The organism is Serratia sp. BW106, assembly GCF_002607755.1.
GTDB classification, from domain to species: domain Bacteria; phylum Pseudomonadota; class Gammaproteobacteria; order Enterobacterales; family Enterobacteriaceae; genus Serratia; species Serratia proteamaculans.
The window spans coordinates 9,675-66,792 of the sequence record NZ_MCGS01000023.1; the positions used below are offsets into that span (position 1 = coordinate 9,675).

Consider the following 57,118-nt stretch of genomic DNA (forward strand, 5'->3'; position numbering starts at 1 on the left):
CTTGTATATCCCCCAGTATTAAATCAAACCTGAAAGTACCACATCACTCCTTACCGGGAGGGATGAGAAGCTTCGACAAGGTTCGAGTCTCACGCAGTGAGACAACGCGCTTCAGCGCGGCCCGAAGGGTGAGTCGCATAGCGACGAATAATCCTTCCCCCACCACCATCCTTGTATGTCCCCAAGAACCCAATCAAACACCAAATCCTCTTTATCTCTCAGATCTCCCATTTATCAATTCCCTTAATCCGTTAGCGCATCCTCAACTTGAACTCCGGCCAACAATTCGCTATACCACTGACTTCTTTAATGCAGTAAGGAAGAAAGTGCATGCGTAACAATATCTGCGTTTTTTGTGGCGCCAGCGAAGGCGTTAATCCTGCTTATGCCGAGAATGCGCGGCAATTGGGTCAGACGCTGGCCACTCAGGGCCGACGCCTCATCTATGGCGGCGGTAAAAAAGGGTTAATGGGCATTGTGGCGGATGCAGTCCTTGCCGCCGGTGGTGAGGCCGTGGGCATCATTCCCGAGCGCCTGGTCGAAGCAGAAACCGCACACCGAGGTCTGACGGAGCTGGAAGTGGTCCCGGACATGCACACCCGTAAGGCGCGCATGGCGGCTCTGGCAGACGGTTTTATTGCTCTGCCTGGCGGCATAGGCACTCTGGAGGAACTGTTTGAAATCTGGACCTGGGGTCAGATCGGCTATCACAGCAAACCGGTGGGTCTGTTGGACGTAAACGGTTTTTATCGCCCGTTAAACAGTTTCCTGCAACACGTAGCCGATCAGGGCTTTATGCGCCATGACTACCTCGGCACCATGCATATCAGCGATTCAGCGCAAACCTTGCTGCAGCAATTCGACGACTATCAGCCGAAGAATTACGACCGCTGGGCAAAATAATTTGGCTTGCCGCCGGCGGCCGTTGCCGCTGGCCTGCGTTACATTTCTGGCCAAACTCTGCTACTATCTCAACACATTTTTCTTGTAAAAACGGCACCGCTCATGAAGTTTGTCTCTTTTAATATCAATGGACTGCGTGCGCGTCCGCACCAACTGGCCGCCATCATTGAACAGCATCAGCCCGACGTCATCGGCCTGCAGGAAACGAAAGTTCACGATGACATGTTCCCGCTGGAAGAAGTCAGTCAGCACGGTTATCACGTGTTCTACCATGGCCAAAAAGGCCACTATGGCGTGGCACTGCTAACCAAAGAAAAACCGCTTGCCGTACGCCGTGGTTTCCCGACCGATGATGAAGACGCACAGCGCCGCATCATCATGGCCGATCTGGCGACACCACAAGGCACGCTGACGGTGATCAACGGCTACTTCCCGCAGGGTGAAAGCCGTGACCATCCGATCAAATTCCCAGCCAAGACGCGCTTCTACCAGGATTTGCAAAACTACCTGGAGCAGCAAATGTCGGTGGACTCACCGGTACTGGTGATGGGTGACGTAAATATCAGCCCAAGCGATTACGACATCGGTATCGGTGAAGAAAGCCGCAAGCGCTGGCTGCGTACCGGTAAGTGCTCCTTCCTGCCGGAAGAGCGCGAATGGATGGACCGCCTGATGAACTGGGGCCTGGTAGATACCTATCGCCATGCGAACCCGGAACGTAACGATGAATTCTCGTGGTTCGACTACCGTTCACGTGGGTTCGATGAAAACCGGGGCCTGCGTATCGACCTGTTGTTAGCCAGCACGCCATTGGCCGCACGCTGCACCGCGACTGGCATCGATTATCAGATCCGCGGGATGGAAAAACCTTCGGATCACGCCCCGGTCTGGGCAGAGTTCTCACTATAATTTATCCAACCCCGGCCACCGCCGGGGTTTTGCTATGTGGTACGCATGAAAATTATCGATGTCGTCGCCGCCATCATTGAAAAAAATGGCAAAATTCTTCTGGCACAACGTGATGCCGGCAGCGATCAGGCTGGGCTGTGGGAGTTTCCCGGCGGTAAGGTCGAGGCAGGCGAGAGCCAACCTCAGGCGCTGGCGCGTGAACTGGACGAAGAGTTAGGAATTGTCGCCAGTGTGGGGAGTTATGTCGCCAGCAATCAGTGGCAGCAAAGCGAACGCATTATTCGCTTGCATGCCTGGCGGGTGACAACCTTCAGCGGTGAATTACAAAACCGCTGCCATTCGGACTTTGTTTGGTTAGCGCCGGAGCAGGCGTTTGACTATCCCCTGGCCCCGGCGGACGTACCGCTATTAACTGCCTATATCGCCACACAGCGGGCGAAGGTCTGAGTTACAGCGTCACTTCTTCAGACGCATCCAGATCAACGGGTTAGTCCCCACCACGTTGGGGTCGCGTACGCACTGCAACGCTTCCCCTTCCACCTTGAGCACCGCCCCTTCAGAATAGTTTTGATCCTGATAGATACAGCAGCGAACGCAAGGTTGTGCCGTTGGCTGAGTGGCAGCATTTTTTGCCGTACCCCAGATTTCCGGCGACACTGGCACCACCACATCCACGTCACCACGATTGGCCATCGCCGTGGAACAAAACAGCAATGCGCCGCTGGCCAGCATCAGTAAGCCATAATTCATTCGCTCTTCTCCCGCGCCTTACCGGCGCTTTTCTTGCGTTTTTTCGCCCCGGTAGAAGGTGACGGCGGCAACCCGCGAAACGCCATACTCGCCCGGCTCTGCTTGGCCTGATAAATCAGCTCCTGCAAAGTGCCTACCAGAGGTTGCATAAAGTCCTGATAGCGACAGGATTTTTCACTGATTTGCGTCAACGTGGCTTCCCAGTTGGCGGTCATATCAGGACGGGCGGCAATATCCGGCAGCGAATGGATCAACGCCCGACCGGTTTCACTGGAGTGAATGTAACGCCCTTTTTTATACAAAAACGCCCGCTTGAACAGCAATTCTATGATCCCTGCGCGCGTAGCCTCGGTCCCTAAACCATCGGTCGCTCGCAGGATTTTCTTTAGCGCTTTATCCTGAACAAAACGCGCAATCCCGGTCATGGCGGAAAGCAGGCTGGCATCGGTGAACGGCCGCGGCGGTTGTGTCTGACGCTCAACCACCTCTCCGCGCTCACACAATAGCTCGTCATCTTTCGCCACCACCGGCAACGGAGAACCTTCGTTTTCCTCATCGCGCTCTTTACTGCCCAACAGCGTTCGCCACCCGGCTTCCGCCAGAAAACGCGCCTTGGCGATAAACTTGCCCCCGGCGATATCCAGCTCAATCACGCACTTGCGGAACATGGCATCCGGGCAGAATTGCATCAGGTATTGTCGCGCAACCAAACCGTAAACGTTCAGTTCGTCCTGGCTGAGACTGACCTTACTAGCGCGGGCGGTCGGGATAATGGCGTGGTGGGCATCGACCTTTTTGTCGTCCCAGCAGCGGTTACGACGATCGCTGTCGATCACCGGCTGCGGATAAAGATCCGGCTGATGAACACTGATGGCGTTCAACACCGAATGACGCCCGGCAAAGTGCTCTTCCGGCAGGTAACGACAGTCAGAACGCGGATAGGTAATCAATTTATGGGTTTCATACAGCCGCTGGCAGACGTCCAGTACCTGCTGCGCGCTCAGGTTGAAGCGTTTGGAAGCCTCAATCTGCAAAGTCGACAGTGAAAACGGCAAGGGGGTGGTATCTGATTCCCGTTTATCATTATAAGACGTGACCAGCGCCGGCTGGCCCTCGATACGTTTGAGCACGTGTTCTGCCAACGACCGGTGCAGCAGGCGCCCTTCTTCATCCTGATAAGGCTCACAGGAGTCACTGGGTTGCCACAGAGCGACAAAGCGTTCGTCTTTGGGCGTCACGATGTGTGCTTTAACTTCGAAGAAGTCCTTCGAAACGAAGTTTTCAATATCCTCGTCACGCCGTACCACCAACCCCAGCACCGGCGTCTGTACCCGCCCCACCGACAACACACCGTCATACCCGGCATTGCGTCCCAAAATGGTGTAAGCGCGGGTCATGTTGATGCCATACAACCAGTCTGCGCGGGAGCGCGCCAGAGCAGAGACACACAAGGGGATAAAGTCGCGATTATCACGCAGCCGTTCAATGGCGCGTTCTACCGCCTGCGGGTTGAGATCGTTGATCAGACAACGGCGGACGCTGTGGCGTTTTTCCGGCGACAACGCCAGGTAATCCAACACCTCGTCCACCAGCAATTGGCCTTCGCGATCCGGGTCACCGGCATGCACCACTTCATCGGCCTCGTGCAGCAGCTTTTTGATGGCATTAAGCTGCTTGCTGACCGACGGACGCGGCTGCAACTGCCACTTTTCAGGGATGATCGGCAGATCCGCCAGCGACCAGCGCGCATAACGGCTGTCGTAGGCATCCGGCTGCGCCTGTTCTAATAAGTGGCCCACACACCAGGTCACCACATCATTGTTACCGCAGGCGATAAATCCGTCGCCGCGACGATGCGGCTTGGGAAGGACGTCGGCAATGGCGCGCGCCAAACTCGGTTTTTCGGCAATAAACAGTCGCATTATTCACCGTTATTCTGGCTGTACGTCATCAGGAATTCTCTTACTTCAGCATAATTCCCGCGGAACACAATCCGCTGGGATTTTTTTTCCAATTGGTAGTGATACATCGGATCGTAGTAGTGCTGCAACAACGGCACCAGCCACGCCTGATGCTCGTCACTATTTCCACTGGCCTGCTGGCACTGCAGTGCCCATTCCAGGCGTTGCGTCAGCTGTTGGAAACGTTCAAGCCCCAGGCGGCGGCGAATGGCAAACAGGCCGTGATGCAGATACTCATCGTACTTCTGCCAACCAAGCTGCACGCCATAAGCCTGTTCAAACTCAATACGCATCCGATCGATATATTCTTGCTGTAGCCGGGCCAGACGCACCTCAAAGGGATCGTCTATCACCGCTACCGGTGCCAGTTGCATGCGGTTGAAGATCGCTAACGGCAGGTTGTTGCTGCCGATAATGCGCCCTTCGTCTTCCAGCACCCAACGGCGGCAGCCACCATGCTGTTTTTTCAGCAATAACACAGCCAGACGATTCTCAAAATCTATCTGAGCGCTTTGATCCACCAGCGTTCGGCCAAAAGATGAACCGCGGTGGTGTGCAGCACCTTCCAGATCGATGCCATCGGCCAGTTCATTGACCAGCAGAGTTTTACCACTGCCAGTATTGCCGCCGATCAACACCATCGGCAGTTCGGCGCTCTGCTCCAGCGTGGTGAGCAGGAAATTACGCAGTGCCTTGTAGCCGCCGGTGATGCGCGGGTAGGTCACGCCAGCCTCACGCAGCCACTGCTGCACCAGCTGTGAACGCAAACCGCCGCGGAAACAATAAATATAGCCTTGCGGCCATTGGGCACATTGCGCCAGCCAGGCCGCCGTGCGTTGCTCGCGCAGCCTGCCATTAACCAGGCTATGACCCAGCGCAATCGCCGCCTGCTGCCCCTGCTGTTTGTAACAGGTGCCGACGGCCTGCCGTTCATCGTCATTCATTAGCGGCAGATTCAGCGCATTGGCGAACGCACCCTGCTGAAACTCAACCGGTGCGCGCACGTCAATCAGCGGGATATCCTGCAAAAAAATACGGCGGTAGTCCTGGGTGTCTTCCCGTTCCCTCGAGGCTGACACTAGACAACCTCGATCAGGGGTTTGGACGGCACGGCCGCATGCAGTTCACCGATAGCCTGGAGTTGAATGCCGTGGCGCTCGGCAATCGCCTGCACCTGCTGCTCCGCTTCAGGCAGCACTGCCAGCAGCAAGCCGCCGGAGGTCTGCGGATCGCACAGCAATTGGCGCTGCAGGTCGGTCATTTCACCAACCAGATGGCCGTAACTTTCAAAGTTGCGCCCGGTACCGCCGGGTACGCAGCCTTCGGCAATATAACGCTCGATGTCAGGCAGTTTAGGGACCTGATCAAACCATACCGTCGCCTGTAGCCCTGAGCCCTGGCAAACCTCGCTCAGGTGGCCCAGCAGGCCGAAGCCGGTGACATCGGTCATCGCCGTCACGCCTTCGACTTCGGCAAAATCCGTGCCCGGTTTATTCAGTTGGCACATCACTTCGGTCGCCAGGCCTTCATGCTCTGGCAACAGTTTGCTTTTCTTTTCGGCGGTGGTTAATACGCCAATGCCCAACGGCTTGGTCAGGTACAATTTGGATCCGGCCTGCGCCGCGCTGTTTTTCTTCACCCGCTCGGTATTGACGATGCCAGTCACCGCCAGGCCAAAAATAGGCTCTGGCGCATCGATAGAATGGCCTCCCGCCAGGGCGATACCTGCCTGCTGGCAGGCATAGCGCCCGCCGTCGATCACCTGTTGCGCCACTTCCGGTGCCAGCTTGGCAATTGGCCAGCCGAGGATCGCAATCGCCATGATCGGTTTACCGCCCATGGCATAGACGTCGCTGATGGCGTTGGTGGCGGCGATGCGGCCGAAATCGAATGGGTTATCAACAATCGGCATAAAGAAGTCGGTGGTGCTGATGATGCCAACGCCGTTGCCGATGTCATACACCGCCGCATCGTCACGGGTTTCATTGCCCACCAGCAAGCGGGGATCGACAAACTTCTCCCGCTCGCTGTGCAGAATAGTTTCGAGAACTTTCGGTGAGATTTTACAACCGCAGCCGGCGCCATGGCTGTACTGGGTTAAACGGATCGCTGGCGATGTCATATACCACTCCCTTCGGTTAACGGCATTCAAGATAGCATAGGGTAGCGCTTGCCGAGGGGAATGGTAAGAGCGGGCTGTCGATAACCGAACAGCCTGCTCAGAAACAACACAGAATGGCGGGATTTAGCGCATTTTTCCGTCGCCGCGACAGGGATCAGAAATAGCTGACGAAAGGCGTGCTGTCTGGGGCAATCACTTTAGTAGACGCTTTTAGCTGCGGGGTGCCCAAATACAGGAAGCCGACAATTTCGTCCTGCTCGCGGCAACCAAAGGCTTCACGAACCAGAGGATGCTCGGTCCAGGCACCGGTGCGCCAGATGCCATTGAAGCCCTGCGCCAGTGCGGCCATCTGCATCGCCTGTACCGCACAGCCGGCAGAAACCACCTGCTCCCAGCGAGGGACCTTGGTTTCTTCGGTGCAGTGCGCCACTACGGTGATGATCAACGGGGCACGGAATGGCGCTTTTGTCGCCTTTTCTATCGCGGCTTCGTCCATCTCGTCCTGCTTCGCAGCAGCTTGTAACAATTGGCTAAAACGCTCCAGACCCTGGTTTTCAATCATCACAAAACGCCATGGCTGCAACGCGCCATGATCGGGCGCCCGCAGGCCCGCATTGATGATATTCTGACGCGCCTCATCCGTAGGCGCAGGAGCCGCAAGGCGTGACGCAGAGCGGCGATTCAGTAAAAGATCCAGTGCATCCATCATAAACTCCTGATAACAATTTTCATTACGATCACGTTAACATAGCTAAACGGTGAGTGACAGCCTCGGCATTAGCCTCTGTGACCCGCGATTTAAAGCTGACATTTCCTCGGCCGCTCATTAGGATAGCGGAACATTCTCGACTCTTGCTGGAGAGCACATGCGCACATTGTGGCAAATCATTGCCGGCGTTTTCAGGTGGACATGGCGTCTGCTGAACTTTATCAGGGAACTGATCCTTAATTTGTTCCTGGTGTTGCTGATCCTGGTTGGGGTCGGTATTTATCTTTCATTCCAGAGTGCCACCACCCCTGCCGTCCCTACCCGCGGCGCGTTGCTGGTGGATCTGAGCGGCGTGGTAGTTGACCAGCCGTCGATGAACAACAAGGTACGCCAATGGGGCCGTGAACTGCTGGGCGCTTCCAGCAATCGCCTGCAGGAAAACTCCCTGTTTGACGTGGTTGACAGCATCCGCAAGGCCAAAGACGACAAAAACATTACCGGCATGGTATTGCAGTTAAATGACTTTGCCGGTGCTGACCAGCCTTCACTGCAATACATCGGTAAAGCGCTGCGTGAATTCCGTGACAGCGGCAAGCCGATCTTTGCCATCGGCGACAGCTATAACCAGACGCAATATTATCTGGCCAGCTACGCCAACAAGGTTTACCTGTCACCGCAGGGCGCAGTCGATCTGCATGGTTTTGCCACCAACAACCTTTACTACAAGTCGCTGTTGGAAAAACTCAAGGTCACCACCAACATCTTCCGCGTCGGGACGTATAAATCCGCAGTGGAACCTTTGATCCGTGACGATATGTCACCGGCCGCCCGTGAAGCCGACAGCCGCTGGATTGGCGGGCTGTGGCAGAACTATCTGGATACCGTGGCGGCCAACCGTCAGATCACCGCACAGCAACTGTTCCCGGGTGCTGCAGGGGTGCTTAGCGGTATGCAGGCAGCCGGTGGTGATACCGCGAAGTATGCGCTGGATAACAAACTGGTCGATGAACTGGCGTCGCGCACCGTGATCGAGAACCAACTGATCAAGACTTTCGGTTGGGACAAGCAGGCGAATGATTTCAACGCGACCAGCATCTACGACTACCAGCCGAAACCGACGCCGGATCAGGGCGGCAAAATCGCCGTGATCTTCGCTAACGGCGCGATCATGGACGGTCCGCAAACGCCAGGCACCGTGGGTGGCGATACCACCGCGGCAGAACTGCGTCAGGCGCGACTGGATCCGGCCATCAAGGCGGTGATTTTCCGGGTCAACAGCCCAGGGGGCAGCGTCAGTGCCTCTGAAGTGATCCGCTCCGAGTTGGCTGCGGTACGTGCCGCCGGCAAACCTGTGGTGGTATCCATGGGCGGCATGGCTGCCTCGGGGGGCTATTGGGTCTCTACGCCGGCGGACTACATCATCGCCAGCCCGAGCACCCTCACCGGCTCCATCGGCATCTTCGGGGTGATCAATACCTACGAGCAGACGCTGGACAGCATTGGCGTGCATACCGACGGTGTGGCAACCTCACCGCTGGCGGATCTGGCCGTCACCAAGGCGCTGCCGCCAGAGTTCTCGCAGATGATGCAGTTGAACATCGAAAAAGGTTACCAGAACTTTATCGACCTGGTCGCCAAGTCGCGCAAAATGACACCGCAGCAGGTTGATCAGATTGCTCAGGGCCACGTGTGGTTGGGCAGCGATGCCAAGACCAATGGGTTGGTCGATCAGTTGGGTGACTTCGACGACGCAGTGAAGAAAGCCGCTGAGCTGGCGCAGTTGAAACAGTGGCAGCTTAACTGGTTTGTTGATACCCCAAGCCTGACCGACATGGTGCTCAGCCAGTTTGGTGTGTCAATTCACGCCATGCTACCTGCAGCCATCCAGTCCATGCTGCCTGCGCCGCTGGCGTCGGTGGCCATGGCGGTCAAAGAGCAGCCGGGTTTGTTCAATAACCTGAACGATCCGCAAAACCGCTACGCCATTTGTTTGACCTGCGGAGAAGTCCGCTAACAAATTAATCCTCAGCCCGGCACCCGCCGGGCTTTTTTTCTGCGCTTATCCCCCTATAATTCAGCCCATCTTATTTCTGTTAAAACAATCACTATGCAAAAGAAATCGATTTACGTCGCCTACACCGGCGGGACCATCGGCATGCAGCGCTCTGAGCACGGCTACATTCCGGTCTCCGGTCACCTGCAGCGTCAACTGGCCTTGATGCCTGAATTCCACCGGCCGGAAATGCCGGACTTCACCATTCATGAATATGCGCCGTTGATCGACTCCTCCGACATGACGCCGGAAGACTGGCAGCATATCGCCGACGATATCAAACTGAATTACGACCGCTATGACGGCTTTGTGATCCTGCACGGTACCGACACCATGGCGTTCACCGCCTCGGCGCTGTCATTCATGCTGGAAAACCTGGCCAAACCGGTGATTGTCACCGGTTCGCAAATTCCGCTGGCGGAACTGCGCTCCGATGGCCAGACCAACCTGCTGAACGCGCTTTATCTGGCGGCCAACCATCCGGTAAATGAGGTCAGCCTGTTCTTCAACAACAAGCTGTTCCGTGGCAACCGCACCACCAAGGCGCATGCTGACGGTTTTGACGCCTTTGCTTCCCCTAATCTGCCGCCGTTGCTGGAAGCCGGGATTCATATTCGCCGCCAGAACGGTATCGACAGCCCGGCCTGCAACGGCGAACTCAAAGTGCATGACATTACGCCACAACCGATCGGTGTAGTGACGATTTATCCAGGGATTTCTGGCGCGGTCGTGCGCAACTTCCTGCTGCAGCCGGTGAAAGCCTTGATCCTGCGCTCTTACGGTGTGGGCAACGCGCCACAAAAAGCGGAGCTGGTGGATGAATTGCGTGATGCCTCTGAACGCGGCATTGTGGTGGTCAACCTGACGCAGTGCATCTCCGGGCGGGTCAATATGGAAGGTTATGCCACCGGGAATGCGCTGGCCCATGCCGGCGTCATCAGCGGGTTTGATATGACGGTCGAAGCCGCATTGACCAAGCTGCATTACCTGCTGAGCCAACCGCTGACGCCGGAACAAATCCGTAGCCAGATGCAGCAAGATCTGCGCGGTGAGCTGAGTATCAGCGGTTAACCTTCCACACCACGGAGTGACGATGAAAACTGCCCTGTTGCTTATCGATTTGCAAAACGACTTTTGCCCCGGCGGCGCACTGGCGGTAACCGGCGGTGATGCCGTGATTACCGCAGCCAATCAGGCGATAGCGGCCTGCACCGCGCGCGGTGAGCCGGTGGTCGCTTGCCAGGATTGGCACCCCGCCAATCACCGTAGCTTTGCGGTAAACGCCAACGCGCAGGTCGGTACCCTGGGTGAACTCGAAGGCTTACCTCAGGTGTGGTGGCCGGTGCACTGCGTACAGGAAAGCCAGGGCGCTGAGTTTCATCCACAATTGCACCAGCGGGACATTATCGCGGTGTTCCGTAAAGGGCAAAATACGGATATCGACAGCTACAGCGCCTTCTTCGACAACGGTCACCGCTCACAAACCGAATTGGACACCTGGCTGAAAGCGCAGCAGGTTAGCCATCTGGCGATTATGGGGTTGGCAACCGACTACTGCGTAAAGTTCAGCGTGCTGGATGCGCTGGCGCTGGGGTATCAGACCACTGTGATCACCGATGGCTGTCGCGGCGTTGATTTACAGCCCGGCGACAGCCAGCAAGCTTTCCAGGCGATGCAGCAGGCCGGTGCACACCTCGTTACCCTGTCACAATTTATCGCTCGCTGATATCCCTGGGCGCGGGTTGCGCCCATTACCCTTCCCTCGGTCCAAACCTCGACATCGCTCACATTCCAACCATTCTCCTGTGATTACATCTTGTTCGTCTGCGTCGCTTTTGCTGTTATGACCGCTGATGCATTGGCATCAGTAAGTTATACGCATCCGGGGCCCATTGAGCCCGGCTTTAGATTACCGCCTCAGGCGGTTTCGGTCGGCCTTGTCGACCAAAGGAGATTACATGGTATTAACCCGTAAACTGCTGCCTTTACTGGTAGCGGTGCAGCTTGGTATGGCCGGTGCCGGCATGGCCCACGCCGCTTCTTACCTGTCCGTCGGTTATTTCAACGGCGGCGGTGACGTTACCGCCGGCCCTGGCGGCGATATCAACAAGCTGGACGTCACTCAGATTACCCATCTCAATTACTCTTTCGGCCTGATTTACAACGACGAGAAACAGGAAACCAACCCGGCGCTAAAAGATCCGGCTCGCCTGCACCAAATCTATCTGTCGCCCAAGGTCATGGCTGACCTGCAATTGCTGCCGGTATTGCGTAAACAGAACCCGGAACTGAAAGTGCTGCTGTCCGTCGGCGGCTGGGGTGCACGCGGGTTCTCCGGTGCGGCCGCCACACCGGAAAGCCGGGTGGTGTTTATCCGTTCGGTGCAGCAGGTAATTAAGCAATATCATCTGGACGGCATCGATCTCGACTGGGAATACCCGGTTAACGGCGCCTGGGGACTGGTCGAAAGCCAACCGGCGGATCGCGCCAACTTCACGCTGTTGCTGGCAGAGCTGCATAAAGCCCTGGATAAAGGCAAATTGCTGACTATCGCCGTCGGCGCCAACGTAAAAAGTCCGCAGGAATGGGTCGATGTTAAAGGCATTGCGCCCTACCTCGATTACATCAACCTGATGACCTACGACATGGCGTACGGCACCCAATACTTCAACTCCAACCTGTATGACTCCAAACAGTGGCCGACCGTCGCCGCCGCCGACCGTTACAGCGCCAATTTTGTGGTGGAAAACTATCTGGCGGCCGGGTTGAAGCCTGCCCAGTTGAACCTGGGTATTGGTTTCTATGGCCGGGTACCAAAACGGGCAACCGAAGCGGGCGTTGACTGGGACAAACCGGATGCAGCCAAAAACCCGGTCACCCAGCCCTACTTCACCGCACGCGAAACCGCCGTGTTTAAAACCATGGGGCTGGATCTGACCAAGGACAGCTACTTCAAATACAACGATATCGTCAGCAAACTGCTGAACGATCCGCAACGGCGCTTCACCGCCCATTGGGACAGTGATGCACAAGTCCCCTACCTGACGATGAAATCCGCTGAGGGCAAGCCGCTGTTTGCCATTTCATATGAGAACCCGCGTTCGGTGGAACTCAAGGCTGACTACATCAAAAGCAAAGGGTTGGGCGGTGCGATGTTCTGGGAATATGGCGCAGACGACAATAACCGCTTGGCACATCAACTGGCGGAGTCACTGGGAATTAATGGCGGGAAACGATAAATCAGCGGGCGATGCGAGCATCGCCCTGCTGTCAGATTTACTGCGGCTTTAACTTGACCAGCGGTTCAGCAATGAACTGCTGTTTCAGCTCCTGCTTGCTCTTCATCACAATCTGGCCGTCGGTGCCGATACTCATATGCTGCGGGTCAGCGTTGTGCAATGACTGCCACAACATCACTGCCTGCAGGCTATTTTCTTTCTGTTCCGGCGTTAGCGCTACACCGTCCGGCCACTTGCCCAACTCAACGGCCAGCACCAGTCGCTGATAGATTTCCGGCGTCATGGCGGCAATCAGATCTTTTACGTCCATCAGAGCATGTCCTCACTCGTGGAAGAATAATTAGCTGAATCGATTTTTCTCACTGAATAATCCGTCAGCCGGCCGTTTTGTCGCCGTTCTCACCGTCGGTAAAGCTCAGCGACGCCGAGTTAACGCAAAAACGCTCGCCGGTTGGCTGCGGGCCATCGGGGAAAACATGCCCCAGGTGTGCGTCACAATGGCCACAGCGGATCTCAACGCGATGCATATTATGCGTATTATCATCAAGATAACGAATAGCATCGTCGGAGACCGGCTGATAGAAGCTCGGCCAGCCGCAGCCGGAGTCATACTTGCTGTCGGAGTAAAACAGCGGATGGTTGCAGCACAGGCAATGGTACACGCCCTCGCGTTTGTTGTGCAGTAGTTTGCCGGAATACGGCGCCTCGGTACCACGTTCCTGAGTGACATAACGTTGGATTTCATTCAGTTCCGTGGCCGGATGGTCAGGGGTTGTCTCTTTAGCCATTTGTGCGTTTCTCTGAATGTGGATAATGTCAACGAAAACAATGAGTAATAATAACAAAAAATTAACAACACTGCAGCGCTTTTTGGCCTAAACTGTAGCCCATAAAGGTCACGCCATGACAATATGTGACACCGATCACATATCTTAAACAGGCTGACTTTATACTTAGCGGTTTGACCCCATATAACGGATGAGGCCGAACGCAAACGGAATGTGCAATAAGCACTCAAACCCGGCTTCCAGGTTTGATTTGCAGCAAGAATTGACACGATTCCGCTTGACGCTTGGTAAGGTTTTTGTAATTTTACAGGCAACCTTTTATTCACTAACAAATAGCTGGTGGAATATATGACTATCAAAGTAGGTATCAACGGTTTTGGCCGTATCGGTCGCATTGTTTTTCGTGCTGCTCAAGAACGTTCTGACATCGAGATCGTTGCAATCAACGACCTGTTAGACGCAGAGTACATGGCTTACATGCTGAAATATGACTCTACTCACGGCCGCTTCAACGGCACAGTAGAAGTTAAAGACGGCCACCTGGTTGTTAACGGCAAAACCATCCGTTGTACCTCAGAAAGAGATCCGGCTAACCTGAAGTGGAACGAAGTCAACGTTGACGTCGTTGCTGAAGCAACTGGCCTGTTCCTGACTGACGAAACTGCACGTAAACACATCGCTGCAGGCGCTAAGAAAGTTGTTCTTACTGGCCCATCCAAAGATGACACCCCTATGTTCGTTATGGGTGTGAACCACAAATCTTACGCTGGTCAGGAAATCGTTTCTAACGCTTCTTGTACCACCAACTGCCTGGCACCACTGGCTAAAGTTATCAACGACAACTTCGGTATTGTTGAAGCGCTGATGACCACTGTGCATGCAACTACCGCTACTCAGAAAACTGTTGATGGCCCGTCTCACAAAGACTGGCGCGGCGGCCGCGGCGCATCCCAGAACATCATCCCTTCTTCTACCGGCGCTGCTAAAGCAGTAGGTAAAGTTATCCCAGAACTGAACGGCAAACTGACCGGTATGGCGTTCCGCGTTCCAACTCCGAACGTGTCTGTGGTTGACCTGACTGCTCGTCTGGCAAAACCAGCTTCTTACAAAGAAATCTGTGCTGCTATCAAAGCCGCTTCTGAAGGCGAGCTGAAAGGCGTGCTGGGCTACACCGAAGACGAAGTGGTTTCTACCGATTTCAACGGCGAAACTCTGACTTCCGTATTCGATGCCAAAGCCGGTATCGCACTGAGCGACAGCTTCGTGAAACTGGTTGCCTGGTACGACAACGAAACTGGTTATTCCAACAAGGTTCTGGATCTGATCGCTCACATCTCCAAATAATGGATTGATGTTAAGCTGATGATGAGGGCGACATTTTTGTCGCCCTTTTTTTGTTTTTACGGCGAACAAAAGGCAACCCGATGAACGAAAAAATTTTCACCCTACCCGTTACCGAACAAATTACACCTTATATCAGTCAACGCCAGCTTGATGAGCTGCCGGTGGTAGTGGTTTCCCATCCTAAAGTACGCGCAGTCATCTCGCTGCAAGGCGCACACCTGTTGGCCTGGCAACCTGCCGGTGAAAAACCGGTTATTTGGCTGAGCAACAACACCCCATTTAAAACAGGCAATGCCATCCGTGGTGGCGTGCCGATTTGCTGGCCCTGGTTTGGCCCAGTGGCAAAACCTTCGCACGGTTTTGCCCGCAACCAAGCCTGGAGCCTGACGGCGCATGATGAAGACGATAACGGCGTTATTCTGACCTTTACGCTGAAAGACAATGAGCAAACCCGCAGCCTGTGGCCACATGCCTTTACGCTGATTGCCCGTTTCAAACTGGGTGAAGAATGTGAAATAGAGCTGGAATCTCACGGCGACTACCAGGCGACCGCCGCCCTGCACACCTACTTCCAGATTGGTGATATTGCCCAGGTCAAAGTGGCCGGCCTCGGCGAGCCTTACATTGATAAAGTGGCCGCTGGCGCACAAGCCAGCCAGGTGGGTGACGTGACCTTCGTCGGCCAGACTGACCGGGTTTATACCCAACCGGACGCATTCAGCCTGATCAAGGATGCGTCGCTACAACGCACCATTGAGGTTCATCACCATCACATGAGTGATGTGATTGCCTGGAACCCGGGCGTAGAGCTGTCTTGCAGCATGGCGGATATGCCAAATGACGGTTATAAAACCATGGTTTGTGTAGAAACCGGTCGCATCAGTAAACCGCTGGTTGCTGCAGGTGAACAACCGGCTCGGTTGGCCGTGACCTTCCGGGTCCGTAACAACGCCTGAGCCCGTTATGGGAGGTGAAGCCTGCCACCCAACCACTGCACCACAGATGTGCAAAAGGGGCGCTAACGCCCCTTTATGATGCATTCATCGCACTATAATTGTGCGAGCCTCGATTAGAAGCTGTATTTCACACCCGTCATCAACAGCCCGGTGTAAGATTTATCCACCATAGGACTGTCTTTCACTTCGCTGGACAAACTGATGTAGCGCCCAACAAAGAAAGCATCCCAGTCCTTGTTGATCTTATAGTTGGCACTCAGCTCAACGTACGGCGCCCAGCTATCACCTGGCGTGTAGCTGTCCAGGCCGCTGCGGCGAGATTCATTTTCACTCACGCCAAAGTAGTATTTGTTCTGGTTTTTGCTGCTCCACGAGACGCCTGCCCCCGGAACCAGTGTGAAATCGCCCAGCTCAAATTTATACAGGTAGGCAAAGTCCGCCACCATACCGTTACTGTAGTTCAGCGTATCGCCGGTAAAGGTGGTGCGCAGAATGCCCCACTCGGCAAAATGCGAATAGGCCAGACCGGCCATCAGGGTGCCACGACGCTTGTCCAACTGCTTCATGCGGTCGTCGTCACTGTCACCTGGGCGATAGCCCAACGGGGAGAAGTAGCCCATCAGGCTCAATTGATTTTGCTGATCTTTCCACAGGTAATAACCGGCGGTCAGCGTACGGAAGTAGAAGTCGTCACCTTCATAGTTAATGACGGGTACCGGATATACGCGGTCTTGATAGCCACGATACGGATCCGGGCTAACCAGCGCTGAAGCACCGAGTGACCAAGTTCCTGCCTGAGCACTTTGCGCACAAACCATTGCGGAAGCGATAATTGCTAGCGTTTTAAGTTTAAAAATCTTCACTGGTTCTTTTTCCATAAATAACAGAGTTAATAGCGTGCTTAGTTTATGTGAGAATTCCGTTGCGCGCTGAATCTTTACAATAGAAAACGACCAAGATCGAATAACTTAGATCGGAAATATGAATTAATCATGGCAGAACCATGACGTTTTTTGCCGCAAGCCGCGCCAGACAAGGCATTTGGCTATCCCTGTAATAACTGAGTCATTGATATGACTTAAAAAAAGCCTTTTACCAAGCAGGAAATTTTCTGGTATGCAAACTAAGCTTAAATCAGAAGGTGAATAAATCCTGAGCCAGTGGCAATACAGCGCAACTCGCGATAATAAGCGCACCAAGTTGGCATACGGGTTGCTGTACTCAGGGATAACTTCTTCTTTCGGGAGCCAAAAGACCAGCACCAGCTCCCTTTACCTGTGCTAATAACGAAAGGACGGGCATCGCCATGAACATATTTGACCACTATCGCCAGCGCTACGAAGCTGCCAAGGACGAAGAGTTCACACTGCAGGACTTTCTTACCATTTGCCGGCAAGATCGCAGTGCTTATGCCAATGCGGCCGAACGTCTGCTGATGGCTATCGGTGAACCAGTAATGGTCGACACTGCGCTCGAATCGCGCATGTCTCGCCTGTTCTCCAACCGCGTGATCGCACGCTATCCGGCATTCGAAGAGTTCTACGGCATGGAGGAAGCTATCGAGCAGATAGTCTCTTACCTGAAACACGCCGCTCAGGGGCTCGAAGAGAAAAAACAAATCCTTTATCTGTTGGGCCCGGTGGGCGGCGGTAAATCATCGCTGGCGGAACGCCTGAAAGCGCTGATGCAACTGGTGCCGATTTACACCCTGAGCGCCAACGGTGAACGCAGCCCGGTTAATGACCACCCGCTGTGCCTGTTCAACCCGCAGGAGGATGCCAATATTCTGGAGAAAGAATATAACATCCCGAATCGCTACCTCGGCACCATCATGTCGCCGTGGGCAGCCAAACGCCTGCATGAGTTTGGCGGCGACATCACCAAATTCAAAGTGGTAAAAGTGCGCCCTTCCATTCTGGAACAGATTGCCATCGCCAAAACCGAACCGGGCGATGAGAACAATCAGGATATCTCGGCGCTGGTCGGTAAGGTCGATATCCGTAAGCTGGAGAATCACGCGCAGAACGATCCGGATGCCTACGGCTATTCTGGTGCCCTGTGCCGCGCCAACCAGGGGATCATGGAGTTCGTGGAGATGTTCAAAGCGCCGATCAAGGTGCTGCATCCTCTGCTGACCGCCACCCAAGAAGGTAACTACAACGGGACCGAAGGGATCTCTGCCCTGCCGTTCAGCGGTATTATCCTGGCTCACTCCAACGAATCCGAATGGGTGACCTTCCGTAACAACAAAAACAACGAGGCTTTCCTCGACCGTGTTTACATCGTCAAGGTGCCTTACTGCCTGCGGGTGTCGGAAGAGATCAAAATCTACGACAAACTGCTGGATCACAGTGAACTGACCCATGCGCCATGCGCCCCGGGCACGCTGGAAACGCTGGCACGCTTTACCGTACTCTCTCGCATGAAAGAACCGGAAAACTCGAGCATTTACTCGAAAATGCGCGTCTATGACGGTGAAAGCCTGAAGGACACCGATCCTAAAGCCAAGTCGTATCAGGAATACCGCGACTATGCCGGGGTCGATGAAGGCATGAACGGCCTGTCCACCCGTTTTGCGTTTAAAATTTTGTCGCGGGTGTTTAACTTCGATCACGCAGAGGTCGCCGCTAACCCGGTCCACCTGTTCTACGTGCTGGAACAGCAGATCGAACGCGAGCAATTCCCACAGGATCAGGCAGAGAAATACCTGGAACACCTGAAAGGCTACCTGATCCCGAAATACGCCGAGTTTATTGGCAAAGAGATCCAAACGGCTTACCTGGAGTCTTACTCGGAATACGGTCAGAACATTTTTGACCGCTACGTGACCTATGCAGATTTCTGGATCCAGGATCAAGAGTACCGTGATCCGGATACCGGTCAGCTGTTCGATCGCGAGGCCCTGAACGCCGAACTGGAGAAAATCGAGAAGCCTGCCGGCATCAGCAATCCGAAAGATTTCCGTAACGAAATAGTCAACTTCGTGCTGCGTGCCCGCGCTAATAATAGTGGCCGCAACCCTAACTGGACCAGCTATGAGAAGCTGCGTACCGTGATCGAGAAGAAAATGTTCTCGAACACCGAAGAGTTACTGCCGGTGATTTCGTTTAACGCTAAAACCTCAACGGATGAGCAGAAGAAACACGACGACTTCGTCGACCGCATGATGGAGAAAGGCTATACCCGCAAACAGGTTCGCCTGCTGTGTGAATGGTATCTGCGGGTCAGAAAGTCTTCATAACGTCTAATGAGAATTAGCGTCATGGAGATGGCGTAGAAAGTTGGCAACGTCGTTTGGGGGAAGTATGGCGTATTTTATTGACCGACGGCTTAATGGCAAAAACAAGAGCATGGTGAACCGCCAGCGCTTCTTGCGTCGTTACAAGTCGCAAATCAAACAGTCGATTGCCGAAGCCATCAACAAGCGTTCGGTCACCGACGTAGACAGCGGGGAGTCAGTCTCGATCCCCTCTGGCGATATCAACGAACCGATGTTTCATCAGGGTCGCGGTGGCACACGCCACCGCGTTCATCCAGGTAATGACCATTTTGTCCAGAATGACCGCGTCGAACGCCCACAGGGTGGCGGCGGCGGTGGCAGCGGCCAGGGTAACGCCAGTCAGGATGGTGAAGGCGAGGACGAGTTTGTCTTCCAGATCTCCAAGGACGAGTATCTTGACCTATTGTTTGAAGATTTGGCGCTGCCAAACCTGAAAAAGAACCAGTATAAGCAACTCACCGAGTACAAAACCCATAGGGCCGGCTACACCGCCAACGGCGTGCCGGCCAATATCAGCGTGGTACGTTCGTTGCAGAATTCACTGGCGCGACGGACCGCCATGACCGCCGGGAAACGGCGCGCTTTACATGAGTTGGAAGATGAACTCACCCAGATGGAAAACACCGAACCGGTGCAACTGCTGGAAGAGGAGCGGCTGCGTAAGGAAATTGCCGAGCTGCGCAAAAAAATCGAAAGCGTGCCCTTTATCGACACCTTTGATTTACGTTACAAGAACTATGAGCGTCGGCCCGAACCTTCCAGCCAGGCGGTGATGTTCTGCCTGATGGACGTTTCCGGCTCGATGGATCAGGCGACCAAAGACATGGCTAAACGTTTCTATATTCTGCTCTACCTGTTCCTGAGCAGAACCTATAAAAACGTCGATGTGGTGTACATCCGTCACCATACCCAGGCGAAGGAAGTGGATGAACAGGAGTTCTTCTACTCGCAGGAGACTGGCGGCACCATTGTTTCCAGCGCGCTGAAGCTGATGAATGAAGTGGTTGAAGAGCGTTATGACCCGGCACAGTGGAATATCTATGCCGCACAGGCGTCGGATGGCGACAACTGGGCCGATGACTCCCCACTGTGTCACGAACTGCTGGCGAAGAAGCTGCTGCCGATGGTGCGTTATTACAGCTACATTGAAATTACTCGCCGCGCCCACCAAACGTTGTGGCGTGAGTACGAAGATTTACAGGCAAAATTCGAAAACTTTGCCATGCAGCATATCCGCGAACCGGACGATATCTACCCGGTATTCCGCGAACTTTTTCATAAGCAAACAGCATAACTCGTACTATTAATCACGGCCGGTTAATCAGATTAATCGGCCGTTTTCTTTTAGAAGAATAATGAAAAACTCCACTGGAGAGATTTACTTCAGGTTTTATATAATCCCCCTCATTACAAACTCAACATCCTCCCCGTTTTACCCCTGAGATATAAAGCTAAGTTGTTGTTCATTTCATGGTTTTTTCAACCAGTCCGGTGATACCGTCGATAGCTAAGGTAATTCCTAATTACCTATCACGGACCCAATGCCCATTGCGCAAGTTAGGAAAAATCCTATTTAATGGGGGGCCAAATTGCCATCTCAGGTGAGAGCCATGGAATTACTGACCATCGCAATCATCGTCGTTTTGATTGCAGTTGTTGTATTTTCCTTTGTCATGTATTTGCGGCAAAGAAGGGGAACTACTCTCAACGCCAAGCGAAAACGACGATAGGACGCCTATCCACAAGGAAGTGGTTCAATAACCGTTATCAGAACACCACTTAATCCCAGTTTGCTTCCAACACCAGTCAGAATTAACTGCTGAGCAAATACTTCTGATTTTTTATGAGGATATTCTGATACATGCGGCATTATAGATTATCGTCTTGTCGCTGAAATTCAGGTGCGCTACTGTCGTCATATGGATGGCACACAACACTCTAGAATCACAACAGCATCCAGCTTTCGATATCATCCCTTAATCCCGCCGCTGTGCGGGATTTTTTTGGTCTCCACCTTTTCACTGAACAGAATGCTAAATCGCGAACCCTACTGACAGAAACTGGCAGTGGTCGCCGTTAGACTGGGTATTCCTGCGGGAGAAAACCTCCACGCGCCATGAGCAAATGCACAGGGAAATACGCGCCAATGACACGAGTTATCACCATTCTTACCGAGAATTTCTCCGATTGGGAAACCGCGCTGATCAACTCCACCTGCCGTGGCTATTATGGCTTCGACACCCGTTTTGCCTCACCCAAGGGGACCCCTGTCATCTCCTCCGGCGGCATGCTGGTGACACCGCAGTTGGCGATCGAGGCCATCCAACTGGATGAAATCGACCTGTTGATCGTTTGTGGCGGCACCGCATGGCAGACAGAACAGGCCCCCAATATCACCGGGCTGGTTGCACAGGCCTATGAGAAGAACATCGTTGTCGCCGGCATTTGCGATGGAACCCGCGTATTGGCGCAAGCGGGTGTGCTGGATAACCTCCGTCATACCTCCAATTCGGCGGAAAACCTGTCGCAACTCAATTATCGTGGGGCTGCGTACTATCAGGATGTGCCTTACGCCGTAGCCGATCGGCGCGTGATCACCGCCCCCGGTAGCGCTCCGGTCAGCTTTATGGCCGAGATTTTAGCAACCTTAGGGGTGAGCGACGAGAATCTCAAAACTTATCTGGCAATGCATGCGGCCGAACATCGCAGGCCGGTTTAACACCATTGCCATTACAATGAGGCGAGCAGCCCGCTGTACAGTACCGGCCCCGTCGGTTGCCCGGTTGGCGAGCCGCCGGCCGGTTCCAGGCTAATGGCGATGGTCATCCCCCTGGACAACTGAACCGGATCCAGTGCGAGTCTCGTCACCCGTTGTGCCGCCACGATGCCCAGCGAAACCGGTTTTTCCCCGGCAGGGATCGCCCACAGTTGCAGACTGTTAGCTACGGCGATAGGCGGCGCATTGACCGGCGTTAACTGCAGATGTCGTGTCTTTTTATCCAGCCCCACAATCCACTGTCCGCTGCCGGTCTGGCTGCCATTCAGCACCACGGCAGGAATAAACTCCGACGGAGGTTCGATAAAACGTGGTACCAACACCACAGCGGCTAAACCGGCGGCGAGAGCCCAGGCGAGATAATCCCAGCGCCACCGACGTTGGCCCACTACCGGTGGCAGGCTAAGTTGAATTTTCTTCCACACTCGCTCCGGTGGCATTATGGGTATCAACCCATCGTCGAGTGGAGCCAATAATCGCTGCCATTGTGCCACCAGGGCGGCCAGTTCCGGTTCATGACGGATCCGCTGCTCCAGTCTGAATCTCGCCGGGCCACGCAGCGTACCTAGTGCATACTCCGCGGCCAGGGCTGAGTCATACTCCCCCCGGTTTTTCATAATCCCACGCAGTCTTTTAGATGATCGAGTGCTCGGCGGATCCAGCTTTTAACTGTGCCAAGCGGCTGTTGAAGATAGACAGAAACCTCACCGTGCGACATACCCTGATAGTAAGCCAGCACAATGCTTTGCCGTTGATCGATGGGCAAATGTTCTAAACACGCCGTCAGCTTTTGCCCCTCCTGCGAACGCTGCAGCTCCTCGACGGGCTCGGTGAGACTGGCGCCGTCAATATCTTCGAACTCCTCCTCACGTTCTGCCGCCCTGCCACCCGTACCGCGTAACCAGTCGATGGCACGATTGCGCACAATGTGCGTCAGCCAGGTCAGAGGGGAACTGAGCTGCGGGTCATAGCTGGCAGCCCGATTCCACACGCTGATAAAGCTCTCATGCAACACTTCTTCAGCCCAGGATTGTCGTCGTAGTATGCGCAAAGCAACGGCATACAAACGCGGTGACATCTGACGATACAGCTGTTCAAAGGCCTGACGGTCGCCACGGCCTATAGCCTTCATCATCGCCACATCATGTTCCGGTAAAGGTGCTGTCATGTCCCATCCTGATTCGGGTTGAGGATGACCGTTATTCAGGCCATCCGCACCAAGTATAGCCATAATTTATTTAGGCATCAGGACGGTATCAATAACATCAATCACCCCATTTTTTTGGAACACATCATAGGTGCTTATATTAGCAATATTGCCCTTTCCATCTTTAAGCTGAATATTGTGTGGCCCGTTGCTCATGATCCACAGAGGTTGTCCGTTCACCGTTTTCAATTCAGCAGCCCCTTTACCCTCGTGGATTTTCTTTTCCAATTGCTTCATATCATATCTGCCCGCCACGACGTGATAAGTCAGCACACTGGTCAACAACGCCTTATTTTCCGGTTTCAATAAATTATCGACGGTGCCCGCGGGCAATTTGGCGAAGGCCGCATTAGTTGGTGCAAAAACGGTAAAGGGTCCCTTGCCTTGTAGGGTATCTACCAACCCTGCAGCCTTGACTGCTGCCACCAGAGTAGAGTGATCTTTGGAGTTAACAGCGTTCTCGACGATATTTTTACTTGGATACATGGCTGCCCCGCCGACCATGACTTGATCAGACATCATGGCAGCGGCTGACGCGCCGCTAAACAGGACCGATGCACATAAAACGCCAGTAATGAGCTTTTTCATGACCAATTCCTCGAAAGTAAGATAGGTGAAGTTTTGCCTCACATTCGGATATACGTACGAGGAGATGCTTTTGGATGCAGCGCAGGAAAAATAATTTTAGCCGCCCATCTCAGGGCATAAAAAAACCCCGCAGTTGCGGGGTCTGAACGATGGGCGTTTACGAGGCGTTAGCCGCATCATCAATAAAAGTGGCTATTTCCTGTGGGTGTGAAGCGAGCGAGGCATGGCTGGCATTCAGAGTGATCACTTTCTTAGCCTTCAATCGCGCCGACATATGCTGTTGATTTTCAGGCGCAATCATCCGGTCATTGCTGGAAATTTGATACCAGGAAGGTTTGTGCTTCCACGCAGGTTCAGTGATTTCATTGCCGAAGGTGCTGGCCAGCGGTGCCTTCTGCGTTACCGCCATCACCAGTGCCGCATCGGCGGGAAGATCCTGACAGAAGCTTTCGTGAAATTTATCGGCTTTAATCCATAGATAGCCATCGCTGTCCGGCGCCAGGTTCGCCGCTGCGATCGGTGGATGTTGCTGAGTGATAGCACCAGGGCTTTCGCCGGCATCCGGCGCAAAGGCGGCGATAAACACCAGCCCGACCACATTGGGTTGATTGCCCATTTCGCTGATCACCGCGCCGCCATAAGAATGGCCGACCAGAAGAACAGGCCCTTCCTGCTGCGCCACCATCTTGCGCGTGCGCTCTGCGTCATCGGCCAACGATGTCAGCGGCATCTCTACGGCATGAATCGAGTGATATCCTTTATGTGACAGTTCGGTAATGACTTTACTCCAGTGCGCTGCACCGCCCCAAAATCCATGGACCAGGACTACAGTAGGTTTTACCTTCATGACAGATTCCCTCTTTTACCACGTGGAGGCGTTACGCCAGACCCGTTCACACAGCACTGCTATCCTTCCAGCGCCATCTGCATCAAGCCCAAAACGCCTTATATGCCCTGTTGTATATAGTTCACATCCGTGGTTTTCAGCAATAGCTACGAATAGTTAACCCGCGGCCACATCCCTTCTGGCGTTCCATTCGGCCCGAGTGATTTCCCAGATCTCCGTCGGCATGTGGCCACGAATCAGCCACGCCATCACATTAAGACTAGGATTTATACCTATTACGATCTAAAATTCCATGAAAAAACAATGAGAAGTCATTCAAACAAAATCAAAAGGGAATTTTACGTGAAGGAAATGATCTCTATTCTTTTTATCGCAGGCCTGTTGGCGATGCTTTTTTCATGGCTGTTTGTCTATGGCCTCAATATTCATTAGGCCCTTCAGAGATTAAAAAACCCCGGCATGTCTCCACGCCAGGGTCGGTAGCATTGAGTTGAGGGAAAACCAGCAAGCTGGTGATATCACCCTATGCGCTACTGTTTGGTCTGGATCCAGAACGCATGAATCAGGCCGGGGAAGTAACCCAGCAAGGTCAGAATAATGTTGAGGATGAACGCGCCGCCAATCCCTTTATCCAGCAGTACACCCAAAGGGGGCAGGATGATGGTAAAAACGATTCTCCAAAAGCTCATAATAACGCCTCATTTTGCTTTATAAGCCTCCAATATATTACATACCCTTAACATTTTCAAATGACGCTCTCATCGAAAATTCTTATAGAACCTTTTAATCCGGATATATCTACAGATATTGTGGTTTTACAGTGCGAATAAAAGAAAGAATTAATAAGCATTGATTATGTGGAATTGAGCCCTTAAAATTTACAGCTTAAAAATACAACTGGGATTGGTTTCATGTCGTCGCTGTGGGTTGCAACACAATACTTTTATTTAATTGGCCTGTTGGTTTCTATGATTTTTACCTACCTGGTCAGCCGGGATACCATCAAGATTCGTTTTATCAGTGCGTTAACGATTGGTCTGACCTGGCCTTTGAGCCTGCCGGTAGTGTTGATGTTCTCTTTGTTCTAACGCTGTAGAAACCGCCCCGCCAAAGAACGACGGGGCAGTCGTCAGCCTTCCCTTAGAAATCGTACCCCACCGTCGCCACCACGGAGCGTTCCGCCCCCCAATAGCAATAACCGGTACCATAACAGGCCGCGACATATTTCCGGTCGGTCAGGTTGTTCACGTTTAACTGCACATAAGCACCTTTCAACGACGGATTAACGCTGTCCAGATTCATCCGTACCGAAGCATCCAGCAGCGTCACGGAAGGAATGCGTAACGTATTTTCATTATCCGCCCATTGCTTGCCGATATAACGTACCCCAGCGCCAACATCTACGCCGTAGGCAGCGGCATATTTACCCCACAGTGTGGCCATTTGGTCCGGGGCCAGATACGGCGTATTACCGTTGTTGCCGTCAATCGCATCTTTGAACTTCACCTTGTTGTAGGTATAGCCTGCAATCAGATCGAAACGTTCGGTGATCTTGCTGCGAGCCTCCAGTTCAATTCCCTGAGAATGTACCTTGCCGGCGGGCAGATAATAACTTTGCTGCACCACACGGTTGGCTACATCATTCTGTGTCAGGTCATACAGCGCCACGCTGTAGATTGATGAACTGCCCGGTGGCTGGTATTTCAAGCCCACTTCGTATTGCTCACTGGTACTCGGCTTGAGCATATGACCGTTCTGATCGGACAGCGCCTCTGGCGTCACTGCCGTGCTGTAACTGGCGTAAGGTGAGAAACCGCTGTCAAAGCGGTACAGCAACGAGGCGCGGCCGCTAAAGTTATCGTCGCGGCGTTCATCGCTGGTGCCGGTATTAAGCACCGTATTTTTTGACTCTATACGGTCAAAGCGGCCAGACAGATTCAGATACCAGTTCTGCAGGCTGATTTCGTCCTGCAGATACACGCCGGTCTGCTGATAGTGACGTCTGGAGTCGGTATGCGTCAGATTGATCAACCCCGCACCACCGGACACGCCGGTATAAGGATTCAGCTCAGAAGCTCCGGCAGACTCGTCCCACAGGTTATTACGAAAGCGCTGGTAATCCAGACCCAGCATCACCTGGTGTTCCAGCGGCCCGGTGGCAAAGTCAGCTTCCAGTTGGTTGTCGACGGCGAAAGCATCCAGTGAGGTCGCCGAGCCGCTGTAATAGCGGTTCAGAAACTGATGGTCCTGATCCCAGCCAATCTGATACACCTGCTGCAATTCAACGTTGGAATGGGTATAGCTGGCATTTTGTCGGAATGACCAAACGTCATTGAAGCTGTGCGAGAAGGCATAGCTGTAGATCTGCTCCCAGCGTTTGAACACGTTACGGCTACTCTCGCCGTCAAAGAATCCGCGCCCCAGCTTGTCGCCTGAGCTGGAATAGAGGCTGCCATCTGCCGGAACTGCACTGTGATAACCGCCGGACGGATCCTTTTGCAAATAAGCTTTCAGCAACAGTGAGGTATTTTCATCCGGTTGCCACAGCAATGACGGCGAAATGGCATAGCGCTCTTCGCGCTGATGGTCATACATGGTGTCGCTGCTGCGCGTCATCCCGGTCAAACGATAAGCCCACTGGTCCGACAGTGGGCCGGTCACATCAAAAGCCGCGCCCTTGGTGTCGTTATTGCCCGCCGAGAGGTTAACCTGCCCTTGCGTGGCAAACTGCGGCCGCCTGGAGGTCAGGGCCACCAGCCCACCCGGAATGCTTTGCCCATACATCACCGAAGAAGGTCCCTTGATGACGTCGATACGCTCCAGGAACCAGGGATCAACCTGCAAGGCATTATAGGTGCCGCCATCGCTTAACAGACGCAGGCCATCGAGGAAGGTGTTATTAACATCTCCGCCATGGAAACCGCGCAATGCAATGGTGTCATAGCGTGTCGCACCGCCGGAGAAATTGGTGAAAACACCCGGGGTATATTTCAGTGCATCATTCACCGTCTGGGTGTTCTGATCGGTCATCTGTTGGCGTGTAACCACCGAAACGGACTGCGCCGTCAGGATCAGCGGCTGGTCGGTTTTAGTGGTTCCCTGACTGGTCGTGGCCTGATAACCCTGGGTCGCAGCCTCAGCCGTATCGGCGGGTTTGGCGGTGACCACCAGGGTATCTTCAGCTAACGAGGTCAGTGGCAGAAACATCGCGAACGCGCATAAAACACGCGACCGTTTGACAGAAAAAAACATTGGCATGCCGGTAATCCCTGGTAAGTATCATTAAACCGCACCCGACAGGGGCCCCGTCAGCAACGCTGGCTGACGAAGGGGCGAAGGAACTATCGGTATTGCGCATGTAAAGAAAAGGAAATATTAATGATAATTATTATCTTTATCGATAAGAAATTTCAAGTATGAGCAAACTTTTTATGAGCGGGCAAAGTAACTTGCCGCAGGGAAAGGACCGGGCTGAATGTGAAGTATTGATCTGAAAATCAATAACAAAAAAATGCCAGCGCTAGGCTGGCATACAAACTGGAAGCAATGTGAGCAATTTATTGCCAGTACAGGCAGCGCATAAGGAGACAACCCTTTAACCTTTACTGGTGCTTAAAAATGATAACGACTATCATTATCCTTCATAAGGCGCTTTCCATCTACCCCTTTCGGCAGTAGCCGGTGGTGTTCACCGAGACTTTCTGACGAACCAGGTGTAGAGACGCCCCGCTCCCAGCAGAATGAGCGCCAGCAGAATATTCGCTATAACCCACAAACTTAATGTGTATATAAAAGTTTGATAGAGGGGAATACCACGGGCAGCGCCGAACGGATTAAAATGCCAAAAGCGAATAATGCTAAAAGGGTTTAGATTTAACCAGTTGAAAACGATAGCCACCAGCACCGGCGGTAGGAAAAAATAGAGTCCCAGGGTGATTATCAGCAGATACACTGCGGCGCGATCGTTTTTATAATCTTTCATATCAGTGAATTACCATCACAAATCAATTTAAAAACACCCTGAACATTGCGGTTTAAACAGACCTGACAAGTGCTGATTAGTTCCAGGTTTAGGGTAAAATAAAGCCTGTTTGGCGTTTAAATTTCATTTAGATTTTGGATGTTATAACGCTAGTCAGCTCAGGAGGCTCCAATGATACCGGACTATTGCCCAACCCCGCCCACGCCAAAAAAACTCAAAATCACCTATGGCTGGTATATATATACCATCTATGCACAGTTGATCTTTAATATCTATTTGGCGGTGTATAACGGTTGTGTCAGACGCCCGATTGAAGCGCCACTGATCTCCGTGTGCCACAGCGTTTTCATCGCGTTTATCCTTTATCATGTGCTGAAAAAACGCACGCATTTCGCCTGGCTGATGCTGGCCTATTACATTTTGATGAGGTTGTATTACGCCAATGTACTGCATATCGAGTTCAATGCGTGGAGTCGTGGGCTGGTATTTATTTTTCTGACGCTGTTGCTTACCGGTACGGTGGCCGTAGGCCAACTGGCTACCCCACCGCTGCGCCAGGATTGGTTGGCGCGCTTAGGATGGCGACAGTGGACAACCCTGGCCGCATTGTCCGGCTTACTGACACCTTTGATCACCACCGATTATCTGGGCTGACGGCCGGCATTTACTTTGGGATATGCGGCTCCGAGATATCGACCAGACGGCACACCTTGGTGTAGTTATTGGATTTCTCACAGATCTTATCAGTGACAAAAATACCAAGGTAGCCTAGTACCACCAGATACCCAGCCATGCACAAAATGAAGATAAGCGTTCTCACCGATTAGACCAACCTGACAACAGAACCCTGAGCATCATACCTTGCTTACCCCGTTTTAAACTATTTCTAAGTATTTCATAAATCCGCTGGTCATCTCAGTTACGTGAATGTTATGTTATTACATATCAAAACATTTTACATAGATGCATCAATGGAAAGCCAAACCCCACCGTTACTCGCCGTAGAACACCTGACGCTGTCGCTTGACGGTGAGGTCAAAATTCACAACCTGAATTTCACTCTGTATCCCGGCGAACGAGTGTGTCTGCTTGGCGCATCGGGCTCGGGCAAATCCCTAACTGCCGCGGCCATTTTGGGAACACTGCCCAACAACGCACAAGTCAGTGGCTCAATCCGAGTTCAGGGTCAAGAAATCAGCGGTCAACGTTTGCAACTGCGCAAACGACCTGCGTTGGCGGCTATTTTCCAGGATCCCTTCAGCAGTCTCAATCCCCTGACCCGCGTGGGCCAGCAGTTAATCCTGGCGTTACGCGGCCAGAGCAAGATGAAAACACAGCAGGCGCAACGCTGTGCCGCCGAGCTGCTGGCCGCATTAGGCTTGCCGCCAGAGCTCATAATGGCCCGCTATCCCGGCCAACTGTCAGGTGGCCAGTGCCAGCGGGTCTGCGCGGCACTGGCATTGGTGGGTGAGAAAAGCCTGCTGATCGCAGATGAACCCACCACCGCACTGGATATGGTCAGTCAACATCAACTGATCGCTATCCTGAAGCGTTACACCGAACGCCCCCACGCCCCGGCATTGCTGTTTATTACCCACGATCTCACCGTCGCCGCCAACCTGTGTCAGCGAGCCATTGTCCTGGTGGCGGGCGAAATTGCCGAGCAGGGGACGTTCGAACAGTTACTGCATCACCCTGTTCAGCCCTATACCCAGCAGTTGGTTGCCACGGCACAGTGCCCAGCCTTCGACCAGGCATCGCCATTGAGTCTGGCAGGTTAACGGGATGAATAGCATTTCAGTCAGCAGGACGCTGCCCTTTATCAGCCTGCAACAAGTCTGTCGGCAGTATTCAGCGCAGTCCGGCGGGCTGAAACCCACCGACCTGAATCTGTACGCGGAGGATCGCGTCGGGTTGGTGGGCTGCTCGGGTGCCGGTAAATCCACCCTGCTTAAACTGTTGCTGGCTCTGGAGGCAGCGGACGCCGGTCATATTCATTGCCAGGGTACCGCAGTCCGCCCAGCCGCGGCGCACCACTTGCGTTGGTACCGGCGATTGGTGCAGTACGTGCCGCAAGATGCCCATGCTTCACTCAACCCTCGTCACACGGTGGCCGAACTGATTATCGCCCCTCTGCGGCAACTTGCTCCTTCTCAAGATTTGGGTATCACCGCCGAACGGGCATTGCGGCAGGTTGAGCTGGAGGAGCGTCTGCTTTACCTGCGCCCAGGGCAGCTTTCCGGCGGGCAGGCACAACGGGTGGCGCTGGCGCGGGCTATTGCGCTGCAACCTCGTTTTTTAATCGCCGATGAACCGGTCAGCGGTTTGGACCTGCCGCTGCGTCAGCAGATCATCAACCTGCTCGATCGGATTTCTCGTCAGCAAAATATGGGCATGCTGCTTGTCTCCCATGATATTTCGCTGGTCGCCGCTTTATGCCAACGCACATTGGTGATGGAGTGCGGTGCCATCGTGGAAGATCGCCCAACCGCTGAGCTGCTGAACAGTCCACGGCATGCCGCTACCCGCGATCTGATCGCCGCAATCCCATCGCTGCCCACCCTTTTCCAGCCCTGATATTCTGAGGAATACTTCATGTTGAACCCACGCTTTATTGGCCCCACCGGCTGCCTGCTTGCCGGCAGTTTGCTGCTTGGCGGCTGCTTTGACCCTGCACAACCGAAAGAAAGCACCAATGAAGAACGGCGCATCCGACTGGCCATGCTACAGCCGCCTCGTTCCGGGCTCACGCCGCTGAGCGATGACGCGTTTAAACTTTCTCGCTGGAGCAATGCTGAAACGTTAGTCGTGCTGAACGCCAACGGCGATGCTGAACCGGCATTGGCCACCGAATGGCAGCAAATCGATCAACACCGCTGGCGCTTTGTGTTGCGCCCGGGAGTCAGCTTCCATGACGGTAGCGTTATGACGGCGCAGAGTGTCGTACGTTCACTTTCGGCGGCAATGAACGCCGCACCAAAACCTCGCATCCTTGACGGCGTTGAATTATCCGTCAGCACAGAAGGTGATCACACCCTGCTTATCTCTACTGCGGTGCCCGATCCTTTGCTGCCGCAACGGCTGTCCAGCCCACAATTGGCCATCCTCGCCGAGCGAGCTTACGCTGCCAACGGCGTGGTTAATCCCTTGCAGGCCGGGACCGGTGCCTTTGTACTGACAGAAATCAACGGGACCAGCAGCGCACGGCTAAACCGTTTTGACGGCTACTGGGGCGAAAAAGCCGCAGCGCCAGGCATCGACGTCAGCTTTGTGCCGGACAGCGCCGCCCGCGCCGCCGCGCTACGCACCGGCAGTGCCGATTTGGTTGAAGCGCTGCCCGTATCACAGCTGCCCTTGATTGCAGCAGAACTGATCCATGAAGTGCCGATGCCACGCACCAACACGCTGTATCTGAACACCCGGGTCGGGGTCTTCCGCGATCCGGCGGTGCGTGCCGCGGCGGCGGCGGCCATTCAGCGCCAACTCCTGGTGGATAACGTCTACGAGGGCCGTGCCGATGTCGCCAGCGGGCTACTGGGTCCGGCGCTGCCCTGGGCCGCACCCTTGCGACAGCCGCAACCCTTGTTGCCAACCACTGCGGTAACAGGAAAAACCATCACCCTGGCCACCTTCAGCGATCGCGCCGAGCTGCCGGAGGTCGCGGTTTATTTGGCGCAACAGCTCAGCGCCGCCGGTTTTGTGGTGAAACAGGAAGTGCGGGAATATGCACATATTGAAGCCGATGCGCTGGTGGGCAAATTCGACGCGTTTATTCTGTCACGCGCCACGGTGCTGGACTCCGGCGATCCGCTGGCCTACATGTACAGCGATTTCGCCTGCCAGGGTTCGTTCAATATCGCCCAACTGTGCGACCCGCAGGTGGACGAAGCCCTGACCTACGCCGCCGCGATCCCGGCCGGTACCTCCCGGCGTCAGGCGATCATCGCAGCAGAAAATCGTATTCTGGCGACCCATGCGGCGATCCCCTTATTGCATGAGCGAGTGATCCAGGGGGAGGCCGCAACCATGAAGAACGCCGAACGCGACCCACGTGAACGCCTGCTGGTGACACCACGCAGCCGGATCGCCAGCGGACAGCCCTGATGACACTGGCACAGCGGCTATTACCATTGGCCTCACGCCTGTTTGCGCTGCTGGCAATGATCGCGCTGGTCGGTCTGATGCCCTGGTTGTCCGGTCGCGATCCGGCGCTCAGCCTGCTGCGGGCCCGTTCGGCTGAACAGGAGGCCACGTCAGAAGCCCTGAACGCCATTCGGAAGCGCTTTGGTCTGGACGACGGGCCGCTGATATTGCTTGGCCGCTGGTTTAACCGGCTGTTGCACGGCGATGCCGGGAACTCCTGGATCTCCGGCCGTCCGGTGCTGGAGGGGATGTTACAGGCGACCGGGGTCTCTCTGACATTGATGGGCTACGCGTTGGCAATAGCGTTGCTGGTGGCATTGATGCTGGCGCTGCCCACCCTGTGGCGCGGCATACAGGGTGACCCTCGCCGTCCTGCCGGGGTTGTGGCGGTGGCACTGACTGCCCTGCCCGAGTTTTTGCTGGCGGCGCTGTTGCTGATTGTCGGTGCCGTCTGGCTAAAATGGTTCCCTCCCTACGGCTGGCAAAGCCTGATACATGTCGTGCTGCCAGCCCTGGCGTTAGGCTTGCCGGCCGGGGGCCTGCTGGGTCTGTTATTCAGTGACGGCCTGGCCGCCACCTTCAGCGAACGCTGGCTGATCACCTGGAGCCTGGCCGGCATCTCCCGGCGGCAGCGTCTGCTGGCGGTGTTACGTCGCACACTCCCCGCCCTGTTGCCGCAAATCGGGTTGGTACTGGTGGGGCTTACCGGCGGAGCCATCGCCGTCGAGAAAGTGTTCGCCATTCCCGGCCTGGGCAGAGCAACATTGGGTGCCGCCATTGCGCAGGACCTGCCGGCACTGCAGTGCGGCATTCTGATCCTGTTATTGATTGCCTTCAGCGCCGGATTTCTGGCACAGGGTGCGCATTATCTGTTGCTGGGCCGGATAGCGGCAAGCTTGCCCAATTCGGCACCGCCGCAGCACAACCCCAAAGTCAGCTACCTTTTCGCCGCCGGTGCCGCGCTGTTGTTATGTCTGTTGGTGCTGAGCGGTATCATCCGCGATCCGCTCTCGTCACTGCATATCCGCCTGCAACCGCCGAGCCTGGATCTGCCCTTCGGCGCGGACGCCACCGGCCGCGATATTCTGGCACGCGTCGCTTACGGTGCGCTGAATACCAGCCTGCTGGCGCTGGCGGTCAGCTTCGCGTCGCTGTTCCTCGGGATCGTGTTCGGACTGATGCCACGTCTGATGTGCGGGGTGATTGAACTGGCCAACGCTACACCACCAATCGTCGCAGGCCTGTTAGTGGTCGCCATTAGCGGCCCTTCAGCCTACGGTGCCGCCTGCGCGGTGATATTGGTCAGTTGGGCTCCGCTAGCCGCCCATTGTGCTTCGTTGTTGGCGGAAGCCCGCACGCAGCCCTATATCCGCATGTTGCCGGTATTGGGCATCGGCCGATGGCGCACGCTGACCCACTACCTGCTGCCGGCGCTCTCGGCTCCCCTGCTGCGCCACGCCATGCTGCGTCTGCCGGGCATTGCGCTGGCGCTGGCGGCGCTGGGTTTTCTTGGTCTTGGGCCGCAGCCACCCAGTGCAGAATGGGGGCTGGTGCTGGCGGAAGGCATGCCTTATCTCGAACGGGCGCCCTGGGGAGTCCTGGCACCGGCGATCGCACTGATATTACTGGCAGTGCTCGCAGTAACGCTGGCAAATACTGCCGGTAACCGTCGGGGCTGACGGCGCATCCTCGTCCGGTTTGTAGTAACATTAGGCGATACTTCAACCTGCCGGGAGACCCCATGCACCACCTGATGTTAGATATTGAAACGCTGGATATAAAACCCAGCGCGGTGATCCTGGTGGTCGCTGCCGTGTTTTTCGATCCCAAAACCGGCCAGCTCGGGGCGGAGTTTGAAAATGCCGTCAGCAGCCAAAAAGATCAGCCCGGCAGAACCATCAGCCTGGACACCGTTGCCTGGTGGGCGAAACAATCAGACGAAGCGCGCAAACTGGCTTTCGGTGGCACAGAGAGTCTTAAACGCACGCTGACCAACCTGAGTCGGTTTATTCATATGAACAGCACCGACAAGGTCAAAGTCTGGGGTAACGGCAAGGAGTTCGATTGTACAATCCTCGAGCATGCCTTCCAGCAGCTTGACATGCCGTGTCCGTGGAAATTTTGGGATACGCAGGATGTGCGCACGGTGATCACCCTGGCGGAAATGCTGGGCTTTAACCCGAAGAAAGAACGGGCATTCGAAGGAACGCCTCATCGGGCATTGGATGACGCCAAACATCAGGCACGCTATGTGGCGGACACGGTATCCGCACTTTACTATCGCAAAGCCTCTGCACCCTGAATCGAACAAGACTGGCATCCCCCTGGCAGGCTTGTGCTTTGCCTCTTTCCATTTAGCGCCAGAATCTCTACTCTAGCCCTCTTTGTCACTTGGATGTGCTGTTTTTGTTATGCAAAAATTTCTGTTTCTGCTTCTTAGCCTGGTGCTGCTCGGCCCGCTGGGTATCGATCTCTATCTGCCGACCATCCCCGCTATCGCTCTTGGCCTTAACAGCAGTGAAGCGCTGATCCAGTCCACCATTTCCCTGTTCATCCTGGTGCTGGGCCTTGGGCAGGTTATCGCCGGCCCGCTGGTGGATAACTACGGCCGTAAGCCGGTGGCTCTGGCCGGTATTGTGATCTACATGATTGGTGCAGCCATGGCGGCGCTGGCCACCACGCCAACCATGTTTGTGGCCTCTCGCCTGCTGCAGGGCGTGGCGGTCTGTTGCACCGCCGTAGTGGCATTCAGCGGCGTGCGCGATCGGATGAACGGCGACGATGCGGCCCGTGCCTTTGGTTTTCTCAACGGCACCTTGAATATTATTCCTGCACTGGCACCGCTGCTTGGCGGACTGCTGGCAGAAGCCTTTGGCTGGCGTGCGCCGTTCTGGTTCCTGGTGTGTTATGCCCTGGCCGTGCTGGTACTGATCGCCCTGCGTCTACCGGAAACTCGCCCGGCGGATACGGTGCGCGTCAAAGGGTTGCCGGTGCGACAATATGCCCGCATCGCCCGCGATCGCCGCTTCCTGTCCTTTGCCGTAGTCAACTCCGGCGCCATGGGCATGGCGTTAACCTACGTCTCACTGGCACCCAATGTGTTAATGGGCACCGCCGGGCTGACGCCGTTGCAATTCTCGCTGGTGTTTGGTGCCAACGGCTTTTGGATCATGCTGGTGAGCTTTTTCGCCAACCGTATTATTCACAAGGTCGGACGTCCGGTCTGCCTGGCGACCGGCGGAATTTTGATGGGTGTCGGTTGTATCGGATTGCTGCTGGGCGTGTCCTTGCTGTCCGGCGCGGCACAAACCCATTGGCTGGCCTATATGTTGCCGGTGGCCTGCGCCTGCGCCGGGCTGGCCTTTGTGATGGGCCCGGCGACCAGCTACGCGCTGGAGCCGTATTCCAATGAGGCCGGGGTGGCCTCTGCGTTGGTCGGTTTTGTGCAGATGGCCGGCGGTGCAGGCCTGGGCTTATTGGCGATGGCACTGCCGTTGCAACCCAAGCTGTCGTTGGCGCTGGTGATGCTGGTGGGTTGCCTGCTGGCACTGCACGCACGGCAGCGCAGCAAGCAAATAAAAGGTCAGTTGAAGAAAATTGCCTGAGGCTTATGCCTCGGTGATGACCGGCACTCTGGCGGCCAGGGCCGTCAGTAATTCATAACCCAGCGTGCCTGCCGCGGCGGCAACATCGTCAACCGGCAGGCGTCGCCCCCACAGCTCCACTTCCGCCCCAATACCCACGTCTGGGCAAGGTGTCAGATCAACCACCAGCATATCCATCGAAACCGTGCCTAGCGTTCTCGTCAGCACCCCCTCCACCCAGACTGGCGTACCGGTCTGGGCATGGCGAGGATAACCGTCGGCATAACCACAGGCCACCACACCGATACGCTGCGCACCCTCGGCGCGGTAACGCCAGCCATAACCAACCTGGTCGCCGGGCTTCAGTGTTTGAATACCAATAATTTCGCTACTCAGCGTCATGGTCGGCTGCAGACCGCTACCGGCAATATCGCGCGATTGGCCGCTCGGTGAAGCCCCGTAAAGCACGATACCCGGCCGTACCCAACTACCATGCGTTTCCGGGTGCCACAGCGTGGCGGCCGAGTTGGCCAGACAGCGTGGCAAAGTGATGCTCGCTGCAGCCTGTTCAATGGTGGCCATTTGCGCCTCAACGCCCTGTGGGCCGTCAGCGGTGGCGAAATGACTCATCAGCGTCAGGCTGGCAATATTGCCGATCGTCTGAGCTTTCATCCACACAGCGTGCAAACGTTCCGGCGCAAACCCCAGGCGGTTCATCCCGCTGTTCACTTTCAGGTAAACATTCAGCGGTGCAGAGAGTTTAGCTTCGGCGATCGCCGCCAGTTGCCAGTCACTGTGTACCGACGTCGTTAAACGATAGTGATCCAGCAGGGCAATATCCTGCGGTTTGAAAAATCCTTCCAACAGCAAAATCGGCCCTTGCCAGCCGGACTCGCGCAACAAAATGGCTTCGGCGAGATCCAGCAAGGCAAAACCATCGGTCTGCGCCAGACTGCGCCAGACGTGTTTAATACCGTGGCCATACGCGTTGGCCTTAACCACCGACCAGACTTTGGCGTTAGGGGCAAAACGACGAACCACCTGCAGGTTATTTTCAAAGGCGCCAAGGTGCAACGTGGCGGAAATCGGGCGAGGCATGGGCACTCCTACGGGCCGGCGAATACAGTCACGGGCCAACGCCCGTGACAATAACATGATAAATCAGGATGTTTAACGCGCGGGATGCACATCGTTCAAGGGGCCGGTGTAGAGGCTACGAAATCCGGCGCTGTAGCGCGCCACCCCCAGGTCGTCTGAAGGAATGGCCGGGGTGACACCGGAAATCAAATCGGATAGCAGTTGTCCAGAGCCACAAGCCATGGTCCAGCCCAAAGTGCCGTGTCCGGTATTCAGGAACAGATTTTTCAGCGAGGTCTTGCCGACAATCGGCGTACCGTCCGGCGTCATCGGACGTAAACCGGTCCAGAAGGTCGCATCTTCCACCCGTCCACCGTTAGGGTAAAGATCGCGTACTACCATCTCCAGTGTCTCTCGCCGCTTTTGCTCCAGCTGAGTATTAAAACCAACAATTTCCGCCATGCCGCCGACGCGAATACGTTGATCGAACCGGGTAATGGCAATTTTATAAGTTTCATCCAGCACGGTTGAGAACGGTGCCGCAGACTCATCGGTGATTGGAATGGTTAACGAGTAGCCTTTCAACGGATAGACAGGGATCGACACCAGATCGCGCAACAGCGCGGTGGAATAAGAGCCAAAGGCCACCACGTAGCTGTCAGCTTTGAAGATTTCCCCGCCGCATTGCACGCCGCTGATCTTGTCCCCTTCCACCAGCAGGCGATCAACGCTGCGGTTATACAGGAAAGTAACGCCCGCCTGCTGTGCCAGTTTGGCCAGTTGCTGGGTAAAGAGCTGGCAATCGCCAGTTTCGTCGTTAGGCAGTTGCAGCCCGCCGGTCAGCTTATGCGCCACCTGCGCCAGCGCAGGTTCAACGCTAGCCAACTGACTGGCTTCCAGCAGTTTGTAGGGCACACCGGCATCTTCCAATACCGCGATATCTTTGGCCGCACTTTCAAACTGTTGCTGGGTACGGAACAGTTGCAGCGTACCGCCCTGTCGGCCTTCGTACTGAATACCGGTTTCCTGACGCAACGCCTTGATACAGTCGCGGCTGTATTCCGCCAACCGCACCATCCGCCCTTTATTGGTCATGTAGTGTTCGGTATTGCAGTTTTTCAACATCTGCCACATCCAGCTCAACTGGAAGCTGCTGCCATCCAGACGAACCGCCAGCGGCGCATGGCGTTGGAACATCCATTTAACCGCCTTCAGCGGGACGCCAGGCGCAGCCCAGGGAGCCGCATAACCCGGAGAGATCTGTCCGGCATTCGCCGCGCTGGTTTCCATCGCCGGACCGGGTTGACGATCGATCACCGTCACCTCATGGCCCGCTTTCGCCAAATACCAGGCGCTGGCAACCCCTACCACCCCACTACCTAAAATTACCACTCGCATCGCTGACTCCAGCTCAAGGCATCACAAAGCATAATCTTCTGCTCACAGGAAATTAACTCAGTGGAAAAATCCGTCCAACATCTTCGTCATTAAACGTGACAACATTCACAATTAATTTATCGTTCATGGCCGGGTCTTTTGCAATAGCTACCTATAAATAGCGATAAGATGTTGTGAAAGGCCAGTTTTAGAGCGAAACAGTGGCTAATATGATGTCAATGATATCATTGCTATCGACAAGAAAAGCCACGATACGCAACAAGGATTTAACAGAATATAAAAATGAAACAGCGCCATCAATACAGAATATAAAACTACAAAAACCGCATTTATCAAAGATAACGTTTCGCAGACATAAGAACCTGCTTCAGCAGAAAAAACTCGCTGTAAACTCACCTGACCAACAGCAAACCAATACCGATGTATCAGAAAGTATGCACCCATCCGCCACATACAGTGTCCTGTCATTGCTCATGGGATACCGCTGTCAGCAATGTCATGTGTTGTCAGTACACCACCTGCCCGCTTAACCATTTTCATACGCTTGTAAGTGGTAGCCGCGATATTCTGGACGTTATCAGAGGTAGCTTCTGCGCGATCTGCATCGTCAGATACCTTTGCTGCTGCAGTCTTCACCTGACGACAGTAGTATCCCTGATTGGGCTGCACTATCCGCCGACAGGCTGCCCTTGGGTTAGTCCGTTGCTTATTGCGTGCTGCGGGTGCCCAGCACAATTCCAGTGCCGACGACGCCATCAACTGGCAATCCTTCAGATAACATGGATGACTTTCCAATATTTCTGTTGATAGGTAATTGGTTTGTGCGTATGTGCATAAAATATGCAATATATTTAAAATTATTGATGCAGGCGTTATAAATTACATGAATGACAACAAAAATCATGACATTGAAGTTCTCAGAACACTGGCTATTGTATTTGTTATATTGGCTCACATTGCAGCCTTGCTATCACCAGTATCGACCTATTGGAAACTACTAGACATATCAAGATTCGGTAGCGGCGTTGATTTGTTTTTCTGTATTTCTGGGTTCATTATCACAAAGTCGATTCTCGAACAGATCCCCACGGATAGAACCATTTCCTCATTCTTAAACTTTTCTCTCCCATTTTGGGTGAGACGGTTCTGGAGGCTCATTCCATCTGCATTTCTTTGGATTTCCATTTCTGTCGCTCTATCAATGCTCTGGGGCGGAAATGGAGCATTCCTTCCTATTGAGGTTTTATATAAGTCCGCTTTTGCTGCTGTAACACAAACCTCTGATTTTTATTTTTCAGAATGCAGACCGCTTGGCGCCTGTGGTAATCTTGGGATTTACTGGAGCCTATCTTTAGAAAATCAATTTTACTTCCTGCTCCCGGTGATAGCATTTTTAATACCACGGAAATTAATTTACTTCTTCGCTGCTGTTTTTCTTGAGCAGTTTTTCTTACCAAGAACTCTAAATGCATCCACTCCATTCATGTGGGCACTAAGAACTGATGCAATTTCACTTGGTGTTATCATAGCCATTTTAAATAGTAAAATAATTAACAGTAAAGGAATAAAATCGCTAAATGGAAAAGTAAAACACCCTGTTGTTATATTTATTACACTGACTGTTTTGCTGGCAATATTTACAAGTCCGAAACCCATTATTTTCTTTTCCGTAGGATTAACCGCATTAATCTCCGGTATATTTGTTCTTATCGCAAGTCTAAATATGAATGTTTTTTCATCAAACATATCAATACGAAATACTTGTGACTATATCGGTTCCCGTTCTTATTCTATATACCTCACCCATGTTGTAATGATAAGTGTAGTCAAGAGTATTTTCTTTAATGAAAACACTAACTTCAGTTTAGGCATGGAGCTACTTTACGTTTCGTTGTTTTTGGTGCTAACAGTTACATTTAGTGAAATCAACTATAGAATCATAGAGGTTCCCTTCAGAAAGTATGGGAAATTGAAATCAATCACCATGCGTTCAGCAGCATGAATTAGGTTGTGGGGGGGAGCCCCCCCACCCAGCAACACTCTAGGAATATTCGTAAATAATAACTATACCTGCAGATCCTCGGCCACCATCTCTACCTTGTGCAGTTGGCCCAGCAAAAGCCCCACCACCGCCGCCACCCACAGACTCTACAATCACGTATCAAATTCCAGGTGTTGGCGTGCAAGTTCCGGAGGCCGTGAAACGCTGAACTCCAATCAGGCATCCACCCATCGCGACCTCAAATTTATCCAGCAACCCGGTCAGATCTCCGTCGTCCAGCACATCCTATCCGGTTTTGTCTGCGATAAACTGTCCTACCACGGCGGCCATCGTCGAACCCTGGCGCCATACGGTGTTAAGTTCTTCGGATTTCGCCACGCCCGAACCGAAACCCGCCATGCGCGCCGATTGTCCTCTGTGAGTTATAGGTATTGGCATCAGCGATATTCTGAGCATTTTGTGAAGCATCTTTTGCCTGTTTTGCATAAACTTCTGCATCAGATACCGCTGTTTTGGCTTCACTACTGTATTTAAACGATGTGTCAGCTGATTGGGCTGCGCTATCCGCCGACAGGCTGCCCCTGGCCTCGTCTGTTGCTTGTTGCGTGCTGCGGGTGCCCAGCACAATTTCAGTACCGACGACGCCATCAACTGGCAATCCTTCAGATGACATAGAATATTCTCCAGATTGGTTTAATAGAATTCATTATTTTTATTGTGCTATGTTAGAATCTTGAGCATTGATATGAATGTATAGAATTGGTATGAGATTGATAAATTATGGAAAAAAAGTTAAACCCATGGCTTGATTTATGCAGGTCACTCGCAATCATTATGGTGATACTTTCTCATGGCAGAGTATTTTTACTGCCGGCATTGCCTTCATCTCAATATTTAAAATTCGGCGGATTTTTAGGTGTGGAGTTATTTTTCGTTTTATCTGGTTTCCTCATCGGGAGGATAATATTCGATAAGATCGAAAAATCTGACACTGCGTTTGGCTGGATTCCTTCGTTTTGGTTTCGCCGTTGGATGAGAACATACCCAAGTTACATCCTATTTCTAATATTGAACCTGCTTCTCATTGACAATATCAGGCCAGATGCACAACCTAACTTGCTTGCTTTCTCTACATTTACTCAGAGCTTAACGATTCCTCATCCTTCATTTTTTGGTGAAGCATGGAGCCTCGCAGTAGAGGAGGTTTTTTATTTTTCCTTCCCTATTGTTATATCTGTTTTTTTATTTGCAACAACAAACAAAAGAAACAGTATTATATTATCCATTGCGCTTATTATTGCGATGTCGCTTGCATTTAGAATTAACGCAGCAATTAACACATCAATGACATTTAATGAAATACGCTCCACATCTTTATACAGACTTGACTCTTTAATGATTGGCGTTATTTTTTCATGGTTGTTTTTATCAAAAAAAATAAACATATTTTCGAAACTTGGTATTTCACTTGTACCGGTAGCAATATATATAGCTGCAAAGCCAGATGCATTTATGGACAACAGCGCATTACTAAAGATATTTTTATTTGATGTCGCAAACATTGGATTCGCTTGCTTAATAACCGTTTTCTATCATATAGAAGTCAATCCAATGGTAAAATTTGTGACATCAAGAATGGCCAGGTGGTCTTATGCCGCATACCTTACAAACCTTCCTGTTCTGTACTTTATAAATCATTACATATCTAAGCCAACGTCACTAATCGGATGTATATCCATTTGGCTATTGTTTCTAGTCATGACAATTCTCATTTCTAAACTTGTTTATGACCTATTTGAAGTTAAAGTCCTTCAATTAAGGGATCGGATGAAAAGCGCATGATCTACATGCGCTAATTTAATTAAACACCGATAGAAAACCGCATAAAGTTGTTTAATGCTACGGGGTCATTACCTAACCGACCAAAGGGGGTGAATCCATTCTTACCATACGGTGTTAAGTTCTTCGGATTTCGCCACGCCCGAACTGAAGCCATCCACGCGTGCCGGCAATGCCTGAAAGTCAGCGTTGGGTAAACGTTGGCATTCGCCGCCGTGCCAAAGGTTAAAACTCGTCCTTAGCCATGTGATGCTCCCAGCAGTGTTCCCCTGGCACCCTTATCGAAGCCTGAGATAAATTCGTTGTCGATATCGAAGCCGAACAGCGGCCCCGACTCGGTTGTGATGATGCAATTCTTGATGCGGACGATGGACGGTTTTATATCCAGATAACCCAGCTCGATCACCGCCTTCATGACAGGCGTGATACTGAGATCCGCGAAGCAGCCAACAAACAAGCACCATGGGTTGGTTTCAACATGGACTTGGCACTGATCACTGGGCAACGCGTTAGCGATCCCTGTCAGCCTCGAACTTGAAGCCTCAGACTTAAAACTTGAGGACGTTCTGGCTTGCTGTAAAGCAGCATATGGGGATTGCGAAAACGTGCTGGCCAGCCACCTGCGCAGTGCCCTATCCCCCAGCACGATCTCGATGGGGTTCACTAAATCTCGCAAAGATTCAGGCCTGGACTGGGAACAACCACCATCATTTCATGAGTTGCGCAGCCTTTCGGCAAGACTATACTCGAAAGAGAACGAGGGGAATTTTGCTCAGCGTTTGCTCGGCCATAAGTCCGCAGAAATGACGGCAAAATATCAAGATGATCGCGGTAATCACTGGGTTGATGTATAACTGATTTTGACTGAATTTCGACTTATTGTGACCTGTCGTTTTTATTTCACTGATTTAAAACGGTTTATTATTACTTGAACTATGATTGATACAGGGTCTGCCGTTCGAGCAAGGTCCGTAATAACGAGGGTGCGCTGATGACTACTTCAACACATGATAAGGTCAAGGAAGATAAACGTCTGAGCGATGGACCGGACTGGACGTTCGAGTTGCTGCAGGTGTATCTGGAGCACATCGATCGCGTAGCCAAACATTACAGGCTTGATACCTACCCGCATCAGATCGAGGTCATTACCTCAGAGCAGATGATGGACGCTTATTCCAGCGTCGGCATGCCGATTAACTACACCCACTGGTCATTCGGTAAAAAATTCATTGAGACCGAGCAGCGCTATAAACATGGGCAGCAGGGCCTGGCCTATGAGATCGTGATCAACTCCAATCCCTGCATCGCCTACCTGATGGAAGAAAACACCATCACCATGCAGGCCTTGGTGATGGCGCATGCCTGCTACGGGCACAACTCCTTCTTCAAAAATAACTACCTGTTCCGCAGTTGGACCGACGCCAGTTCGATCGTCGATTACCTGCTGTTCGCCCGCCACTACATCAGCCAGTGCGAAGAGCGCTACGGCGTTGAAGAAGTGGAGAAGCTGCTCGACTCTTGTCATGCGTTGATGAACTACGGCGTAGATCGCTACAAACGACCACAGAAAATTTCACTGGTCGAAGAAAAAGCACGCCAGAAAAGCCGTGAGGAGTACCTGCAAAGCCAGGTGAACACACTGTGGAAGACCCTGCCACGGGTTGAACGTGAAGAAGCACCAGAACAGGCGCGCCGCTATCCAAGCGAACCACAGGAAAACATCCTCTACTTTATGGAAAAGAATGCGCCGCTGCTGGAGCCCTGGCAGCGTGAAGTTTTGCGTATTGTGCGCAAAGTGAGCCAGTATTTTTATCCGCAAAAACAAACGCAGGTGATGAACGAAGGCTGGGCCACATTCTGGCACTACACCATCCTTAATCATCTGTACGACGAGGGCCGGGTAACCGAACGTTTTATGCTGGAGTTTTTGCACAGCCATACCAACGTGGTGTATCAACCGCCTTATAACAGCCCTTATTACAACGGCATTAATCCGTACGCTCTGGGCTTTGCCATGTTCCAGGACATCAAGCGTATCTGTCAGTCGCCAACCGAAGAAGATCGTTACTGGTTCCCGGATATTGCCGGTAAAGACTGGCTGGAAACACTGCACTTCGCCATGCGCGACTTCAAGGATGAAAGCTTTATCAGCCAGTTCCTGTCACCGAAAATCATGCGTGATTTCCGGCTATTCACCGTGCTGGATGACGATCGCAATAATTACCTGGAAATTGCAGCGATCCATGATGAAGCCGGTTATCGGGCGATCCGTGAAGAGCTGTCGGCGCAATATAACCTGAGTGACCATGAGCCGAATATTCAGATCTGGAATGTGGATTTACGCGGGGATCGCTCGTTGACGTTGCGCTATATCCCGCAGGATCGTGCGCCATTGGACAAGAGCCGGCGTGAAGTGATGAAACACCTGCACCGCCTGTGGGGTTTCGACATTATTCTGGAGCAACTGAACGAAGATGGCAGCGTTGAGCTGCTGGAACGTTGCCCACCGCGACCGGCACCGCTGTAAGATCAGACCATAACAAAGGGGCGCCATTGGCGCCCCTTTTGCTTAATGCGGGTAATAGTGTTAGCGGCGGGCTTCGGTCAGATCGCTTGGCATAGTGCCTTGCATGCTCTGCCAGATGGCACCGCTATCTTTACCGTAGTTACGCACGCAATCCATTACCTGATCGTACGACTTCTCATGGCACAGCGTTGACAGCTTGCTATAGAAAGTCAGCGCCAGCTTGCGGGATTCAGGGTTTGAGAAGTAGTAGCGGCCAACGCGGGTATACAAGCCTTTCAGACCGTTGAAGATCAGACCGTAAATCGGGTTGCCGGAGGCAAACGCCAGACCACGGAAAATTTCGTAGTCCAACAGGTTGAAGGCGTCCGTCTGATCTTCCACCTGGGTGGCTTTCGCCAACACTTCCAGAGCGGCTTCAGGATGGTTACGCACCGCTGCGCGAATAAAGATCGCCGCAATATTGGTACGAACCGACAACAGGTTGTCGATCAATTGTGGGACGCTCTGATGATCGAGGCGTGCCACCGTCTCAAGGATATTGAGGCCGGAAGTTTCCCAGAAATTATTTACTTTGGTCGGTTTGCCATGCTGAATGGTTAGCCAGCCATCACGGGCCAGGCGTTGTAAAACCTCACGTAACGTGGTGCGCGTAACACCAATCAGTTCTGAAAGCTCACGCTCCGCGGGCAAAATAGTGCCAGGAGGGAAGCGATTATTCCAGATACTCTCGATAATGTATTCTTCCGCGAAACCGGCAGGACTCTGCGCCTTTATGACCATGTGTTTGACGTTCCGTAGCGACGATAATCAGTAATAGTAGTCGGCTGATCATACCAGATCGCTATTGCATGACCTAGCGGGAGCGAAAAACATTGAACGAAACTGTGCATAAAGTGGCAAAAAACCTGCAAAAACACCGCATAGAGAAATTTCTCGTCGTAAAGCAAGCCCGTATTGCATCTGCCCCGGCGGCATTGTTAGGCTAGTATGAGACAACTTATTTTCAGGACGTGTAATTCATAATGGAAACAACCTTACGCAGTGCCTTGGTAAAAAACTTCCTCGGGCAATCACCTGACTGGTACAAACTGGCCATTCTCATTTTCCTGGTGATCAATCCACTGGTTTTCTTCCTGGTCGATCCGTTCATTGCCGGTTGGCTGTTTGTGGTCGAATTTATCTTTACCCTGGCGATGGCGCTGAAATGCTACCCCCTGCTGCCGGGTGGCCTGCTGGCCATTGAGTCGGTACTGATTGGCATGACCAGCCCCGATCGGGTGGGCGAAGAAATTGCCCATAATCTGGAAGTGCTGCTGTTACTGATCTTTATGGTAGCCGGCATCTACTTTATGAAGCAGTTGCTGCTGTTCGTGTTCACCAAGCTACTGCTCAACATTCGCTCAAAAATGCTGCTTTCTTTGGCATTCTGCTTTGCCGCGGCGCTGTTGTCAGCTTTCCTCGATGCGCTGACGGTGGTTGCAGTGGTGATCAGCGTCGCAACCGGATTTTATTCGATCTACCACAACGTGGCTTCAAACCGTTCTGACGGCAATACTGACGTCGGTGACGACAGCACACTGGTCAGTGACGATCACAAACAGACGCTCGAACAGTTCCGCGCCTTCCTGCGCAGCCTGTTGATGCACGCCGGGGTCGGTACCGCACTGGGCGGCGTAATGACCATGGTGGGTGAACCGCAGAACCTGATCATCGCCAAAAGCGCCGACTGGGGATTTGTCGACTTCTTCCTGCGCATGGCACCGGTTACCCTGCCGGTGTTTGTCTGCGGCCTGCTGGTTTGCCTGCTGCTCGAGCGCTTCGGCATCTTTGGCTACGGGGCAAAACTGCCGGAACGTGTCCGTGAGGTGCTGACCGAGTTTGACCGTCAGGCCACCGCAGGACGCAGTAAACAAGAACAGGTCAGATTGGTGATTCAGGCGCTGATCGGCATTTGGTTAGTGGTAGCGCTGGCCTTTCATCTGGCGGAAGTAGGCCTGATTGGCCTGTCGGTGATCATTCTGGCCACTTCTTTGTGTGGCGTAACCGATGAGCACGCCATCGGCAAGGCATTCCAGGAAGCGCTGCCCTTTACTGCCCTGCTGACGGTATTTTTCACCGTGGTGGCGGTAATTATTGAGCAACACCTGTTCACGCCGATTATCCGGTTTGTTCTGCAGGCAGAACCCTCTTCACAACTGGCGCTGTTTTATCTGTTTAATGGCCTGCTGTCTTCGGTATCTGACAACGTGTTTGTCGGCACGGTCTATATCAATGAGGCACGTGCCGCGTTTGAAAACGGTGCAATCTCCCTTAAGCAGTTCGAAATGCTGGCGGTCGCCATTAACACCGGGACCAATCTGCCGTCAGTTGCTACCCCGAATGGTCAGGCGGCCTTCTTGTTCCTGCTGACCTCCGCGCTGGCGCCGCTGGTGCGTTTGTCTTACGGGCGAATGGTGTGGATGGCTTTACCCTATACTGTGGTATTAACGCTGGTCGGTCTGCTGTGCGTACAGTTTACTCTGGCACCGATGACTGACCTGTTAACGGAGTGGCATTGGCTGACACTACCAGCGATTGAAGCCGTTGCACATTAACCCGGTTAACCCGCCCCGCTGCCAGCGACTATTTTTGTGCTGAATCAGGCTCAGGTAGCTGGCAGCAGAGTTGAATTGGTTTACACTGCCAGTTCAATTGCTTACTGCATGGAAGAATAAATATATGTTGCAATTCTTTAACCGCTGCTCGCAGGGGCGCGGTGCTTGGCTGTTGATGGCCCTGACTGCGCTAGTGCTGGAATTAGTTGCTCTCTACTTTCAGCACGTAATGCTGCTGCAACCCTGTGTAATGTGCATTTATGAACGCTGCGCGCTGTTTGGCATTCTGGGCGCCTCGTTGCTCGGTGCCATCGCGCCGAAAACGCCACTGCGCTATGTCGCGATTCTGCTGTGGATTTACAGCGCCTGGGAAGGCCTGCAACTGGCATGGAAACACACCATGATCCAACTGCATCCTTCGCCATTCAATACCTGCGATTTCTTCGTCAGCTTCCCGTCCTGGCTGCCGCTGGATAAATGGCTGCCGGCGGTGTTCCACGCATCCGGTGACTGTTCCGTGCGCCAATGGGAATTCCTGACGCTGGAAATGCCGCAGTGGTTGGTGGGTATCTTCACGGCTTATTTGATGTTCGCCATCATCGTGTTGATCGCACAATTTGTCCGACCGCGCCGCCGCGACCTGTTTGGTCGTTAAGTCTGAGCGAATAAAAAACGGCGCCTCAGGGCGCCGTTTTTTATTGAATTGCGGATACTATGCAGAGATATAGCGACATTAAGTGTGTGTAAGGTAATAAACGAGCACTATCAGCGCCCCAGCCACGGCAAACAGACGTATCATTTTCATTATTGTACTCTCGGAACTTAGCGTGAGAGCGGTCAAACTACCTAACCTTCTGTATAAAAAGAAGCATTCGGATGGGATTTGGTGCGTAATTTACATAACATTAAGTTAGAGGGAGAAAAAGCCTTATTCGCAGGAGTACAACCTCACTTTATCGACCGTAAATCGTAATACAGTGGAACGACTCATTTCCTCCTCACCTGCTTCATACAAAAAAACTCATCATAGTGATGCATTATTGCATCAATATTTTGATGAAGTTATGCCAAAAAATCCTTATAGTATCCGCAAGTTAATAGTAACGATTTCCCTGGTGTTGTTGTGTGTCTTGCCCCTCTTCTTTGCAGGGGCTTTTTTCTTTATCTCGCCCAGCTTGGTTTATTCATGATGTGGTCCTGCCAGTCCACCACTTCGCTTTCGCGTACCGCAATGTGGCGCACCGTAATACGTTCACCGTGCATCGCCGCCTTGGAGCCGCTAACCAGCGGGTGCCAGGAGAACAGGGGTTTGCCTTCGCCAATCAGGCGATATGCACAGGTCGGGGGCAACCAGTCAAACGTCGTGAGGTTCTCGCGCGTCAACTTGATACAATCTTCTTCCAACTCAAAGCGACGTTCATAGTTACGGCACTGGCACGATTTTATATTCAGCTGGTCACAGGCTACGTTGGTGAAATAAATCTCGTCGGTATCTTCGTCGATCAGCTTATTCAGACAGCATTGCCCACAACCGTCGCACAGCGATTCCCACTCTTGTTCTGACATTTCAGCCAGCGTTTTTTGTTGCCAAAAAGGGGTTTGTGACATGTTCGCGTCCGGTATAGGTAAATGAATAGATAACCTGCGTACAGGTTTTGAGGGTGCACTATATAGATATCCCAGCCAAATGGAAAGACTGAAAACACAATATAATCATAGCGATAACAAAACAATCGCTTAAATAAAATGCTATTTAAAACAACATCATTCAACATTCCGCGCCGTGACTATCCACCGCTTGTGTTTTGCTTTCTGTGGGGAGAAATAGCGCGTTTATCGCTTAATTATACGTACAAATCACAGGCCTATCACCTTTTCGTTTTATCCCCAGATTATCGCCAACCGATACTTCAATTCACCGGTAAGATTCATCTTATAACGCACAATTTGCCGCCAGGCACGGCATAATCCTGCTATGTTTAATGTTCGCCTTTAGAACCGAGATAAGGAGCCAAGTATGTTTGGAAAAGCAGAAGACAAAGTTAATGAAGCTGCCGGCGCCGTTGAGGAAGCCTTTGGTAAAGCAACGGACTCGCCGGATCACCAGGTTAAAGGCGCAGCCCGCAAGTATGCCTCTCAGGCCAGCTATGCAGCTCGCGATGCGGCTGATACGGTGCGGACCCAGGTTGAATCCAACCCGCTTGCCGGCGTGGCTATCGCGGCAGCGGTCGGGATCGTTTTCGGTTTCTTGTTGGGCCGTAAATAAGCCTATTACCCGATGACTACCGAAAAAGACAAAAGGCCCCTGCGGGCCTTTTTTTATGCGTCAAACCCAGGCTTTAAATCACGCGGGTGGTTAACGATTTACCATTGAGGGTAATTTTCAGCATGTCGCCGGAACTCATCGGGCCAACACCTTGTGGGGTCCCGGTAAGAATAATGTCGCCTGCACGCAGCGTGAAGAAACGGCTCATATAGCTGATCAACGGCAGGATCGGAGTGATCATATCGCGAGTATTGCCCTGCTGACGTACCTGGTCATTTACCGTCAGGGACAGCTCGGCATTTTGCGGATCGCCAAACTCTGCCACTGGAATAAAACCGGATATTGGGCAGGATCCGTCGAAACCCTTGGCTTTCTCCCAGGGCTGCCCCGCCTTCTTAAAGCCCGCCTGCAGTTCACGCAGCGTCAGATCAAGCGCAACACCGTATCCGGCGATGGCACGCGCAACGCGATCTTCATTCGCTTGTTTTAACGGCGTGCCGATCAGCACCGCCAGTTCCACTTCATGATGAACCGACCCGAACTCTTTTGGGATCGCCACCGGCTGGCGGATATCGCACAGCGCCGTTTCAGGCTTGATAAATACGACCGGCTCTGCCGAGGTTGCACTGCCCATTTCCTTAATATGGTCGGCGTAGTTACTGCCGACGCAGACCACCTTATTCACCGGAAAATCAAGTAATGAACCCTGCCAGTCTCTATGTTGATACATACCGCTTCTCCCTACAATCATGTAGGGGCTTAGCATGCTAAGCCCGTTATCCCACGCATTGGTGGAGGTACCGTGACCCTATTTTATTGCCCGATACCGTCAGCCATCATACCCACAGCGATGGCAAAATAGTAAGAGCGATTCCAGTGCATGATAGTGCGAAAATTGTCATAAACCATGAACGCACGCCCCTGCATATCATCCGGCGTAATAACCCAACTACGCAGGGTAGAATGCGGTAAGGCTGAACCATCCGCACGACGTATGCCACGCTTTTGCCATTCATTGACGCTGTGCGCCTGGCGATCTTTCAGTCCCAGACTCTCGCTGCTGAAACCAGCGGGCAGTTTAACTTCCCTGCCCCAGCCAACCCCCGGTTGCCAGCCTTCACTCGACAGATAATGGGCTGCGGAGGCAAACACATCGTCAACGTTATTCCAAATATCAATACGGCCATCGCCGTCACCATCCGCCGCGTAGCTCAGGAACGACGTCGGCATAAACTGGCACTGGCCCATTGCCCCGGCCCAGGAGCCTTTTAGCTGTTCGCGGCTGACATGCCCTTGTTCGAGGATACGCAGCGCTGCCATCAATTGTTGACTGAAAAAAGCCTCACGACGCCCTTCAAACGCCAGGGTAGCAAGCGCAGATATGACATCTTCGCGGCCCTGGATCTTGCCGAAGGCGCTTTCCATCCCCCACAGCGCTACCACATAGCGTCCTGGAACACCGTAGCGAGCAGTAATACGCGTCAACTGCGGCTGATATTGTCGATAGAGGGAACGGCCCTGCGCGATCTTGGCCGCTGGCAATACGCGTTTAAGGTAATCATCCAGCGTGATTTTCTTTTCCGGCTGATTGCGGTCCGCCTTGATCACCCGATCAACAAAATGCACGTTGGCAAAAGCACTGTCGACGATAGCCGGGCTAATACCCTGCGCCAACGCCTGACGTTTCAGTTGCTCAACATAGGCCGGGAACTGCGCGGGATCGCGGCCAGTTTCAGCCAACGTACTCTGCACCGGCGCAGCAGTGGCACCCGGTGAAACAGTCTGCGCCATCACCTGCGGACCGGCACTCAGCATCAGCAGAACCACTGTCGTTGTCTTCGCTGATCCTCTCATCACGCAGCTCCTTTGTCGGTTTGGGGTTACTGATCCAGCGTAGCCCCTGCACGCCAACGACGGTTATTTTTTGTCGTCAGACAGGTGCTGGTTTAATAAATTTTCCAACGGCGGTGGTACCTGCAGATAAAACCCTTCGTCCTTCAGGGCCTCTTTCACTTTCTCAATATCTGCCGAGGCTAATTTTTCCCTTCCTTCAAGAGAAAGCACCATCGCCAATTGTGGCAAACCGAAACTTTTCATCAGATCTTCCGGCACTCGGGAGAAATCGTCTTTTTTTTCGACATAAAGATAAGTTTGATCGCGTTTAGGGCTTCTATAGATCACACAAAGCATGTTTTTAACTCTATTTAATTGGGGCAGCGTCTTGCCTGGATATAACTCTGACTATAACATGCTTATAGTACTTCGGAATATCGCACCCCGATTGGTATTCCGGGGATTTAAAGTTGCTGAGACTGAGTCAGGATAGATGTCACAATCGCCAATTGAGCTAAAAGGCAGCAGTTTTACCCTATCGGTTGTTCATTTGTATAATTCGGAACCCGAGGTAATACGTCAGGCGTTACTGGAAAAAGTCGAGCAAGCGCCCGCTTTTTTGAAAAACGCCCCTGTTGTTATCAACGTTGCAACGCTGAACGGCGATGCAAACTGGAAAGAACTTCAACAGGCTGTCGCGGCAGCAGGGCTGCGCGTTGTGGGTATCAGCGGTTGCAGAGATGAGCGGCAAAAACGCGCGATAGCCCGTGCCGGGTTACCGTTGCTGAACGAAGGTAAAGGCCAAAAGATGGCCGCCCCGGAAGCGGCGCCCGCGCCAGCCCCGGTGGTGGATCCCAACGCCCCCGCCAAGACGCGCATCATTAGTGCCCCTGTCCGTTCCGGCCAACAAATTTATGCCCGCAACAGCGATCTGATAGTGACCAGCAGTGTCAGCGCCGGCGCCGAATTAATTGCCGATGGCAATATTCACGTTTACGGCATGATGCGCGGTCGTGCGCTGGCCGGTGCTTCAGGTGATACGCAGTGCCAGATTTTTTGCACGCACCTGGGTGCTGAGCTAGTCTCTATCGCAGGGCAGTACTGGTTGAGCGACCAAATCCCGTCCGACTATGTCGGGCAGGCAGTACGACTCAGCCTGTTGGATAACGCTTTAACCATACAACCTTTAAATTAAGCCCTTTTGACAAGGAATCCATTTCATGGCACGCATTATTGTTGTTACATCGGGTAAAGGGGGCGTTGGCAAGACCACTTCAAGCGCGGCCATCGCTACCGGCTTAGCCCAAAAAGGTAAGAAAACCGTAGTAATCGATTTCGATATCGGTCTGCGTAATCTTGACCTGATCATGGGCTGTGAACGCCGGGTTGTTTACGATTTCGTTAACGTTATTCAGGGTGATGCCACGCTGAATCAGGCGTTAATCAAAGACAAGCGTACCGATAACCTGTTTATCTTGCCTGCTTCGCAAACGCGCGATAAAGATGCGCTGACCCGCGAAGGCGTTGAAAAGATCCTCAACGATTTGGGTGAGATGAATTTTGACTTTGTGGTCTGTGACTCTCCCGCAGGTATTGAAACCGGCGCGCTGATGGCCCTGTACTTCGCTGATGAAGCCATCATCACCACCAACCCGGAAGTCTCCTCAGTACGTGACTCTGACCGTATCCTGGGCATTTTGTCGTCCAAATCCCGTCGTGCTGAGCGAGGCGAATCGGCGATCAAGGAACACCTGCTGCTGACTCGCTATAACCCGGGTCGCGTTAGCCGTGGCGACATGCTGAGTATGGAAGACGTGCTGGAAATTCTGCGCATTCCACTGGTCGGCGTTATCCCGGAAGACCAGTCCGTGCTGCGGGCCTCTAACCAGGGTGAACCCGTGATCCTTGATGCTGAATCCGATGCCGGCAAGGCCTATGACGATACCGTTAGCCGCTTGTTAGGGGAAGAACGCCCCTTCCGCTTCATTGAAGAAGAGAAGAAGGGTTTCCTGAAACGCCTTTTTGGGGGATAAACCATGGCATTACTAGACTTCTTTCTGTCCCGCAAAAAGCAGACAGCCAATATAGCCAAGGAACGGCTGCAGATTATCGTCGCGGAGCGTCGTCGGGGGGACAGTGAACCCCCGTATCTGCCTGATTTGAAACGTGATATTCTGGCGGTAATTTGCAAATACATTCAAATCGACCCTGAAATGCTGCACGTACAGTTTGAGCAGAAAGGGGATGATATTTCGGTACTTGAACTCAACGTGACATTACCGGAATCGGAAGAAGTAACTAAATGAGCGTGACGCATTAATTACCCCCTGTATATTTTCTACAGGGGGTAACTGTATGCATAACCAGTTATTGAGATAAAAAAGACCCAATAATCATTTTTACCCTTTGGGAATAATCTCAATTAATCTTGCGTCACGGTTGTTTAAAGTAAATGCTGGCGGTAAGTGTGTTTACTTAAATTATTTTTAATCAATATTCAGAGCAGTGTTTCCTTACCCTGCCCCGACTTTATCGCAACCCGATTAATAATCCTTCAAAATATCCTGAAGCGGCGTCGCTAATAAATCACCGCGCCAACCGCTGACTAATTCTGGCAAGTTGTCGCCCGCTTTCAATTTCCAATGCCAATTCAGCAACTGATTAATCTGCCGACGCGAGGCCAGCAATTCGCTGCTTAAGCCGCTTTGCTCGCTGACAATGACGATCGCCGCTTTGATTTCCTTGAACACTTTCTTATAACCCGGCTGGTCGATCAGGTTCGGTAACGGCTCCGGCAATGCCGATTCATCCAGCTCACTGGCTTCTGCCACCAGCGCCACCAACGTTTTGCCGTGATAACGGATTTCCGGGCCGCTCAACCCCAGCGAGTCCAACTCTCCCAGCGAGGTCGGCATATGACGCGCTACCTGCCAGAGATTCTCTTCACGCACCACAAAGTTCACCGCCAGGTCACGCTCACGCGCCTGGCGCAGTCGCCATTCCGCCAGCTTCTGCAAGCAGCCCAACTGGCGCGGACGCAGTTGCCAGGCGTTGGTGATTTCACGGTAGGCCAATTCTGGCGCCAGCGTCTCGCTACGGCGTTGGCACAACAGCAGGCATTCATTGCTGGCGGCCGCGGTCCAACCGGCCTCTTCCGTCTCCTGCACCAGCCGTTTGGCCATTGGCAGCAGATAGAACACGTCGGCAGCGGCGTAGACACACTGTTTTTCCGTTAATGGACGCGCCAACCAGTCGGTACGGGCTTCGCTTTTATCCAGCTCCACCTGCATATACTCCGCGACCAGGGTGGCAAAGCCACAGGACATAGGTCGACCGGTAAAGGCCGCCAGGATTTGGGTATCGACCAGTGGCGTCGGCAGGGTTTTGAAGGCGTTGAGGAACACTTCCAGATCCTCACTGCCGGCGTGCAGGAACTTCACTATCTGTGTGTTGCTCAGCAGCTCAATAAACGGTTGCCACTGCTTGATTGGCAAGGGGTCAATCAGGGAGAGTTGTTCACCGTCGTATAACTGAATCAGGCCTAACTGCGGATAGTAAGTGCGCGTTCTGACAAATTCGGTGTCCAGCGCAATCTGGGCATGCTTTTTCGCCTGCTCGCAGACCTGCTGCAATCCGGCATCGGTAGTGATCAACTGATAGTTCAAAACGTCATTCTCTTGGTCGCTTTCATGATTCAAACACAACAACGCCGGCATTCACCGGCGTTGTTGATCTGTAAGGCGTGGATGATAGCCTAGGCGGCATCGGCCGCCACAGGTTTTTTCTGCTCATCACGCAGTTCTCGTCGCAAAATTTTACCGACGTTAGACTTCGGCAATTCATCGCGAAACTCAACAATTTTAGGCACTTTATACCCGGTGAGCTGCCGACGGCAATGGGTCAACAGCTCTTCTTTGGTCAGCGAGGCGTCTTTCTTCACCACGCAGATCTTCACCGCTTCACCGGATACGTCACTCGGTACGCCGATCGCCGCACATTCCAGCACTTTCGGATGTTGACTGACCACGTCTTCGATCTCGTTCGGGTATACGTTAAACCCGGAAACCAGAATCATATCTTTCTTGCGATCAACGACGCGTACAAAGCCCATCTCGTCCACTGTAACGATATCGCCGGTCGCGAGCCAGCCATCTTTCATTACTTCATCGGTGGCATCCGGCCGCTGCCAGTAGCCTAACATAACTTGCGGTCCTTTAACCCACAGTTCCCCCGGCTCGCCGACCGGCACATCATTGCCGTTATCATCCACCAGTCGTATGTCAGTGGATGAAACCGGCAGCCCGATACTGCCGCTGTAGTGCGTCAAGTCGTGCGGATTGCAGGTGACCAAGGGTGCGCATTCGGTCAGTCCATAGCCTTCCAAAAGGTGCTTTCCGGTGGTTTGCTCCCACTTGTCCGCCACCGCTTTCTGCACCGACATACCGCCACCGACCGAGAAACGCAGCGTCGAGAAGTCGAGTTGATGGAAGTCGGCATTATTCAGCAACGCATTAAACAAGGTATTCACCCCACTTATCGCGGTGAACGGATAGCGCCCCAGCTCTTTCACCAGCCCTGGAATATCACGCGGGTTGGTGATCAACAGATTACGGCCGCCCAATTCAATAAACAGCAGGCAGTTCACCGTTAATGCAAAGATGTGGTAGAGCGGCAATGCGGTGACAATCAGCTCCTGACCATCGCGGAACAGCGGCTCGTAGGCGGCTTTGGCCTGCGCCACGTTGGCCTGCATGTTACGGTGCGTCAGCATCGCGCCTTTCGCCACGCCGGTGGTGCCACCGGTATATTGCAGGAACGCCAGGTCGGAATTGATGATGTCGGGTTTAACGTACTGCTGCCGACGTCCGCGCTGCAGTGCACTGCGGAAAGAAATCGCTGCCGGCAGATGGTATTTCGGCACCAGCCGCTTAATGTATTTCACCACAAAGTTAACCAAGGTGCCTTTGGCGGCGGAGAGCTGATCGCCCATGCGCGTCAGGATCACGTGTTTTACCTGGGTGTTGAACACCACTTTTTCCAGCGTGTGGGCAAAATTGGAGACGATTACGATGGCACTGGCACCGCTGTCGTTCAGTTGGTGCTCCAGCTCTCGCGGCGTATACAGCGGATTAACGTTAACCACCACCATACCGGCTCGCAAAATGCCAAACAGTGCGATCGGATACTGCAACAGATTCGGCATCATCAGCGCAACACGATCGCCCTTCTGCAGGCCCAACTCGTTTTGCAGGTAAGCGGCAAAAGCCCGACTGCGCTCTTCCAACTTGCGGTAAGTCATCACTTCGCCCATGTTCATGAAAGCCGGTTGATCCGCATAACGCTGAACCGCATTTTCAAACATTTCGACCAAAGATGAATAACGATCGGCGTCGATCTCTGCCGGAACATCCGCCGGGTAACGTTTTAACCAGACCTTATCC

Annotated in this window: 56 protein-coding genes and 1 other RNA gene (1 of these 57 running past the window's edge); 31 read left to right on the forward strand and 26 right to left on the reverse strand. The window is 53.0% G+C overall.

All coding sequences use genetic code 11. The annotated features are described in order from the left end of the window. Window positions 1-41 precede the first annotated feature (41 nt). From BEI65_RS16165 to BEI65_RS16180, 4 genes are all read left to right on the forward strand, one after another. Window positions 42-168: non-coding RNA, RtT sRNA (locus tag BEI65_RS16165), on the forward strand. Between the two features lie 162 nt (window positions 169-330). Continuing rightward, window positions 331-903, forward strand: coding sequence for a TIGR00730 family Rossman fold protein (locus tag BEI65_RS16170; protein WP_085117092.1), 573 nt, complete (start codon window positions 331-333; stop codon window positions 901-903). Window positions 904-1,005: 102 nt separating this feature from the next. After that, window positions 1,006-1,812 carry an exodeoxyribonuclease III gene (gene xthA, locus BEI65_RS16175; RefSeq protein ID WP_085117093.1) on the forward strand — a complete coding sequence of 269 codons (807 nt, stop codon included), beginning with the start codon at window positions 1,006-1,008 and terminating at the stop codon, window positions 1,810-1,812. 45 nt (window positions 1,813-1,857) lie between these two features. Continuing rightward, complete coding sequence (locus BEI65_RS16180) at window positions 1,858-2,259, forward strand: pyrimidine (deoxy)nucleoside triphosphate diphosphatase (RefSeq protein ID WP_099064219.1); 402 nt, start codon at window positions 1,858-1,860, stop codon at window positions 2,257-2,259. Between the two features lie 9 nt (window positions 2,260-2,268). On the opposite strand, the gene BEI65_RS16185 is transcribed toward BEI65_RS16180, so the two are convergent. The 5 genes from BEI65_RS16185 to BEI65_RS16205 form a co-directional block, all read right to left on the reverse strand. Then, window positions 2,269-2,562 carry a DUF1496 domain-containing protein gene (locus BEI65_RS16185; RefSeq protein WP_099064220.1) on the reverse strand — a complete coding sequence of 98 codons (294 nt, stop codon included), beginning with the start codon at window positions 2,560-2,562 and terminating at the stop codon, window positions 2,269-2,271. Continuing rightward, on the reverse strand, window positions 2,559-4,484 hold the full coding sequence (locus tag BEI65_RS16190) for a DNA topoisomerase III (RefSeq protein ID WP_198404467.1): 1,926 nt from the start codon (window positions 4,482-4,484) through the stop codon (window positions 2,559-2,561). The genes BEI65_RS16185 and BEI65_RS16190 overlap by 4 nt, the downstream gene beginning before the upstream one ends. After that, a complete protein-coding gene (mnmH, locus tag BEI65_RS16195) occupies window positions 4,484-5,602 on the reverse strand; it encodes a tRNA 2-selenouridine(34) synthase MnmH (protein WP_099064222.1) in 1,119 nt (372 codons plus the stop codon). Before mnmH ends, BEI65_RS16190 begins: the two co-directional genes overlap by 1 nt. Beyond that, window positions 5,602-6,645, reverse strand: a complete 1,044-nt coding sequence (gene selD, locus BEI65_RS16200) for a selenide, water dikinase SelD (protein ID WP_099064223.1) — start codon at window positions 6,643-6,645, stop codon at window positions 5,602-5,604. The genes mnmH and selD overlap by 1 nt, the downstream gene beginning before the upstream one ends. 154 nt (window positions 6,646-6,799) lie before the next feature. Continuing rightward, window positions 6,800-7,351: an NAD(P)H nitroreductase gene (locus BEI65_RS16205; RefSeq protein WP_085117099.1), complete on the reverse strand. Its 552-nt coding sequence runs from the start codon at window positions 7,349-7,351 to the stop codon at window positions 6,800-6,802. A gap of 160 nt (window positions 7,352-7,511) precedes the next feature. On the opposite strand from BEI65_RS16205, the gene sppA reads away from it, so the two are divergent. The 4 genes from sppA to BEI65_RS16225 all read left to right on the forward strand — a co-directional run bounded on the left by sppA (window position 7,512) and on the right by BEI65_RS16225 (window position 12,646). Continuing rightward, window positions 7,512-9,368 carry a signal peptide peptidase SppA gene (sppA, locus tag BEI65_RS16210; RefSeq protein ID WP_012145447.1) on the forward strand — a complete coding sequence of 619 codons (1,857 nt, stop codon included), beginning with the start codon at window positions 7,512-7,514 and terminating at the stop codon, window positions 9,366-9,368. 93 nt (window positions 9,369-9,461) lie between these two features. Next, complete coding sequence (gene ansA / locus BEI65_RS16215; protein WP_037419689.1) at window positions 9,462-10,478, forward strand: asparaginase; 1,017 nt, start codon at window positions 9,462-9,464, stop codon at window positions 10,476-10,478. Window positions 10,479-10,500: 22 nt separating this feature from the next. Further along, window positions 10,501-11,133, forward strand: coding sequence for a bifunctional nicotinamidase/pyrazinamidase (pncA, locus tag BEI65_RS16220; protein WP_099064224.1), 633 nt, complete (start codon window positions 10,501-10,503; stop codon window positions 11,131-11,133). Between the two features lie 232 nt (window positions 11,134-11,365). Beyond that, window positions 11,366-12,646: a glycoside hydrolase family 18 protein gene (locus BEI65_RS16225; RefSeq protein ID WP_099064225.1), complete on the forward strand. Its 1,281-nt coding sequence runs from the start codon at window positions 11,366-11,368 to the stop codon at window positions 12,644-12,646. 37 nt (window positions 12,647-12,683) lie between these two features. Here BEI65_RS16225 and BEI65_RS16230 read toward each other — a convergent pair whose 3' ends face one another. Next, complete coding sequence (locus BEI65_RS16230; protein ID WP_012145451.1) at window positions 12,684-12,956, reverse strand: YeaC family protein; 273 nt, start codon at window positions 12,954-12,956, stop codon at window positions 12,684-12,686. 64 nt (window positions 12,957-13,020) lie between these two features. After that, on the reverse strand, window positions 13,021-13,434 hold the full coding sequence (gene msrB / locus BEI65_RS16235) for a peptide-methionine (R)-S-oxide reductase MsrB (RefSeq protein WP_099064226.1): 414 nt from the start codon (window positions 13,432-13,434) through the stop codon (window positions 13,021-13,023). 348 nt (window positions 13,435-13,782) lie between these two features. On the opposite strand from msrB, the gene gapA reads away from it, so the two are divergent. Then, a complete protein-coding gene (gene gapA / locus BEI65_RS16240) occupies window positions 13,783-14,778 on the forward strand; it encodes a glyceraldehyde-3-phosphate dehydrogenase (RefSeq protein ID WP_085117105.1) in 996 nt (331 codons plus the stop codon). An 80-nt stretch (window positions 14,779-14,858) separates the two neighbouring features. Further along, window positions 14,859-15,734: a D-hexose-6-phosphate mutarotase gene (locus tag BEI65_RS16245; RefSeq protein ID WP_099064228.1), complete on the forward strand. Its 876-nt coding sequence runs from the start codon at window positions 14,859-14,861 to the stop codon at window positions 15,732-15,734. Between the two features lie 113 nt (window positions 15,735-15,847). On the opposite strand, the gene BEI65_RS16250 is transcribed toward BEI65_RS16245, so the two are convergent. Then, window positions 15,848-16,612, reverse strand: coding sequence for a MipA/OmpV family protein (locus tag BEI65_RS16250; protein ID WP_099064229.1), 765 nt, complete (start codon window positions 16,610-16,612; stop codon window positions 15,848-15,850). Between the two features lie 428 nt (window positions 16,613-17,040). Here BEI65_RS16250 and yeaG point away from each other — a divergent pair, with 428 nt between their 5' ends. The 3 genes from yeaG (at window position 17,041) to BEI65_RS16265 (ending at window position 21,733) form a co-directional block, all read left to right on the forward strand. Then, the gene (gene yeaG / locus BEI65_RS16255; RefSeq protein ID WP_099064230.1) at window positions 17,041-18,975 is read left to right on the forward strand and encodes a protein kinase YeaG; all 1,935 of its coding nucleotides are present in this window, start codon (window positions 17,041-17,043) and stop codon (window positions 18,973-18,975) included. 64 nt (window positions 18,976-19,039) lie between these two features. Continuing rightward, window positions 19,040-20,308 (forward strand): YeaH/YhbH family protein, encoded by a 1,269-nt coding sequence (locus BEI65_RS16260; RefSeq protein WP_099064231.1) that lies wholly within the window; start codon window positions 19,040-19,042, stop codon window positions 20,306-20,308. Between the two features lie 852 nt (window positions 20,309-21,160). Next, window positions 21,161-21,733, forward strand: a complete 573-nt coding sequence (locus BEI65_RS16265; RefSeq protein WP_099064232.1) for a type 1 glutamine amidotransferase family protein — start codon at window positions 21,161-21,163, stop codon at window positions 21,731-21,733. 11 nt (window positions 21,734-21,744) lie between these two features. Here the strand turns inward: BEI65_RS16265 and BEI65_RS16270 are convergent, their stop codons facing one another. From BEI65_RS16270 to BEI65_RS16290, 5 genes are all read right to left on the reverse strand, one after another. Next, the gene (locus BEI65_RS16270; RefSeq protein ID WP_099064233.1) at window positions 21,745-22,407 is read right to left on the reverse strand and encodes an anti-sigma factor domain-containing protein; all 663 of its coding nucleotides are present in this window, start codon (window positions 22,405-22,407) and stop codon (window positions 21,745-21,747) included. Continuing rightward, a complete protein-coding gene (locus BEI65_RS16275) occupies window positions 22,404-22,958 on the reverse strand; it encodes an RNA polymerase sigma factor (protein ID WP_099064234.1) in 555 nt (184 codons plus the stop codon). Before BEI65_RS16275 ends, BEI65_RS16270 begins: the two co-directional genes overlap by 4 nt. Window positions 22,959-23,024: 66 nt before the next feature. Beyond that, window positions 23,025-23,585: a fasciclin domain-containing protein gene (locus BEI65_RS16280; RefSeq protein WP_099064235.1), complete on the reverse strand. Its 561-nt coding sequence runs from the start codon at window positions 23,583-23,585 to the stop codon at window positions 23,025-23,027. Window positions 23,586-23,742: 157 nt separating this feature from the next. After that, window positions 23,743-24,432, reverse strand: a complete 690-nt coding sequence (locus BEI65_RS16285) for an alpha/beta hydrolase (protein WP_099064236.1) — start codon at window positions 24,430-24,432, stop codon at window positions 23,743-23,745. A 530-nt stretch (window positions 24,433-24,962) separates the two neighbouring features. Next, window positions 24,963-25,121 (reverse strand): YqaE/Pmp3 family membrane protein, encoded by a 159-nt coding sequence (locus tag BEI65_RS16290; protein ID WP_006322621.1) that lies wholly within the window; start codon window positions 25,119-25,121, stop codon window positions 24,963-24,965. 222 nt (window positions 25,122-25,343) lie between these two features. Here BEI65_RS16290 and BEI65_RS16295 point away from each other — a divergent pair, with 222 nt between their 5' ends. Further along, entirely contained in the window at window positions 25,344-25,520 is a 177-nt protein-coding gene (locus BEI65_RS16295; RefSeq protein ID WP_012145459.1) for a GhoT/OrtT family toxin, read from the forward strand. 52 nt (window positions 25,521-25,572) lie between these two features. Here the strand turns inward: BEI65_RS16295 and BEI65_RS16300 are convergent, their stop codons facing one another. Next, window positions 25,573-27,684, reverse strand: a complete 2,112-nt coding sequence (locus BEI65_RS16300) for a TonB-dependent siderophore receptor (protein ID WP_198404471.1) — start codon at window positions 27,682-27,684, stop codon at window positions 25,573-25,575. 436 nt (window positions 27,685-28,120) lie between these two features. Next, window positions 28,121-28,414, reverse strand: a complete 294-nt coding sequence (locus tag BEI65_RS16305) for a hypothetical protein (protein ID WP_099064238.1) — start codon at window positions 28,412-28,414, stop codon at window positions 28,121-28,123. A gap of 171 nt (window positions 28,415-28,585) precedes the next feature. Here BEI65_RS16305 and BEI65_RS16310 point away from each other — a divergent pair, with 171 nt between their 5' ends. The 7 genes from BEI65_RS16310 to BEI65_RS16340 all read left to right on the forward strand — a co-directional run bounded on the left by BEI65_RS16310 (window position 28,586) and on the right by BEI65_RS16340 (window position 36,162). Then, window positions 28,586-29,068 (forward strand): hypothetical protein, encoded by a 483-nt coding sequence (locus BEI65_RS16310; RefSeq protein ID WP_099064239.1) that lies wholly within the window; start codon window positions 28,586-28,588, stop codon window positions 29,066-29,068. Between the two features lie 317 nt (window positions 29,069-29,385). Beyond that, the gene (locus BEI65_RS16315; RefSeq protein WP_099064240.1) at window positions 29,386-30,195 is read left to right on the forward strand and encodes an ABC transporter ATP-binding protein; all 810 of its coding nucleotides are present in this window, start codon (window positions 29,386-29,388) and stop codon (window positions 30,193-30,195) included. Between the two features lie 4 nt (window positions 30,196-30,199). Beyond that, a complete protein-coding gene (locus BEI65_RS16320) occupies window positions 30,200-30,991 on the forward strand; it encodes an ABC transporter ATP-binding protein (protein WP_099064241.1) in 792 nt (263 codons plus the stop codon). An 18-nt stretch (window positions 30,992-31,009) separates the two neighbouring features. Then, window positions 31,010-32,518, forward strand: a complete 1,509-nt coding sequence (locus BEI65_RS16325) for an ABC transporter substrate-binding protein (protein ID WP_099064242.1) — start codon at window positions 31,010-31,012, stop codon at window positions 32,516-32,518. Further along, on the forward strand, window positions 32,518-34,236 hold the full coding sequence (locus BEI65_RS16330; RefSeq protein WP_099064243.1) for an ABC transporter permease subunit: 1,719 nt from the start codon (window positions 32,518-32,520) through the stop codon (window positions 34,234-34,236). The genes BEI65_RS16325 and BEI65_RS16330 overlap by 1 nt, the downstream gene beginning before the upstream one ends. 62 nt (window positions 34,237-34,298) lie before the next feature. Next, on the forward strand, window positions 34,299-34,859 hold the full coding sequence (locus tag BEI65_RS16335; protein WP_099064244.1) for a 3'-5' exonuclease: 561 nt from the start codon (window positions 34,299-34,301) through the stop codon (window positions 34,857-34,859). A gap of 109 nt (window positions 34,860-34,968) precedes the next feature. After that, window positions 34,969-36,162, forward strand: a complete 1,194-nt coding sequence (locus BEI65_RS16340; RefSeq protein ID WP_099064245.1) for a multidrug effflux MFS transporter — start codon at window positions 34,969-34,971, stop codon at window positions 36,160-36,162. Between the two features lie 3 nt (window positions 36,163-36,165). Here BEI65_RS16340 and dadX read toward each other — a convergent pair whose 3' ends face one another. Then, window positions 36,166-37,239 carry a catabolic alanine racemase DadX gene (dadX, locus tag BEI65_RS16345; RefSeq protein ID WP_099064246.1) on the reverse strand — a complete coding sequence of 358 codons (1,074 nt, stop codon included), beginning with the start codon at window positions 37,237-37,239 and terminating at the stop codon, window positions 36,166-36,168. Between the two features lie 72 nt (window positions 37,240-37,311). Then, window positions 37,312-38,616 carry a D-amino acid dehydrogenase gene (locus tag BEI65_RS16350; protein ID WP_099064247.1) on the reverse strand — a complete coding sequence of 435 codons (1,305 nt, stop codon included), beginning with the start codon at window positions 38,614-38,616 and terminating at the stop codon, window positions 37,312-37,314. Window positions 38,617-39,499: 883 nt separating this feature from the next. On the opposite strand from BEI65_RS16350, the gene BEI65_RS16360 reads away from it, so the two are divergent. Beyond that, window positions 39,500-40,618 carry an acyltransferase gene (locus BEI65_RS16360; protein ID WP_099064249.1) on the forward strand — a complete coding sequence of 373 codons (1,119 nt, stop codon included), beginning with the start codon at window positions 39,500-39,502 and terminating at the stop codon, window positions 40,616-40,618. Window positions 40,619-40,973: 355 nt separating this feature from the next. Here the strand turns inward: BEI65_RS16360 and BEI65_RS16365 are convergent, their stop codons facing one another. Continuing rightward, the gene (locus BEI65_RS16365; protein WP_157765457.1) at window positions 40,974-41,291 is read right to left on the reverse strand and encodes a hypothetical protein; all 318 of its coding nucleotides are present in this window, start codon (window positions 41,289-41,291) and stop codon (window positions 40,974-40,976) included. Between the two features lie 107 nt (window positions 41,292-41,398). On the opposite strand from BEI65_RS16365, the gene BEI65_RS16370 reads away from it, so the two are divergent. Further along, a complete protein-coding gene (locus BEI65_RS16370) occupies window positions 41,399-42,460 on the forward strand; it encodes an acyltransferase (RefSeq protein WP_099064251.1) in 1,062 nt (353 codons plus the stop codon). A 235-nt stretch (window positions 42,461-42,695) separates the two neighbouring features. On the opposite strand, the gene BEI65_RS27190 is transcribed toward BEI65_RS16370, so the two are convergent. Continuing rightward, a complete protein-coding gene (locus BEI65_RS27190) occupies window positions 42,696-43,121 on the reverse strand; it encodes a hypothetical protein (protein WP_232519114.1) in 426 nt (141 codons plus the stop codon). Between BEI65_RS27190 and BEI65_RS27195 the strand changes: the two genes are divergently transcribed. Beyond that, window positions 43,063-43,311: a tyrosine-type recombinase/integrase gene (locus BEI65_RS27195; RefSeq protein WP_232519110.1), complete on the forward strand. Its 249-nt coding sequence runs from the start codon at window positions 43,063-43,065 to the stop codon at window positions 43,309-43,311. The two genes, BEI65_RS27190 and BEI65_RS27195, sit on opposite strands and share 59 nt — an antisense overlap. Before the next feature lie 137 nt (window positions 43,312-43,448). After that, on the forward strand, window positions 43,449-44,984 hold the full coding sequence (locus BEI65_RS16380; protein ID WP_099064252.1) for a SpoVR family protein: 1,536 nt from the start codon (window positions 43,449-43,451) through the stop codon (window positions 44,982-44,984). 60 nt (window positions 44,985-45,044) lie between these two features. Here BEI65_RS16380 and fadR read toward each other — a convergent pair whose 3' ends face one another. Beyond that, window positions 45,045-45,764 (reverse strand): fatty acid metabolism transcriptional regulator FadR, encoded by a 720-nt coding sequence (gene fadR, locus BEI65_RS16385; protein WP_099064253.1) that lies wholly within the window; start codon window positions 45,762-45,764, stop codon window positions 45,045-45,047. Window positions 45,765-46,006: 242 nt separating this feature from the next. Here fadR and nhaB point away from each other — a divergent pair, with 242 nt between their 5' ends. Both nhaB and dsbB read left to right on the forward strand, forming a co-directional pair. Further along, a complete protein-coding gene (gene nhaB / locus BEI65_RS16390; RefSeq protein WP_099064254.1) occupies window positions 46,007-47,578 on the forward strand; it encodes a sodium/proton antiporter NhaB in 1,572 nt (523 codons plus the stop codon). Window positions 47,579-47,702: 124 nt separating this feature from the next. Then, window positions 47,703-48,233: a disulfide bond formation protein DsbB gene (gene dsbB, locus BEI65_RS16395; protein WP_085117123.1), complete on the forward strand. Its 531-nt coding sequence runs from the start codon at window positions 47,703-47,705 to the stop codon at window positions 48,231-48,233. 506 nt (window positions 48,234-48,739) lie between these two features. Here the strand turns inward: dsbB and BEI65_RS16400 are convergent. After that, on the reverse strand, window positions 48,740-49,186 hold the full coding sequence (locus tag BEI65_RS16400; RefSeq protein ID WP_012145475.1) for a YcgN family cysteine cluster protein: 447 nt from the start codon (window positions 49,184-49,186) through the stop codon (window positions 48,740-48,742). 409 nt (window positions 49,187-49,595) lie between these two features. Between BEI65_RS16400 and BEI65_RS16405 the strand changes: the two genes are divergently transcribed. Next, entirely contained in the window at window positions 49,596-49,844 is a 249-nt protein-coding gene (locus BEI65_RS16405) for a CsbD family protein (protein ID WP_012145476.1), read from the forward strand. 73 nt (window positions 49,845-49,917) lie between these two features. Here the strand turns inward: BEI65_RS16405 and BEI65_RS16410 are convergent, their stop codons facing one another. The 3 genes from BEI65_RS16410 to BEI65_RS16420 form a co-directional block, all read right to left on the reverse strand. Further along, window positions 49,918-50,574, reverse strand: coding sequence for a fumarylacetoacetate hydrolase family protein (locus BEI65_RS16410; RefSeq protein WP_012145477.1), 657 nt, complete (start codon window positions 50,572-50,574; stop codon window positions 49,918-49,920). An 83-nt stretch (window positions 50,575-50,657) separates the two neighbouring features. Then, window positions 50,658-51,635, reverse strand: a complete 978-nt coding sequence (locus BEI65_RS16415) for a lytic transglycosylase domain-containing protein (protein WP_369804764.1) — start codon at window positions 51,633-51,635, stop codon at window positions 50,658-50,660. Window positions 51,636-51,761: 126 nt separating this feature from the next. Next, window positions 51,762-52,034: a YcgL domain-containing protein gene (locus BEI65_RS16420; RefSeq protein WP_099064256.1), complete on the reverse strand. Its 273-nt coding sequence runs from the start codon at window positions 52,032-52,034 to the stop codon at window positions 51,762-51,764. Window positions 52,035-52,170: 136 nt separating this feature from the next. Here BEI65_RS16420 and minC point away from each other — a divergent pair, with 136 nt between their 5' ends. Genes minC through minE form a run of 3 tightly spaced genes read left to right on the forward strand, consistent with a single transcriptional unit; the run spans window position 52,171 to window position 53,983 of the window. After that, a complete protein-coding gene (gene minC, locus BEI65_RS16425; RefSeq protein ID WP_099064257.1) occupies window positions 52,171-52,872 on the forward strand; it encodes a septum site-determining protein MinC in 702 nt (233 codons plus the stop codon). A 25-nt stretch (window positions 52,873-52,897) separates the two neighbouring features. Next, a complete protein-coding gene (gene minD / locus BEI65_RS16430; protein WP_012145481.1) occupies window positions 52,898-53,710 on the forward strand; it encodes a septum site-determining protein MinD in 813 nt (270 codons plus the stop codon). A 3-nt stretch (window positions 53,711-53,713) separates the two neighbouring features. Continuing rightward, complete coding sequence (gene minE / locus BEI65_RS16435; RefSeq protein WP_012145482.1) at window positions 53,714-53,983, forward strand: cell division topological specificity factor MinE; 270 nt, start codon at window positions 53,714-53,716, stop codon at window positions 53,981-53,983. A gap of 237 nt (window positions 53,984-54,220) precedes the next feature. Here the strand turns inward: minE and rnd are convergent, their stop codons facing one another. Both rnd and fadD read right to left on the reverse strand, forming a co-directional pair. Continuing rightward, the gene (rnd, locus tag BEI65_RS16440) at window positions 54,221-55,342 is read right to left on the reverse strand and encodes a ribonuclease D (protein WP_099064399.1); all 1,122 of its coding nucleotides are present in this window, start codon (window positions 55,340-55,342) and stop codon (window positions 54,221-54,223) included. 89 nt (window positions 55,343-55,431) lie between these two features. Then, on the reverse strand, window positions 55,432-57,118 hold the 3' portion of the coding sequence (fadD, locus tag BEI65_RS16445; RefSeq protein WP_099064258.1) for a long-chain-fatty-acid--CoA ligase FadD. 2 nt of this gene lie beyond the right edge of the window; only the last 1,687 of its 1,689 coding nucleotides appear in the window; the start codon is cut by the window's right edge — 1 of its three bases falls inside, at window position 57,118; the stop codon is at window positions 55,432-55,434.

Bases quoted from the DNA above. Each gene is read 5' to 3' on its own strand.
- BEI65_RS16170 (WP_085117092.1), top strand. From the start codon at position 331: ATGCGTAACAATATCTGCGTTTTTTGTGGCGCCAGCGAAGGCGTTAAT.
- xthA (WP_085117093.1), top strand. From the start codon at position 1,006: ATGAAGTTTGTCTCTTTTAATATCAATGGACTGCGTGCGCGTCCGCAC.
- BEI65_RS16180 (WP_099064219.1), top strand. From the start codon at position 1,858: ATGAAAATTATCGATGTCGTCGCCGCCATCATTGAAAAAAATGGCAAA.
- BEI65_RS16185 (WP_099064220.1), bottom strand. From the start codon at position 2,562: ATGAATTATGGCTTACTGATGCTGGCCAGCGGCGCATTGCTGTTTTGT.
- BEI65_RS16190 (WP_198404467.1), bottom strand. From the start codon at position 4,484: ATGCGACTGTTTATTGCCGAAAAACCGAGTTTGGCGCGCGCCATTGCC.
- selD (WP_099064223.1), bottom strand. From the start codon at position 6,645: ATGACATCGCCAGCGATCCGTTTAACCCAGTACAGCCATGGCGCCGGC.
- BEI65_RS16205 (WP_085117099.1), bottom strand. From the start codon at position 7,351: ATGGATGCACTGGATCTTTTACTGAATCGCCGCTCTGCGTCACGCCTT.
- sppA (WP_012145447.1), top strand. From the start codon at position 7,512: ATGCGCACATTGTGGCAAATCATTGCCGGCGTTTTCAGGTGGACATGG.
- ansA (WP_037419689.1), top strand. From the start codon at position 9,462: ATGCAAAAGAAATCGATTTACGTCGCCTACACCGGCGGGACCATCGGC.
- pncA (WP_099064224.1), top strand. From the start codon at position 10,501: ATGAAAACTGCCCTGTTGCTTATCGATTTGCAAAACGACTTTTGCCCC.
- BEI65_RS16225 (WP_099064225.1), top strand. From the start codon at position 11,366: ATGGTATTAACCCGTAAACTGCTGCCTTTACTGGTAGCGGTGCAGCTT.
- BEI65_RS16230 (WP_012145451.1), bottom strand. From the start codon at position 12,956: ATGGACGTAAAAGATCTGATTGCCGCCATGACGCCGGAAATCTATCAG.
- msrB (WP_099064226.1), bottom strand. From the start codon at position 13,434: ATGGCTAAAGAGACAACCCCTGACCATCCGGCCACGGAACTGAATGAA.
- gapA (WP_085117105.1), top strand. From the start codon at position 13,783: ATGACTATCAAAGTAGGTATCAACGGTTTTGGCCGTATCGGTCGCATT.
- BEI65_RS16245 (WP_099064228.1), top strand. From the start codon at position 14,859: ATGAACGAAAAAATTTTCACCCTACCCGTTACCGAACAAATTACACCT.
- BEI65_RS16250 (WP_099064229.1), bottom strand. From the start codon at position 16,612: ATGGAAAAAGAACCAGTGAAGATTTTTAAACTTAAAACGCTAGCAATT.
- yeaG (WP_099064230.1), top strand. From the start codon at position 17,041: ATGAACATATTTGACCACTATCGCCAGCGCTACGAAGCTGCCAAGGAC.
- BEI65_RS16260 (WP_099064231.1), top strand. From the start codon at position 19,040: ATGGCGTATTTTATTGACCGACGGCTTAATGGCAAAAACAAGAGCATG.
- BEI65_RS16265 (WP_099064232.1), top strand. From the start codon at position 21,161: ATGACACGAGTTATCACCATTCTTACCGAGAATTTCTCCGATTGGGAA.
- BEI65_RS16270 (WP_099064233.1), bottom strand. From the start codon at position 22,407: ATGAAAAACCGGGGGGAGTATGACTCAGCCCTGGCCGCGGAGTATGCA.
- BEI65_RS16275 (WP_099064234.1), bottom strand. From the start codon at position 22,958: ATGACAGCACCTTTACCGGAACATGATGTGGCGATGATGAAGGCTATA.
- BEI65_RS16280 (WP_099064235.1), bottom strand. From the start codon at position 23,585: ATGAAAAAGCTCATTACTGGCGTTTTATGTGCATCGGTCCTGTTTAGC.
- BEI65_RS16285 (WP_099064236.1), bottom strand. From the start codon at position 24,432: ATGAAGGTAAAACCTACTGTAGTCCTGGTCCATGGATTTTGGGGCGGT.
- BEI65_RS16290 (WP_006322621.1), bottom strand. From the start codon at position 25,121: ATGAGCTTTTGGAGAATCGTTTTTACCATCATCCTGCCCCCTTTGGGT.
- BEI65_RS16295 (WP_012145459.1), top strand. From the start codon at position 25,344: ATGTCGTCGCTGTGGGTTGCAACACAATACTTTTATTTAATTGGCCTG.
- BEI65_RS16300 (WP_198404471.1), bottom strand. From the start codon at position 27,684: ATGTTTTTTTCTGTCAAACGGTCGCGTGTTTTATGCGCGTTCGCGATG.
- BEI65_RS16305 (WP_099064238.1), bottom strand. From the start codon at position 28,414: ATGAAAGATTATAAAAACGATCGCGCCGCAGTGTATCTGCTGATAATC.
- BEI65_RS16310 (WP_099064239.1), top strand. From the start codon at position 28,586: ATGATACCGGACTATTGCCCAACCCCGCCCACGCCAAAAAAACTCAAA.
- BEI65_RS16315 (WP_099064240.1), top strand. From the start codon at position 29,386: ATGGAAAGCCAAACCCCACCGTTACTCGCCGTAGAACACCTGACGCTG.
- BEI65_RS16320 (WP_099064241.1), top strand. From the start codon at position 30,200: ATGAATAGCATTTCAGTCAGCAGGACGCTGCCCTTTATCAGCCTGCAA.
- BEI65_RS16325 (WP_099064242.1), top strand. From the start codon at position 31,010: ATGTTGAACCCACGCTTTATTGGCCCCACCGGCTGCCTGCTTGCCGGC.
- BEI65_RS16330 (WP_099064243.1), top strand. From the start codon at position 32,518: ATGACACTGGCACAGCGGCTATTACCATTGGCCTCACGCCTGTTTGCG.
- BEI65_RS16335 (WP_099064244.1), top strand. From the start codon at position 34,299: ATGCACCACCTGATGTTAGATATTGAAACGCTGGATATAAAACCCAGC.
- BEI65_RS16340 (WP_099064245.1), top strand. From the start codon at position 34,969: ATGCAAAAATTTCTGTTTCTGCTTCTTAGCCTGGTGCTGCTCGGCCCG.
- dadX (WP_099064246.1), bottom strand. From the start codon at position 37,239: ATGCCTCGCCCGATTTCCGCCACGTTGCACCTTGGCGCCTTTGAAAAT.
- BEI65_RS16350 (WP_099064247.1), bottom strand. From the start codon at position 38,616: ATGCGAGTGGTAATTTTAGGTAGTGGGGTGGTAGGGGTTGCCAGCGCC.
- BEI65_RS16360 (WP_099064249.1), top strand. From the start codon at position 39,500: ATGAATGACAACAAAAATCATGACATTGAAGTTCTCAGAACACTGGCT.
- BEI65_RS16365 (WP_157765457.1), bottom strand. From the start codon at position 41,291: ATGTCATCTGAAGGATTGCCAGTTGATGGCGTCGTCGGTACTGAAATT.
- BEI65_RS16370 (WP_099064251.1), top strand. From the start codon at position 41,399: ATGGAAAAAAAGTTAAACCCATGGCTTGATTTATGCAGGTCACTCGCA.
- BEI65_RS16380 (WP_099064252.1), top strand. From the start codon at position 43,449: ATGACTACTTCAACACATGATAAGGTCAAGGAAGATAAACGTCTGAGC.
- fadR (WP_099064253.1), bottom strand. From the start codon at position 45,764: ATGGTCATAAAGGCGCAGAGTCCTGCCGGTTTCGCGGAAGAATACATT.
- nhaB (WP_099064254.1), top strand. From the start codon at position 46,007: ATGGAAACAACCTTACGCAGTGCCTTGGTAAAAAACTTCCTCGGGCAA.
- dsbB (WP_085117123.1), top strand. From the start codon at position 47,703: ATGTTGCAATTCTTTAACCGCTGCTCGCAGGGGCGCGGTGCTTGGCTG.
- BEI65_RS16400 (WP_012145475.1), bottom strand. From the start codon at position 49,186: ATGTCACAAACCCCTTTTTGGCAACAAAAAACGCTGGCTGAAATGTCA.
- BEI65_RS16405 (WP_012145476.1), top strand. From the start codon at position 49,596: ATGTTTGGAAAAGCAGAAGACAAAGTTAATGAAGCTGCCGGCGCCGTT.
- BEI65_RS16410 (WP_012145477.1), bottom strand. From the start codon at position 50,574: ATGTATCAACATAGAGACTGGCAGGGTTCATTACTTGATTTTCCGGTG.
- BEI65_RS16415 (WP_369804764.1), bottom strand. From the start codon at position 51,635: ATGGCGCAGACTGTTTCACCGGGTGCCACTGCTGCGCCGGTGCAGAGT.
- BEI65_RS16420 (WP_099064256.1), bottom strand. From the start codon at position 52,034: ATGCTTTGTGTGATCTATAGAAGCCCTAAACGCGATCAAACTTATCTT.
- minC (WP_099064257.1), top strand. From the start codon at position 52,171: ATGTCACAATCGCCAATTGAGCTAAAAGGCAGCAGTTTTACCCTATCG.
- minD (WP_012145481.1), top strand. From the start codon at position 52,898: ATGGCACGCATTATTGTTGTTACATCGGGTAAAGGGGGCGTTGGCAAG.
- minE (WP_012145482.1), top strand. From the start codon at position 53,714: ATGGCATTACTAGACTTCTTTCTGTCCCGCAAAAAGCAGACAGCCAAT.